General features: G+C 72.1%; 54 protein-coding genes, 1 tRNA gene, 1 pseudogene and 1 riboswitch (2 of these 57 cut by a window edge). Of the genes and pseudogenes, 47 read left to right on the top strand and 9 right to left on the bottom strand.

Annotated elements, in window-relative coordinates; genetic code table 11:
• The 8 genes from SJY07_RS01950 to SJY07_RS01915 form a co-directional block, all read left to right on the top strand.
• Positions 1 to 602 carry the final stretch of an ExeM/NucH family extracellular endonuclease gene (locus SJY07_RS01950; protein WP_380156663.1) on the top strand. It extends 1,192 nt beyond the left edge of the window, so the window shows 602 of its 1,794 coding nt (coding positions 1,193–1,794); its start codon lies beyond the left edge, outside the window; its stop codon occupies positions 600 to 602.
• Between the two features lie 156 nt (positions 603 to 758).
• Complete coding sequence (mihF, locus tag SJY07_RS01945) at positions 759 to 1,109, top strand: integration host factor, actinobacterial type (protein WP_328295919.1); 351 nt, start codon at positions 759 to 761, stop codon at positions 1,107 to 1,109.
• Complete coding sequence (gene gmk / locus SJY07_RS01940; protein ID WP_380162099.1) at positions 1,106 to 1,693, top strand: guanylate kinase; 588 nt, start codon at positions 1,106 to 1,108, stop codon at positions 1,691 to 1,693. Before mihF ends, gmk begins: the two co-directional genes overlap by 4 nt.
• A 34-nt stretch (positions 1,694 to 1,727) precedes the next feature.
• On the top strand, positions 1,728 to 1,994 hold the full coding sequence (rpoZ, locus tag SJY07_RS01935; protein WP_328295920.1) for a DNA-directed RNA polymerase subunit omega: 267 nt from the start codon (positions 1,728 to 1,730) through the stop codon (positions 1,992 to 1,994).
• Positions 1,991 to 3,250, top strand: coding sequence for a bifunctional phosphopantothenoylcysteine decarboxylase/phosphopantothenate--cysteine ligase CoaBC (gene coaBC / locus SJY07_RS01930; RefSeq protein WP_380156660.1), 1,260 nt, complete (start codon positions 1,991 to 1,993; stop codon positions 3,248 to 3,250). Before rpoZ ends, coaBC begins: the two co-directional genes overlap by 4 nt.
• Before the next feature lie 26 nt (positions 3,251 to 3,276).
• On the top strand, positions 3,277 to 4,479 hold the full coding sequence (gene metK / locus SJY07_RS01925) for a methionine adenosyltransferase (protein WP_380156658.1): 1,203 nt from the start codon (positions 3,277 to 3,279) through the stop codon (positions 4,477 to 4,479).
• A 21-nt stretch (positions 4,480 to 4,500) separates the two neighbouring features.
• Complete coding sequence (locus SJY07_RS01920; protein ID WP_380156656.1) at positions 4,501 to 6,561, top strand: primosomal protein N'; 2,061 nt, start codon at positions 4,501 to 4,503, stop codon at positions 6,559 to 6,561.
• A 38-nt stretch (positions 6,562 to 6,599) separates the two neighbouring features.
• Complete coding sequence (locus SJY07_RS01915; protein ID WP_328295924.1) at positions 6,600 to 7,610, top strand: aldo/keto reductase family protein; 1,011 nt, start codon at positions 6,600 to 6,602, stop codon at positions 7,608 to 7,610.
• Positions 7,611 to 7,625: 15 nt separating this feature from the next.
• Here the strand turns inward: SJY07_RS01915 and SJY07_RS01910 are convergent, their stop codons facing one another.
• Positions 7,626 to 7,922, bottom strand: coding sequence for a DUF6458 family protein (locus tag SJY07_RS01910; RefSeq protein WP_328295925.1), 297 nt, complete (start codon positions 7,920 to 7,922; stop codon positions 7,626 to 7,628).
• 198 nt (positions 7,923 to 8,120) lie between these two features.
• Between SJY07_RS01910 and def the strand changes: the two genes are divergently transcribed.
• The 13 genes and pseudogenes from def (at position 8,121) to SJY07_RS01845 (ending at position 18,673) form a co-directional block, all read left to right on the top strand.
• The gene (def, locus tag SJY07_RS01905; protein WP_380156653.1) at positions 8,121 to 8,666 is read left to right on the top strand and encodes a peptide deformylase; all 546 of its coding nucleotides are present in this window, start codon (positions 8,121 to 8,123) and stop codon (positions 8,664 to 8,666) included.
• Positions 8,666 to 9,586, top strand: a complete 921-nt coding sequence (gene fmt / locus SJY07_RS01900; protein WP_380156651.1) for a methionyl-tRNA formyltransferase — start codon at positions 8,666 to 8,668, stop codon at positions 9,584 to 9,586. The genes def and fmt overlap by 1 nt, the downstream gene beginning before the upstream one ends.
• Complete coding sequence (locus SJY07_RS01895) at positions 9,583 to 11,043, top strand: RsmB/NOP family class I SAM-dependent RNA methyltransferase (protein WP_380156649.1); 1,461 nt, start codon at positions 9,583 to 9,585, stop codon at positions 11,041 to 11,043. Before fmt ends, SJY07_RS01895 begins: the two co-directional genes overlap by 4 nt.
• Positions 11,044 to 11,105: 62 nt before the next feature.
• On the top strand, positions 11,106 to 11,882 hold the full coding sequence (locus SJY07_RS01890) for an isocitrate lyase/phosphoenolpyruvate mutase family protein (protein ID WP_380156647.1): 777 nt from the start codon (positions 11,106 to 11,108) through the stop codon (positions 11,880 to 11,882).
• A gap of 80 nt (positions 11,883 to 11,962) precedes the next feature.
• On the top strand, positions 11,963 to 13,003 hold the full coding sequence (locus SJY07_RS01885) for an alpha-hydroxy acid oxidase (RefSeq protein WP_380156645.1): 1,041 nt from the start codon (positions 11,963 to 11,965) through the stop codon (positions 13,001 to 13,003).
• A gap of 83 nt (positions 13,004 to 13,086) precedes the next feature.
• Positions 13,087 to 13,752 carry a ribulose-phosphate 3-epimerase gene (gene rpe, locus SJY07_RS01880; RefSeq protein WP_380156643.1) on the top strand — a complete coding sequence of 222 codons (666 nt, stop codon included), beginning with the start codon at positions 13,087 to 13,089 and terminating at the stop codon, positions 13,750 to 13,752.
• A 54-nt stretch (positions 13,753 to 13,806) separates the two neighbouring features.
• A riboswitch (FMN riboswitch) is annotated at positions 13,807 to 13,935 on the top strand.
• 189 nt (positions 13,936 to 14,124) lie between these two features.
• On the top strand, positions 14,125 to 15,213 hold the full coding sequence (gene ribD, locus SJY07_RS01875) for a bifunctional diaminohydroxyphosphoribosylaminopyrimidine deaminase/5-amino-6-(5-phosphoribosylamino)uracil reductase RibD (RefSeq protein ID WP_380156641.1): 1,089 nt from the start codon (positions 14,125 to 14,127) through the stop codon (positions 15,211 to 15,213).
• A complete protein-coding gene (locus SJY07_RS01870; protein WP_380156639.1) occupies positions 15,194 to 15,823 on the top strand; it encodes a riboflavin synthase in 630 nt (209 codons plus the stop codon). The genes ribD and SJY07_RS01870 overlap by 20 nt, the downstream gene beginning before the upstream one ends.
• Positions 15,824 to 15,852: 29 nt before the next feature.
• Positions 15,853 to 16,440: pseudogene (ribB, locus tag SJY07_RS01865) on the top strand (3,4-dihydroxy-2-butanone-4-phosphate synthase); the annotation flags it as partial.
• Positions 16,441 to 16,463: 23 nt separating this feature from the next.
• Positions 16,464 to 16,949, top strand: a complete 486-nt coding sequence (gene ribH, locus SJY07_RS01860) for a 6,7-dimethyl-8-ribityllumazine synthase (RefSeq protein WP_328295935.1) — start codon at positions 16,464 to 16,466, stop codon at positions 16,947 to 16,949.
• A 140-nt stretch (positions 16,950 to 17,089) separates the two neighbouring features.
• Positions 17,090 to 17,353 (top strand): phosphoribosyl-ATP diphosphatase, encoded by a 264-nt coding sequence (locus SJY07_RS01855; protein ID WP_380156636.1) that lies wholly within the window; start codon positions 17,090 to 17,092, stop codon positions 17,351 to 17,353.
• 10 nt (positions 17,354 to 17,363) lie between these two features.
• Positions 17,364 to 18,209 (top strand): ATP phosphoribosyltransferase, encoded by an 846-nt coding sequence (gene hisG / locus SJY07_RS01850; RefSeq protein ID WP_380156634.1) that lies wholly within the window; start codon positions 17,364 to 17,366, stop codon positions 18,207 to 18,209.
• Positions 18,206 to 18,673: a PH domain-containing protein gene (locus SJY07_RS01845; protein ID WP_380156632.1), complete on the top strand. Its 468-nt coding sequence runs from the start codon at positions 18,206 to 18,208 to the stop codon at positions 18,671 to 18,673. The genes hisG and SJY07_RS01845 overlap by 4 nt, the downstream gene beginning before the upstream one ends.
• Here SJY07_RS01845 and SJY07_RS01840 read toward each other — a convergent pair.
• Both SJY07_RS01840 and SJY07_RS01835 read right to left on the bottom strand, forming a co-directional pair.
• Positions 18,670 to 19,254, bottom strand: coding sequence for a dephospho-CoA kinase (locus SJY07_RS01840; RefSeq protein ID WP_380156630.1), 585 nt, complete (start codon positions 19,252 to 19,254; stop codon positions 18,670 to 18,672). The genes SJY07_RS01845 and SJY07_RS01840 overlap by 4 nt on opposite strands.
• Complete coding sequence (locus SJY07_RS01835) at positions 19,236 to 20,504, bottom strand: GNAT family N-acetyltransferase (protein WP_380156628.1); 1,269 nt, start codon at positions 20,502 to 20,504, stop codon at positions 19,236 to 19,238. Before SJY07_RS01835 ends, SJY07_RS01840 begins: the two co-directional genes overlap by 19 nt.
• 52 nt (positions 20,505 to 20,556) lie before the next feature.
• Here SJY07_RS01835 and hisF point away from each other — a divergent pair, with 52 nt between their 5' ends.
• Positions 20,557 to 21,330, top strand: coding sequence for an imidazole glycerol phosphate synthase subunit HisF (gene hisF / locus SJY07_RS01830; RefSeq protein ID WP_380156626.1), 774 nt, complete (start codon positions 20,557 to 20,559; stop codon positions 21,328 to 21,330).
• Here the strand turns inward: hisF and SJY07_RS01825 are convergent.
• Complete coding sequence (locus tag SJY07_RS01825) at positions 21,327 to 21,980, bottom strand: TIGR03085 family metal-binding protein (RefSeq protein ID WP_380156624.1); 654 nt, start codon at positions 21,978 to 21,980, stop codon at positions 21,327 to 21,329. The two genes, hisF and SJY07_RS01825, sit on opposite strands and share 4 nt — an antisense overlap.
• Here SJY07_RS01825 and hisI point away from each other — a divergent pair.
• From hisI to SJY07_RS01775, 10 genes are all read left to right on the top strand, one after another.
• Complete coding sequence (gene hisI / locus SJY07_RS01820; protein WP_380156622.1) at positions 21,979 to 22,398, top strand: phosphoribosyl-AMP cyclohydrolase; 420 nt, start codon at positions 21,979 to 21,981, stop codon at positions 22,396 to 22,398. The genes SJY07_RS01825 and hisI overlap by 2 nt on opposite strands.
• Positions 22,395 to 22,991, top strand: coding sequence for a Trp biosynthesis-associated membrane protein (locus SJY07_RS01815; RefSeq protein ID WP_380156620.1), 597 nt, complete (start codon positions 22,395 to 22,397; stop codon positions 22,989 to 22,991). The genes hisI and SJY07_RS01815 overlap by 4 nt, the downstream gene beginning before the upstream one ends.
• A gap of 102 nt (positions 22,992 to 23,093) precedes the next feature.
• A complete protein-coding gene (locus SJY07_RS01810) occupies positions 23,094 to 23,399 on the top strand; it encodes an HGxxPAAW family protein (RefSeq protein WP_380156618.1) in 306 nt (101 codons plus the stop codon).
• A 67-nt stretch (positions 23,400 to 23,466) separates the two neighbouring features.
• Positions 23,467 to 24,291 (top strand): indole-3-glycerol phosphate synthase TrpC, encoded by an 825-nt coding sequence (gene trpC / locus SJY07_RS01805; protein ID WP_380156617.1) that lies wholly within the window; start codon positions 23,467 to 23,469, stop codon positions 24,289 to 24,291.
• A gap of 29 nt (positions 24,292 to 24,320) precedes the next feature.
• Positions 24,321 to 25,601, top strand: coding sequence for a tryptophan synthase subunit beta (gene trpB / locus SJY07_RS01800; RefSeq protein ID WP_380162097.1), 1,281 nt, complete (start codon positions 24,321 to 24,323; stop codon positions 25,599 to 25,601).
• Positions 25,598 to 26,422 (top strand): tryptophan synthase subunit alpha, encoded by an 825-nt coding sequence (gene trpA / locus SJY07_RS01795; RefSeq protein WP_380156615.1) that lies wholly within the window; start codon positions 25,598 to 25,600, stop codon positions 26,420 to 26,422. Before trpB ends, trpA begins: the two co-directional genes overlap by 4 nt.
• A 40-nt stretch (positions 26,423 to 26,462) precedes the next feature.
• Positions 26,463 to 27,290 (top strand): DsbA family protein, encoded by an 828-nt coding sequence (locus SJY07_RS01790; protein ID WP_380156613.1) that lies wholly within the window; start codon positions 26,463 to 26,465, stop codon positions 27,288 to 27,290.
• Positions 27,287 to 28,288: a prolipoprotein diacylglyceryl transferase gene (lgt, locus tag SJY07_RS01785; RefSeq protein WP_328295949.1), complete on the top strand. Its 1,002-nt coding sequence runs from the start codon at positions 27,287 to 27,289 to the stop codon at positions 28,286 to 28,288. The genes SJY07_RS01790 and lgt overlap by 4 nt, the downstream gene beginning before the upstream one ends.
• A gap of 241 nt (positions 28,289 to 28,529) precedes the next feature.
• Positions 28,530 to 33,152, top strand: coding sequence for a glutamate synthase large subunit (gene gltB, locus SJY07_RS01780; RefSeq protein ID WP_380156610.1), 4,623 nt, complete (start codon positions 28,530 to 28,532; stop codon positions 33,150 to 33,152).
• The gene (locus SJY07_RS01775) at positions 33,145 to 34,602 is read left to right on the top strand and encodes a glutamate synthase subunit beta (protein WP_380156608.1); all 1,458 of its coding nucleotides are present in this window, start codon (positions 33,145 to 33,147) and stop codon (positions 34,600 to 34,602) included. The genes gltB and SJY07_RS01775 overlap by 8 nt, the downstream gene beginning before the upstream one ends.
• A 78-nt stretch (positions 34,603 to 34,680) precedes the next feature.
• Here the strand turns inward: SJY07_RS01775 and SJY07_RS01770 are convergent, their stop codons facing one another.
• Positions 34,681 to 35,061 (bottom strand): hypothetical protein, encoded by a 381-nt coding sequence (locus tag SJY07_RS01770; protein WP_380156606.1) that lies wholly within the window; start codon positions 35,059 to 35,061, stop codon positions 34,681 to 34,683.
• A gap of 149 nt (positions 35,062 to 35,210) precedes the next feature.
• Here SJY07_RS01770 and pyk point away from each other — a divergent pair, with 149 nt between their 5' ends.
• Positions 35,211 to 36,650: a pyruvate kinase gene (gene pyk, locus SJY07_RS01765; protein ID WP_328295953.1), complete on the top strand. Its 1,440-nt coding sequence runs from the start codon at positions 35,211 to 35,213 to the stop codon at positions 36,648 to 36,650.
• A gap of 162 nt (positions 36,651 to 36,812) precedes the next feature.
• Here the strand turns inward: pyk and SJY07_RS01760 are convergent.
• Positions 36,813 to 36,886, bottom strand: a tRNA-Leu gene (locus SJY07_RS01760).
• Between the two features lie 110 nt (positions 36,887 to 36,996).
• Between SJY07_RS01760 and SJY07_RS01755 the strand changes: the two genes are divergently transcribed.
• From SJY07_RS01755 to polA, 9 genes are all read left to right on the top strand, one after another.
• Positions 36,997 to 37,623 carry a response regulator gene (locus SJY07_RS01755; RefSeq protein WP_328295954.1) on the top strand — a complete coding sequence of 209 codons (627 nt, stop codon included), beginning with the start codon at positions 36,997 to 36,999 and terminating at the stop codon, positions 37,621 to 37,623.
• Positions 37,624 to 37,925: 302 nt separating this feature from the next.
• Complete coding sequence (locus SJY07_RS01750; protein WP_380156604.1) at positions 37,926 to 39,101, top strand: branched-chain amino acid ABC transporter substrate-binding protein; 1,176 nt, start codon at positions 37,926 to 37,928, stop codon at positions 39,099 to 39,101.
• An 84-nt stretch (positions 39,102 to 39,185) separates the two neighbouring features.
• Positions 39,186 to 40,175 carry a branched-chain amino acid ABC transporter permease gene (locus tag SJY07_RS01745; protein ID WP_328295956.1) on the top strand — a complete coding sequence of 330 codons (990 nt, stop codon included), beginning with the start codon at positions 39,186 to 39,188 and terminating at the stop codon, positions 40,173 to 40,175.
• A complete protein-coding gene (locus SJY07_RS01740) occupies positions 40,172 to 41,320 on the top strand; it encodes a branched-chain amino acid ABC transporter permease (RefSeq protein WP_380156601.1) in 1,149 nt (382 codons plus the stop codon). The genes SJY07_RS01745 and SJY07_RS01740 overlap by 4 nt, the downstream gene beginning before the upstream one ends.
• The gene (locus tag SJY07_RS01735; protein ID WP_380156599.1) at positions 41,313 to 42,140 is read left to right on the top strand and encodes an ABC transporter ATP-binding protein; all 828 of its coding nucleotides are present in this window, start codon (positions 41,313 to 41,315) and stop codon (positions 42,138 to 42,140) included. The genes SJY07_RS01740 and SJY07_RS01735 overlap by 8 nt, the downstream gene beginning before the upstream one ends.
• Positions 42,137 to 42,889 carry an ABC transporter ATP-binding protein gene (locus SJY07_RS01730; RefSeq protein ID WP_328295959.1) on the top strand — a complete coding sequence of 251 codons (753 nt, stop codon included), beginning with the start codon at positions 42,137 to 42,139 and terminating at the stop codon, positions 42,887 to 42,889. Before SJY07_RS01735 ends, SJY07_RS01730 begins: the two co-directional genes overlap by 4 nt.
• Positions 42,890 to 43,162: 273 nt before the next feature.
• A complete protein-coding gene (locus SJY07_RS01725) occupies positions 43,163 to 43,762 on the top strand; it encodes a GNAT family N-acetyltransferase (protein ID WP_328295960.1) in 600 nt (199 codons plus the stop codon).
• Positions 43,763 to 43,799: 37 nt separating this feature from the next.
• Positions 43,800 to 45,464 carry a diguanylate cyclase domain-containing protein gene (locus tag SJY07_RS01720; RefSeq protein WP_380156596.1) on the top strand — a complete coding sequence of 555 codons (1,665 nt, stop codon included), beginning with the start codon at positions 43,800 to 43,802 and terminating at the stop codon, positions 45,462 to 45,464.
• A gap of 49 nt (positions 45,465 to 45,513) precedes the next feature.
• Positions 45,514 to 48,315 carry a DNA polymerase I gene (gene polA, locus SJY07_RS01715; protein ID WP_380156594.1) on the top strand — a complete coding sequence of 934 codons (2,802 nt, stop codon included), beginning with the start codon at positions 45,514 to 45,516 and terminating at the stop codon, positions 48,313 to 48,315.
• 200 nt (positions 48,316 to 48,515) lie between these two features.
• Here the strand turns inward: polA and SJY07_RS01710 are convergent, their stop codons facing one another.
• Positions 48,516 to 49,334, bottom strand: coding sequence for a class I SAM-dependent methyltransferase (locus tag SJY07_RS01710; protein ID WP_380156592.1), 819 nt, complete (start codon positions 49,332 to 49,334; stop codon positions 48,516 to 48,518).
• Positions 49,335 to 49,515: 181 nt separating this feature from the next.
• On the opposite strand from SJY07_RS01710, the gene rpsA reads away from it, so the two are divergent.
• The gene (gene rpsA / locus SJY07_RS01705; RefSeq protein WP_328295964.1) at positions 49,516 to 51,039 is read left to right on the top strand and encodes a 30S ribosomal protein S1; all 1,524 of its coding nucleotides are present in this window, start codon (positions 49,516 to 49,518) and stop codon (positions 51,037 to 51,039) included.
• Between the two features lie 81 nt (positions 51,040 to 51,120).
• Here the strand turns inward: rpsA and SJY07_RS01700 are convergent, their stop codons facing one another.
• Positions 51,121 to 52,158, bottom strand: a complete 1,038-nt coding sequence (locus SJY07_RS01700; protein WP_328295965.1) for a LacI family DNA-binding transcriptional regulator — start codon at positions 52,156 to 52,158, stop codon at positions 51,121 to 51,123.
• A 370-nt stretch (positions 52,159 to 52,528) separates the two neighbouring features.
• On the opposite strand from SJY07_RS01700, the gene chvE reads away from it, so the two are divergent.
• The 3 genes from chvE (at position 52,529) to mmsB (ending at position 56,613) form a co-directional block, all read left to right on the top strand.
• A complete protein-coding gene (gene chvE / locus SJY07_RS01695) occupies positions 52,529 to 53,680 on the top strand; it encodes a multiple monosaccharide ABC transporter substrate-binding protein (protein WP_380162095.1) in 1,152 nt (383 codons plus the stop codon).
• 108 nt (positions 53,681 to 53,788) lie between these two features.
• Positions 53,789 to 55,387, top strand: coding sequence for a multiple monosaccharide ABC transporter ATP-binding protein (gene mmsA / locus SJY07_RS01690; RefSeq protein WP_380156589.1), 1,599 nt, complete (start codon positions 53,789 to 53,791; stop codon positions 55,385 to 55,387).
• The gene (gene mmsB, locus SJY07_RS01685) at positions 55,384 to 56,613 is read left to right on the top strand and encodes a multiple monosaccharide ABC transporter permease (protein WP_380156587.1); all 1,230 of its coding nucleotides are present in this window, start codon (positions 55,384 to 55,386) and stop codon (positions 56,611 to 56,613) included. The genes mmsA and mmsB overlap by 4 nt, the downstream gene beginning before the upstream one ends.
• 78 nt (positions 56,614 to 56,691) lie before the next feature.
• Here the strand turns inward: mmsB and SJY07_RS01680 are convergent, their stop codons facing one another.
• On the bottom strand, positions 56,692 to 56,838 hold the full coding sequence (locus SJY07_RS01680) for a hypothetical protein (protein WP_380156585.1): 147 nt from the start codon (positions 56,836 to 56,838) through the stop codon (positions 56,692 to 56,694).
• Positions 56,839 to 56,892: 54 nt separating this feature from the next.
• Here SJY07_RS01680 and coaE point away from each other — a divergent pair, with 54 nt between their 5' ends.
• Positions 56,893 to 57,671, top strand: the 5' portion of a protein-coding gene (gene coaE, locus SJY07_RS01675; protein WP_380156583.1) for a dephospho-CoA kinase. Its footprint extends 373 nt past the window's final position; the window shows 779 of its 1,152 coding nt (coding positions 1–779); its start codon is at positions 56,893 to 56,895; its stop codon lies off the right edge, out of view.

Below are 57,671 nucleotides of genomic sequence, written 5' to 3'. Positions count from 1 at the left end.
TCCGGGCACTGGGCGCCCCCGTCGGTCTCGTCGACGAGAGCGTCTGGTCCAACGCCCGCGAACCGCAGGCGCAGACCTTCGTGCAGGTCGGACGGGGGAGGACCGACCGGTTCACCGTGGTGGCGAACCACTTCAAGTCCAAGGGTTCCGGTGACGACGCCGTCGGCGACGACGCCGACTCCGGCGACGGGCAGGGAGCCTGGAACGGCGCCCGGGTGCGCCAGGCCGCGTCGCTGGCCGGGTTCGCGGACCGGTTGCGCCGCAGCACGGGTGACCCCGACATCGTCCTGCTCGGCGACTTCAACTCCTACACGCGGGAGGACCCGATCGAGGAACTGCGTCGCGACGGGTTCACCGACCTGGGCTCGAGGTTCGACGCCGGTCGCTACAGCTACGTCTTCGACGCCCTCTCCGGTTCCCTCGACCACGCGCTGGCCACCCGGGAGCTGACGCGGAAGATCACCGGCGTCGCGCACTGGAACGTCAACTCGGTGGAGTCCTTCGCCTACGAGTACGACGGGGACCCGGCGCTGTACGCGGCGAACCCCTACCGCTCCAGCGACCACGACCCGCTGGTGATCGGCGTCGACCTGGCGCGCTGACGGGGACCCGGCGACCCGTCCCCGGAGCCCGCGGGGACCCCCTCCCGTTGCAGGGCTGTGACCAGGGTGGATAGGTTCAGCCGAACTCCTCCTGGTGTTCGTCCGCTCGACCGGGCGACACCGCAGAAACTCGAGTGGACGACCCGAGGTGACTACGTGGCTCTGCCTCCCCTGACCGCCGAACAGCGCGCCGCTGCGCTGGAGAAGGCGGCTGCCGCCCGCCGGGAACGCGCCGCGGTGAAGCACCGCCTGAAGTACACCGGCGGTGACCTCGAAGAGGTCATCAAGGACGGCCAGGAGAACGAGGTCCTGGGCAAGATGAAGGTCTCCGCGCTGCTGGAGTCGTTGCCGAACGTGGGCAAGGTCCGCGCGAAGCAGATCATGGAGGAGATCGGGATCTCGGAGTCGCGCCGCGTGCGGGGCCTCGGGGCGCACCAGATCGCCGCCCTGGTCGACCGGTTCGGGAACCACCGCTCCCCGGACCACGCCGCCGGGAGCACCTCCTGAACGCTGCGGCCCCGCGCCTGACCGTCCTGGCCGGCCCCACGGCCGTCGGGAAGGGCACCGTCTCCGCCGACCTCCGCGCGCGCTACCCCGAGGTCTGGATCTCGGTGTCGGCGACGACCAGGGCCCAGCGTCCCGGCGAGGTCGACGGGGTGCACTACCACTTCGTCTCCGAGGACGTCTTCGACGGCTACGTGCGCGACGGCGAGCTGCTGGAGTGGGCCCGCGTCCACGGCCGCCACCGCTACGGCACGCCGCGTCGTCCCGTCGCCGACGTGCTGGCCTCCGGTCGCCCGGCGCTGCTGGAGATCGACCTCGCGGGTGCCCGCCAGGTCCGGGAGGCGATCCCCGTCACCGGCCTGAACGCCCAGTTCGTCTTCCTCGCCCCGCCCAGCTGGGACGAACTCGTGCGCCGCCTGGTCGGTCGCGGGACGGAGTCGGAGGAGGAGCGCGAGCGCCGCCTGGCCACCGCGAAGGTCGAACTGGCGGCCGAACCGGAGTTCGACGTGACCATCTACAACGACGACGTGCGCCGGGCGACCGACGAGCTCGTAGGATGCATGGGTCTACCGGTCCACCCCGCGTGATGGACCGGACGCTTTCGAACCGAGGAGAACCATCGTGGCTGGAACCGTCGCAGCGCCCGAGGGCATCACCAACCCGCCCATCGACGACCTGCTGACGGCCGCCGACTCCAAGTACGCCCTGGTCATCTACGCCGCCAAGCGCGCGCGTCAGATCAACGCGTACTACTCCCAGCTGGGCGAGGGCCTGCTGGAGTACGTCGGTCCGCTCGTCGAGACCCACGTGCAGGAGAAGGCGCTGTCCGTCGCCATGCGTGAGATCAACGAGGGTCTGCTGACGTCGGAGCCGATCGAGCAGCAGTGAGCACCACCCGTGGCCCCGGGAACGGCCCGCGCGTCGTCCTCGGGGTCGCGGGGGGCATCGCCGCGTACAAGGCGGCGCTGCTGCTGCGTGAGCTGACCGAGTCCGGGCACGACGTGACCGTCGTGCCCACCGCGGCTTCCGAGCACTTCGTCGGGCGCGCGACGTGGGAGGCGTTGTCGGGGAAGCCGGTCGCCACCGACGTCTGGAGCCACGCCGACGAGGTCCCGCACGTCCGGCTGGGCCGGCACGCGGACCTGGTGGTCGTCGCCCCGGCGACCGCCGACCTGCTGGGTCGGGCGGCGCACGGCCTCGCCGACGACCTGCTGACCAACGTGCTGCTGACGGCGACCTGCCCGGTGCTGCTGGCCCCGGCGATGCACACCGAGATGTGGCTCAACCCGGCCGTCCAGGCCAACGTCGCGCTGCTGCGCTCGCGCGGGACCACCGTGCTGGAGCCGGCCTCCGGGCGGCTCACCGGTGCCGACACCGGGCCCGGGCGCATGCCCGAACCCGCCGACATCGCCGCCGCCTGCCGCCGTCTGCTGGCCTCCGGTGCGCGGTCCTACGACCTCGCGGGGCGACGGGTCGTCGTCTCCGCGGGCGGGACCCGCGAACCGCTGGACCCGGTGCGCTTCCTCGGCAACCGCTCCTCGGGTCGCCAGGGGGTCGCGCTCGCCGCGGCCGCCGCCGCGCGGGGCGCGGTCGTGACCCTCGTCGCCGCGCACGTCGAGGTCCCCGACCCCTCCGGCGTCGAGGTCGTCCACGTCGCGACGGCCGCCGAGCTGGGGGAGACCGTCCGGGCGCTCGCCGCCTCCGCCGACGTCGTCGTGATGGCCGCGGCCGTCGCCGACTTCCGCCCCGCGACCCGTGCCGGCAACAAGATCAAGAAGTCCGAGGACCCGGCCCGCGACCCGGTCGTGGTGCTCGAACGCACCGACGACGTCCTCGCCGGGCTGGTCCGCGAGCGCGCCGGCGCCGCACCCGTGATCGTCGGGTTCGCCGCCGAGACGGGCGACGAGTCCGGCACCGTCCTCGAGCACGGCCGGGCGAAGCTGGCCCGCAAGGGCTGCGACCTGCTGGTGCTGAACGAGGTGGGGGAGGCGAAGGGCTTCGCGACCCCCACGAACGCCGTCACGATCCTCGGTGCCGACGGTTCCGAGCGCGAGGTGGCCGAGGCGAGCAAGGACGTCGTGGCCGACGCGGTGTGGGACGCCGTGGTGCCTATGCTGACGTCCGCCGTCACACTGACGACGTGAAGGACCCGTTTGGAGACTGGAGCCCCGTGACGACCCCGCTTCGCCTGTTCACGTCCGAGTCGGTCACCGAGGGCCACCCGGACAAGATCTGCGACCAGATCTCCGACGGGATCCTCGACGCGCTGCTGGCCCAGGACCCCAGGAGCCGGGTCGCGGTCGAGACGATGGTCACGACCGGCCTCGTGCACGTGGCCGGTGAGGTCACCACCGAGGCCTACGCCGACATCCCCACGATCGTGCGCCGGACGTTGCTGGACATCGGTTACGACTCCTCGGCGAAGGGTTTCGACGGCCGCACCTGCGGCGTCGAGGTCTCGATCGGTTCGCAGTCCCCGGACATCGCCCAGGGCGTCGACTCGGCGTGGGAGAACCGCCAGGACGGCGGCGGGGGAGACCCCCTCGACCTGCAGGGCGCCGGTGACCAGGGCCTGATGTTCGGCTACGCCTGCGACGAGACCCCCGAGCTCATGCCACTGCCGATCCACCTGGCCCACCAGCTCTCCCAGCGGCTCTCGCAGGTGCGCAAGAAGGGGGAGATCCCCTACCTGCGTCCCGACGGCAAGACCCAGGTGACGGTCGGCTACGACGGCGACAAGGCCGTCCGCCTCGACACCGTCGTGCTCTCCACCCAGCACGAGCCGGACGTGGACCTGATCAAGACGCTGACCCCGGACGTGCGCCGCTTCGTCATCGAACCCGTGCTGGAGGGTCTCGACCTCGACACCTCCGACATCCGCCTGCTGGTGAACCCGACGGGCCGCTTCGAGATCGGCGGCCCGATGGGCGACGCCGGTCTCACCGGCCGCAAGATCATCGTCGACACCTACGGGGGCATGTCCCGCCACGGCGGCGGTGCGTTCTCCGGCAAGGACCCCTCGAAGGTCGACCGCTCCGCCGCGTACGCCATGCGCTGGGTCGCGAAGAACGTCGTCGCGGCTGGTCTCGCGACCCGCTGCGAGGTCCAGGTCGCCTACGCCATCGGCAAGGCGCAGCCCGTCGGGCTCTACGTGGAGACGTTCGGCACCGAGAAGGTCGCCCGCGCCCGCATCGAGTCCGCCATCCGCGACGTGTTCGACCTGCGTCCCGCCGCCATCGTGCGCGACCTGCAGCTCCTGCAGCCGATCTACGCCCAGACGGCCGCCTACGGCCACTTCGGCCGGGAACTGCCCGGGTTCACCTGGGAGCGCACCGACCGGGTCGAGCAGCTGCGCGCCGCGACGGGTGCCTGACCCTCACCTTGCCCGCTGATCGTGTCCGCTGACGACGACGCTCAGCCCGCGCTCGACGGGCTGGGCGTCCCCGCGGTCGCTCCGAGGAAGAAGAAGCCGACCGCGAGGAAGAAGGCCCTCGAGGGGGTCGCGGAGACCGACCCGGTCGCGCGGATCCTGGTGAGTTCGCAACTGCCGCACCTGGACCGGCCCTTCGACTACCTCGTCCCCGCGTCGATGGAGAACACCGCCGAACCGGGACGCCTGGTCCGCGTCCCGTTCGCCGGCACCGACGCCGAGGGCTACGTGCTGGAACGGCTCGCCGAGAGCGAGCACCCGGGCCGCCTCGCCCGGCTGCGGCGCGTGGTCTCGGGCGTGCCGGTCCTCACGCCCTCCACGCTGGAACTGTGCCGACGCGTCGCCGCGGAGTACGCGGGAACGCTGTCCGACGTGGTCCGCCTCGCCGTCCCCGGCCGGCACGCCGCCGCCGAGGAGTCGGTGCTGAGCGCCGACTCCGTCGTGCACGGACCCGTCCTGCTGGGGGAGGACCTGCACGGGTGGGAACGCCACAGCGCCGGACCCGCCTTCCTCGCCCACGTCCGCGGCGGCGGATCGCCGCGGGCCGTCGCCACCTTCGCGCCGGGGACGGACCCGTTCGCGGCGCTCGCGGTCGCCGCGCGCGCGACGCTGGCGTCGGGGCGGACGGCGCTGCTCGTCGTGCCCGACCACCGCGACCTCGACCGGTTGTCGCAGGCGCTGGAGCGCATCGTCCCGGAGGGGCACGTCCGCCTCGAGGCCGACGCGGGACCCTCGCCGCGCTACCGGGCCTTCCTGCAGGCCCTCACCGGCCGCACGCGGATCGTCGCGGGCACCCGGGCCGCGGTGTTCGCCCCGCTGCCCAACCTGGGGCTCATCGCGGTCCTCGACGACGGCGACGACTCCCACGCCGACCAGCGCGCCCCCTACCCCCACGTCCGCGAGGTCACGGTGCTGCGCGCGGAGCAGACCGGCGCCGCCGCGCTGTTCGCGGGCCGGACCCGCACCGCCGAGACGCAGTTGCTGCTGGAGTCCGGCTGGGCGCGTCCCGTCCTCGCCTCCCGCGACACCGTCCGCTCCACCTCGCCGCGCATCTCCGTCGCCGGGACCAGCGGCTTCGACGCCCAGGACCCGCTGGCGGCGGCGGCGCGACTGCCCTCCGACGGGTGGCGGGTGCTGCGCGACGCCGTCCGGCGCGGGCCGGTGCTCGTCCAGGTCCCGCGCACCGGCTACGTCCCCACGCTGGCCTGCCAGACGTGTCGCGACCCGGCCCGGTGCACGTCCTGCCACGGCCCGCTCGCCGTCACCGACGCGGGGGAGCGCGCCTCGTGCCGCTGGTGCGGCCGGCCGGCGACGGACTGGGTGTGCCCGAACTGCGGTGACGGCCGGTTCCGGGCCGTGGTCACCGGGGCCCGTCGCACCGCCGAGGAGCTCGGCCGGGCCTTCCCGGGCGTCGACGTCCGCACCTCGGGCGGCTCGCAGGTCCTGGACACCGTGCCGGACAAGCCGTCGCTGGTGATCTCGACGCCGGGCGCCGAACCGGTCGTGGCGACCGGGTACGCCGCGGCGCTGCTGCTGGACGGGTGGGCCCTGCTGGCCCGTCCGGACCTGCGCGCGCAGGAGGAGGCGTTCCGGCGCTGGACGAGCGCCGCGTCCCTGGTCCGTCCCGCCGCCGAGGGTGGGGCGGTCGTGGTCGTCGCCGACCCCCAGGCCGCGGCGGTGCAGGCCCTCGTGCGCTGGGACCCGGCGGGCTTCGCCGAACGGGAACTGGCCCAGCGCCGCGAGCTCGACCTGCCCCCGGCGGCGCGCTTCGCCGGTCTCATCGGGGTCGCCGCCGACGTCGAGGACTTCGTGCAGGCGCTGCCCGAGCTGCCCGGGGTGCGGGTGCTCGGACCCCTGCCCGTGCCGGACCGGCCCGGTCACGCGCCGATGGTCCGCAGCGTCGTGCGCGTGCCGCGGACGGAGTCGGCCGCGCTGTCGGCCGCGGTGAAGAACGTCACCGCTGGTCGCAGCGTCCGCAAGCTGCCCCTGGTGCGGGTCCGCGTGGACCCCCTCCAGATCGGCTGACCGCGCGCCATCGCCCCAGCGGGTGAAGGATCACGCCCGTGGACTTCCGACACCTCGGCCGCTCCGGCCTGAAGATCAGCGAGATCACCTACGGCAACTGGCTCACCCACGGGTCCCAGGTCGAGAACGAGGCGGCGATCGCGTGCGTGCACGCCGCCCTCGACGCGGGGATCACCACCTTCGACACCGCCGACGTCTACGCCAACACCGTCGCCGAGACCGTCCTCGGGCAGGCGCTGAAGGGGCAGCGACGGGAATCCCTGGAGATCCTCACCAAGGTCTTCGGCCCCATCGGCCCCAAGCAGCACAACGACACCGGGCTCTCCCGCAAGCACGTGATGGAGGCCTGCGAAGGGTCGCTGCGCCGCCTCGGGACCGACCACATCGACCTCTACCAGGCGCACCGCTACGACTACGCGACGCCGCTGGAGGAGACGATGCAGGCCTTCGCCGACCTCGTGCGGCAGGGGAAGGTCCTCTACGTCGGGGTCAGCGAGTGGACCGCCGAGCAGCTGCGCGCCGGCGTCGAACTGGCCGGGAAGCTCGGCTTCCAGCTCATCTCCAACCAGCCGCAGTACTCGATGCTGTGGCGGGTCATCGAGGAGGAGGTCGTCCCGACCTCGAAGGAACTCGGTGTGTCCCAGGTGGTCTGGTCGCCCATCGCGCAGGGCGTCCTGACCGGCAAGTACGTCCCGGGCGGCAAGCTGCCCGAGGGCTCGCGCGCCACCGACACCAAGGGCGGCGCGGACATGATCAAGCGGTTCATGCGCGACGACGTCCTGTCCCGGGTGCAGGAGCTCAAGCCCATCGCGGCGGAACTCGACCTCTCAATGGCGCAGCTCGCCGTCGCGTGGGTCCTGCAGAACGAGAACGTGGCGACCGCGATCATCGGGGCCTCGCGCCCGGAGCAGGTGCACGACAACGCCGGGGCGGCCGGGAAGACGATCCCGCCCGAGGTGCTGAGCCGCATCGACGCCGTCCTCGGCGACGTCGTCGAGCGCGATCCGGCCAAGACCCACGAGTCCTCGCCCAAGCAGCGCGAGGTCTGATCCCCGCGCCCGGGCTCAGGACTCCTGGTGGGGGCGCTGGACCGGGGTGAACGCGCGGGTGTCCCAAGAGGACCACGAGGTCTGCGGGGTCCGGGCGACGGGGCGGGTGGAGGCCAGGCGCAGCTCGGCCTCCACCCGTGCCGCCCGGGCGCGCGGGCGCACCACGGCGAGGTCGACGAAGGCGCCGACCACGGCCACGAGCATGAGGATCCACCCCACCGTCGCCACGTCGACGACGTCGAGGTCGACGTGCACGGCGAAGGCGAGGATCGCGCCGATCGTGAGCAGACAGCAACTGTTTCCGGTTCGCACGACCCCACCCTCCGCGGTCGCGGCCGGGAAAGCCGCCCCGGCTCACCCGCCCGCCGCAGGAGGGTCCCTCCCTGGGCGGCAGTGGCAGCACGCAGAGCCACCGGTCACGACGGAGCGTGGCTGCGCGTCGTCGTCGACGGTCACCACCGGCCCGTAGACTCGACGCCGCACCCAGCCGTTCCACTTCCAGGGAGCCTCGTGGCGATCCAGCCCATCCGACTCTTCGGGGACCCCGTCCTCCGCCAGCGCGCGAAGGAGGTCACCACCTTCGACAAGGAGCTGCGGCAGCTCGTCAAGGACCTCGAGGAGACGATGCTCGCCGCCCCCGGGGCGGGGCTCGCCGCCCCGCAGCTCGGGGTGTCGCTGCGCGTGTTCACCTACAACGCCGACGACGAGATCGGGCACCTCATCAACCCCGTCCTCGACCTCTCCGAGGAGTGCCAGGAGGGTGACGAGGGCTGCCTCTCGTTCCCCGGGATCGTCGCCGACACCCGGCGTTCCCTGCACGTGGTGGCCAAGGGCTTCGACATGCACGGTGAACCGGTCACGATCTCCGGCTCGGAGTTCAAGGCGCGGGCCATCCAGCACGAGACCGACCACCTCGACGGCATCCTCTTCATCGACCGCCTCGACAAACCGCAGCGCAAGCTGGCGTTGAAGGCCGTGCGCGAGGCCGAGTGGCTGGGCCTGGAGACCCCCCAGATCAAGGTCTCCCCGCACGACACCTTCGGTCAGGCGAGGTAGTGCGCCTCGTCGTCGCCGGAACCCCCGACGTCGCCGTCCCCGCCCTCGACGCGCTGCTCGCCAGCCGGCACGAGGTCGTCGCCGTCCTCACTCGTCCCGACGCGGCCGCTGGTCGCGGCCGTCGCCACGCCGCCTCGCCCGTGGCGCTGCGGGCCCGCGAGGCCGGACTCCCGCTCCTGCAACCGGTGAAGCCGCGCGGTGAGGAGTTCCTGGCCCAGCTGCGCGAGCTGGCGCCGGACGCCTGCCCGGTCGTCGCCTACGGGGCCCTGGTGCCGCGCGCGGCGCTGGACGTCCCGCGCTTCGGCTGGCTGAACCTGCACTTCTCGCTGCTGCCCGCCTGGCGCGGAGCGGCGCCCGTGCAGCGTGCGGTGATGAACGGTGACGACGTCAGCGGCGCCTGCGTCTTCCAGCTCGAGGAGGGGCTGGACACCGGTCCGGTCTACGCCTCGTTCGCGGATCCCGTCGGCCCGACCGACACGTCGGGGGACCTGCTGTCCCGGTTCGCGGTGCGCGGGGCCGCGTTGCTGGTCGGCGTGCTCGACGAGATCGAGGACGGCACCGCCCACGCCGTCCCGCAGCCCGCTGAAGGGGTGTCGCTGGCGCCGAAGATCAGCGTCGAGGAGGCCCGGATCGACTGGACGGCGAGCGCCGTCGAGATCGACCGCCGGGTCCGCGGCTGCACCCCCGAACCGGGCGCGTGGACGACGTTCCGCGGCGAACGCGTCAAGGTCGGCCCGCTCGTCCCGGGCCCGGAGGACGTACCCGCGGGGCGCATCGTGGTGGAGAGGAAACGGGTCCTGGTGGGTTCTGCCCAGGGCTGCGTGGCGCTGGGCACCGTCCAGCCCGCGGGCAAGAAGGCGATGAACGCGACCGACTGGGCGCGTGGGATCCGGCCGGAGCCGGAAGAGGAGTTCTCGTGACCGGACCGAAACTGGGAACAGGTCAGCAGCGGACCCCGCGCACCGGGGTCAAGCAGGACCGCTTCACCCGCGTCGACGAGTCGCGCAAGGTCGCCTACGAGGTGCTGCGCGCGGTGTCCGGGGACGACGCCTACGCCAACCTCGTGCTGCCGAAGCTGTTGCGCGCCAGGAAGTTGAACGGCCGCGACGCCGCGTTCGCGACGGAACTCGCCTACGGCGTCCTGCGCGGTCAGGGCACCTACGACGCGCTGCTCGCCACGCTCGTCGACCGCCCCTTCGCCGAGCTCGACGCCGGGGTCCTGGACATCCTGCGGATGGGCCTGCACCAGCTGCTGGCCATGCGGGTCCCCGACCACGCCGCCGTCGCGACCTCCGTCGCCCTCGCGCGCAACGTCGTCGGTGGGGGGCCGTCCGGCCTGATCAACGCGGTGCTGCGCAGCGCCGCCGGCCGTGACCTCGACGCCTGGATCGCGGAGGTCGCGAGCACCGGCCACGAGGACGACGACCTCGCGCTGCGCTACTCCCACCCGCAGTGGATCGTGCGCAGCCTGCGCGAGGCGTTGAAGGCGCACGGGCACGAGGCGGGCGAGCTGGAGGACCTGCTCACCGCCGACAACACCCCCGCCCAGGTCGCCGTGGCCGCCCTGCCGGGGTTGTCCGAACCCGAGGACCTCGTGGGGAAGGCGTCCTTCCTCGAGGTCGTCCCCGGCCGCTGGGCGCCGACGGCGGTCCAGCTCGTGCACGGCGACCCGGGCAAGTTGCCCTCGGTGCGTGGTGGACGGGCCCGGGTGCAGGACGAGGGGTCGCAGATCGTCGCCCTGGTGCTCGCCGCCGCGGACGTCGAGGGTCGCGACGAGCGCTGGCTCGACCTGTGCGCCGGGCCGGGCGGCAAGGCGGCCCTGCTGGCCGCGACGGCCGCCGGGCGGGGAGCCTCGCTGACCACGGTCGAGCTCGCCCCGCACCGGGCCGACCTGGTGCGCCAGGCCCTCACCGCGATCCCCGGCGCGGTCGAGGTCCGGGTCGGTGACGGGCGCACCGTCGGGGCCGAGGAACCCGCGAGCTACGACCGGGTGCTCGTCGACGCGCCCTGCACGGGCCTCGGGGCCCTGCGCCGCCGCCCGGAGGCGCGGTGGCGTCGCACGCCCGCGGACCTCGGCGAGCTCGGTCCGCTGCAGCGGGAACTACTGGCCTCGGCGCTGGACGCGGTCCGTCCCGGCGGGGTCGTCGCCTACGCGACGTGCTCGCCGGTGCTGAGCGAGACCCGCCTCGTCGTCGACGACGCGGTGAAGGCCGCGAAGAAGCGCGGGGTCCTCGTCGAACGGGTGGACACCCCCGCCGTCCTCGAGCGGGTCGTCCCCGGGATGCCTTCCGCTGCAGCGGGTCAGGCCGTGCAGTTGTGGCCGCACACGCACGGGACGGACGCCATGCACGTCGCGCTGCTGCGCCGCGTGGGCTGATCCCACCCGACGGGGGGCGGGGCCGGTGCGCCCGGGCGGCGGGGGCGTGGGAGGTTTCGGGGGTGAACTCCGCCGAGAAAGCCGCACGACTGCGGCAGCTGCACGCCGACCCCGAACTCCTCGTCCTGGTCAACGTCTGGGACGCGGTCTCCGCCACCGTCGTCGCGGGTGAACCGCAGACGAAGGCGCTGGCCACCGCCGGCCACTCCATCGCCGCCACCTTCGGCTACGGCGACGGCGAGCAGATCCCGCTCGACCTCGCGCTCTCGCTCGTCGAGCGCATCGTCGTCGCCGCCGGTGACCTGCCCGTCTCCGCCGACCTCGACGGCGGCTACGGCAACGCGGGGGAGACCGTCCGCAAGGCCATCGGCGTGGGCGTCGTCGGCGCCAACGTCGAGGACCAGCTGCGACCGCTGGCCGACTCCGTCGCCAACGTCGAGGCGATCATCGCCGCCGGTGAGGCCGAGGGTGTCCCGTTCGTCCTCAACGCCCGCACCGACGCGTTCGCCAAGGGCGGCGACCGACCCGCCGACGTCGTCCTGGCCGACGCCATCGAACGCGGCCGGGCCTACCTCGCCGCCGGGGCCACCACCGTCTTCGTGCCCGGCATGCTCGACGAGGACACCGTGACCCGGCTCGTGGGTGCCTTCGGCCCGCAGAAGCTGTCGGTCATCGGCTTCCCGAGCCTGCCGGACCAGGCCCGCCTCGCGGAGCTGGGCGTCGCACGCATCACCTACGGTCCGCTGACCCAGCGGGTCGCGCTGACCGCCCTGCAGGACGCGGCCCGCGGGATCTACGCCGGTGGCGGCATCCCCGAGGGCACCCGACCGCTGAACTAGTGACGCCGAACCGGTGACTTCGCTCCCGGATCGCCGGGAGCGGTCACACCCGTGAGCGCCGGTGGGTGAGGATGAGTTCCGTGACCTGGATCGAAGACCTCGCCCACCGCGCCGACGCCGTGCTGCCGGACTACGTGTCGGAGTACTACCACTCCTACGCCGGCGACGGTTCCTGCGGACGCGAGGGGATCGCCGACTGGAACGCGCTGCGGCTGCGGCCCAGCGTCCTGCGCGACGCGTCGATCCAGAGCACCGCCACCCAGGTCCTCGGGACGCCGGTCGCGGCCCCGATCCTGGTGGCCCCCATGGCCCAGCAGGTCGGTGCCCGCCCCGAGGGCGAGGTGCTGACCGCCCAGGGGGCGGCCAAGGCCGGGACCCTGCTCGGGGTCTCCACCAACACCGGCGCGACGTTCTCCGACATCGCCGCCCAGGGCGCGCCCTGGTGGTACCAGGTCTACGTCGCGCGCAACCGCGAGGCGACGCGCCTGCTCGTCCAGCGCGCCGCCGAGGCCGGGGCCGGGGCCCTCATCCTCACCGTCGACACCACCCCGATCGGCCGGGAGATCCCCGCGATCGACCCGCGCAACTGGCCCGCCGGCCCGCGCAAGAACCGCACCGCGAACCTCACCGCCGACGAGCTCGACCGCTTCGGCGCCGACACCGACATGGCCCTCGACCTGACCCCCGACACCATCGGCTGGCTCGCCGAGACCTCGGGCCTCCCGGTGCTCTGCAAGGGCGTGCTGACCGCCCGCGACGCCCGCCGCTGCGTCGACGCCGGGGCCGACGGGATCATCGTCTCCACCCACGGCGGTCGCCGCCTCGGCAACTCCGTCACCTCCGCGTACGCGCTGCCCGAGATCCTCGCCGAGGTGGGGTCCGAGGCCGAGGTGCACGTCGACTCCGGCATCCGCGGCGGAGCCCAGGCCGCGGCGGCGATCGCCCTGGGTGCCAAGGCCGTCCACATCGGCCGCCCGGTCATGTGGGGTCTGGCCGCCGATGGGGCCGACGGGGTCGCCGCGGTGCTCGCGACCTACCAGGCGGAGTTCGTCACCACCCTGCGTCAGATGGGCATCGGCTCCGTCCACGACCTCGCGCCGCGCGACGTCGTCGTCCGCTGACGCGGGGGGATCGTTGCCTCCCCGGTCCCGCTGGACGACACCGGGGAGGCAACGATCCCGAGCGCGACGGCTACCCTCGGCGGGTGTCGAGCACCGTGCAGATCAACCCCAGCATCCTGTCCGCGGACTTCGCCAACCTCGAGGCGGAACTGCAGCGGATCTCCACCGCCGACGCGGCCCACGTCGACGTCATGGACGGCCACTTCGTGCCCAACCTGACGCTCGGGCTGCCCATCGTCGAAGCGCTGCAACGGGTCTCGCCGGTCCCGCTGGACTGCCACCTGATGATCGAGGCCCCGGACCGCTGGGCACCGGCCTACGCCGAGGCCGGCGCGGCGGGGGTCACCTTCCACGCCGAGGCCGCGATCGCCCCCGTGAAGCTGGCCCGCGAGATCCGCGCGGCGGGCGGTCGCGCGGGGATCGCGCTGCGGCCCTCGACGCCGATCGAGCCCTTCGTCGACCTCCTCGGCGAGTTCGACATGATCCTCGTCATGACCGTCGAACCCGGCTTCGGCGGGCAGAGCTTCCTCGACGTCACCCTGCCGAAGGTCCGCCGCGCGCGGGCCGCGATCGGTGACCTCGACGTCCGGCTGCAGGTCGACGGCGGGGTCTCCGCGGACACGATCGAACGGGCCGCCGACGCCGGCGCCGACGTCTTCGTCGCCGGGTCCGCGGTCTACGGGGCGCAGGACGCGGCCGCCGCGATCGGGACCCTCAGGAACCTCGCCGCCGGGGCCTGCAGGCACTGACCGGGTGCGCGTGGCACACTGCCGCCAGCAGTACCAACAGCTAGACCGCACGACACGCGTGCTCCGGGGTCGGTGGAAGTCCGAGCCGGCGGTGACAGTCCGCGAGCCCCTGCTTCGGCAGGTGGTTGATCCGGTGGAACTCCGGGGCCGACGGTGAGAGTCCGGATGGGAGGCAGCGCGCGGTGTCGTCGGTGCGAGCCGTCGTCGCCGTCCTCTGCTGACGCGCGTGCCGGTCCCTCCGACGACGCCCGAGTCGACGGTCCGCTGCGGTGCACCCCTCCGGGGCTGCGCCGTCGCCGACCCGTCGTCGCCCCCCTGTGTGCACCCCTCCGGGGTCCGTTCGTCGGACCGTCCGAGAGGCAGGAACCGGTGGTGGCACCAGCAGCAGAACTCGCCGCGATGCGACGCGCCCTCGAGCTCGCCGCGCGCGGACCCACGCACGGACCCAACCCCCGCGTCGGGTGCGTCATCCTCGCCCCCGACGGCACGACCCTGGCCGAGGGGTACCACCACGGGGCGGGCTCTCCGCACGCCGAAGTCGCCGCGCTGCAGGCCCTCACCACCTCCGCCGCCGGGGCGACCGCGATCGTCACCCTGGAACCGTGCAACCACACCGGGCGCACCGGGCCGTGCAGCCGGGCCCTGCTCGCCGCCGGGGTCACCCGCGTCGTCGTCGCGACCCCCGACCCCAACCCGCACGCCGCCGGCGGCATCGCCGAACTCACCGGGCACGGCGTCGACGTCGAGGTCGGCCTGCTGGGGGAGGAGTCCCGGGCCCTCAACGAACGCTGGGCCACCGCCGTCGGCCGCGGCGGACCGTGGGTGACGTGGAAGTGGGCCTCGACCCTCGACGGGCGCTCCGCCGCCGCCGACGGGAGCAGCCGCTGGATCACCTCCGCCCCGGCCCGGGCCGACGTGCACCGGCTGCGGGCCGAGCACGACGCCGTCCTCATCGGGACCGGGACGGCGCTCACCGACGACCCCTCGCTCACCGTCCGGCGCGACGGCGTCGTCCGCGGACCGCAGCCGCTGCGGGTCGTCGCGGGACTGCGCGACCTGCCGCCCGGAGCACGACTCCTCGACGGGGACGCGGACCTGCTGCACGTCCGCACCCGCGACCCCCACGTCGTCCTCGCCGAACTCGCCGCCCGCGAGGTCCGGACCGTCCTGCTCGAAGGCGGCCCGGCGCTCGCGGCCGCGTTCCTCGCGGCCGGTCTCGTCGACGAGGTCGTCTGCTACCTCGCCCCCGCCCTGCTCGGCGCCGGTCCCGCTGCCGTCGGCGACCTCGGGATCCGGGGGATGCCCGACATCGCCCGCCTGCGGACCACCTCCGTCGACCTGGTCGGCGACGACGTCCGCATCGTCGCCCGGCCGCTCGGCCGTGACGTCCCACCGCAGTTCCAGCCCAGCCAGACCAGCCACGAGTTGCAGGAGGCCTTCGGTGTTCACCGGGATCGTTGAGGAGATCGGCGAGGTCGTCGCCGTGGAGTTCGGCGCGGAGTCGGCGAGGCTGACCGTGCGCGGTCCGCTGGTCGTGTCCGACGCCGTGCACGGGGCGTCGATCGCGGTGGACGGGGTGTGCCTGACCGTCGTCGACCAGCCCGAGCCGGGGACGTTCACCGTCGACGTGATGCAGGAGTCGTTGCTGCGCAGCTCGTTGCACGACGTCGCCGCGGGACGGCGGGTGAACCTGGAACGGGCGATGGCCGCCCACGGCCGCCTCGGCGGGCACATCGTCCAGGGCCACGTCGACGGCACCGGCACCATCGCCGTGCGGACGCCGGGGGAGGCGTGGGAGGTCGTGCGGGTCGCGATCCCGACCGACCTCGCCCGCTACGTCGTGGAGAAGGGGTCCATCACCCTCGACGGGACCTCCCTGACCGTGTCCGGGGTGAGCCCCGTCGAGGAGCGCGAACCGTGGCTGGAGGTCTCGCTGATCCCCACGACGCTGGACCTCACGACCCTGGGTCGCAAACCGGTCGGCGCCACCGTCAACCTCGAGGTGGACGTGCTGGCGAAGTACGTCGAGCGCCTCAACGCCTTCGACCGCTCCGCGCAGGTGTCCGCGTGAACGCCCCGACGGTGGGTCTCGACCAGACCATCGCCGCGGCCCTCGATGCGCTGCGGGCGGGGAGACCCGTCCTGGTGAGCGACGCCGCCGACCGCGAGAACGAGGGCGACGTGATCCTCGCCGCGGAGCACGCCACCCCCGAGTGGGTCGGCTGGACCGTGCGGCACACCTCCGGGATGCTCTGCGCGCCCATGCCCGCGGAGCGCGCCGACGCCCTCGGGCTGCCGCGGATGGTCGAGCGCAACGAGGACTCCTACCGCACCGACTACACCGTCAGCTGCGACGCGGCGGCCGGCGTCACGACCGGCATCTCCGCCGCCGACCGGGCCCGCACCGCGCGCGTCCTCGCCGACCCGTCCTCGGCCCCCTCGGACCTGATCCGACCCGGGCACGTCTTCCCGCTGCGGGCCCGTCCCGGTGGGGTGCGGGAACGGCCCGGACACACCGAGGCCGCCGTCGACCTCTGCCGGCTCGCGGGGCTCGCGCCGGTCGCGCTCATCTCGGAGCTCGTCGAAGACGACGGATCGATGTCACGCTGGGACCAGATCGTCGCTCTGGGTGAGGAGTACGACCTGCCCGTGCTGACGATCGCCGATCTGCGGGCTCACCTGACCGCAGCTGCACCCGAGGGAGAGCACAGATGAGCGGGGACGGAAGTCCGGAGATCACCGTCGACGGGAGCGGGCTGCGGATCGCGGTCGTCGCCGCCCGGTGGCACACCGAGACCATGGACGGCCTCGTCGCCGGGGCGCGCCGCGCGCTGGAGACGTCGGGCGTCACCGACGTCACCGAGGTGCGGGTGCCCGGCGCGTTCGAGCTGCCCGTCGCCGCCTCCCGCCTCGCCCGGGCGGGCTACGACGCCGTCGTCTGCCTCGGCGTCGTCATCCGCGGTGGCACCCCCCACTTCGAGTACGTCTGCGACGCGGCGACCTCGGGGCTGACCCAGGTCGCGGTGACCACCGGCGTCCCGATCGGCTTCGGGGTGCTGACCGTCGACACCGAGGCGCAGGCGCTGCACCGCGCCGGCCTGCGCGGCTCGCGCGAGGACAAGGGCGCCGAAGCCGTCCTCGCCGCCCTGGAGACCGTCGTCGCCCTGCGCGACGTCGCGCCCCTCCCGAAGGGCTGACCGCACCGGGTGGGATCGCGAGGTGGGATCGTTGCCTCCCCGAGGTCGCTGGGGGTCCTCGGGGAGGCAACGATCCCACCCGGCCGACTCCGCCAGGGGGTGGCGGGAGAGCAGGGCGCCACCACCTAGACTCCGTGCACGTGAAGACCTTCGACGCCCTGTTCGCCGAGCTGAGCGACAAGGCGCTGACCCGACCCGCTGGGTCGGGGACGGTGCTGGAACTGGACGCCGGGGTCCATGCCATCGGCAAGAAGGTCGTCGAGGAGGCGGCCGAGGTGTGGATGGCGGCTGAGCACGAGTCCGGGGAACGGACGGCCGAGGAGATCTCGCAGCTGCTGTACCACCTGCAGGTGCTGATGATCTCCCGCGGACTGACCCTCGACGACGTCTACGCCCACCTCTGAGGAACCCACCATGCTGCGCATCGCCGTCCCCAACAAGGGTTCTCTCGCCGAGGCCGCCAGCGCCATGCTGCGCGAGGCCGGCTACAACCAGCGCCGCGAGGCGAAGGAACTCATCCTCGACGACCCGGACAACTCCGCGCAGTTCGTCTTCCTGCGCCCGCGCGACATCGCGCTCTACGTCGGCTCGGGGACCCTCGACGTCGGCATCACCGGTCGTGACCTCCTCCTGGACTCCCACGCACCGGCGTCGGAGATCCTGCCGCTGGAGTTCGCCCGCAGCACCTTCCGCTTCGCCGGCCGACCCGGGGTCGCCGAGGGTGTGACCGACCTGCAGGGCCGCCGCATCGCGACCAGCTACTCCGGCCTCCTCGGCAAGCACCTCGCCGAGCACGGCGTGACCGCCGACATCGTGCACCTCGACGGGGCTGTGGAGACGGCCGTCGCCCTCGGGATCGCCGACGTGATCGCCGACGTCGTCGAGACCGGGACCACCTTGCGCGCCGCCGGGCTCGAGATCTTCGGTGAGCCGATCATGTCCTCGGAGGCGACCCTCGTCCGCCGGGCCGACGCCCCGCTCGACCCGGCCGTCGAGGTCCTGGTGCGTCGGCTGCGCGGGGTCCTCGTCGCCCGCCAGTACGTGATGGTCGACTACGACTGCCCGAAGTCGATCGTCGAGGAGGCCTGCGCGATCACCCCGGGGCTGGAGTCCCCGACGGTGTCGCCGATGGCGAACCCGGACTGGGTCGCGGTGCGCGCCATGGTGAAGAAGGCGGCGACCAACCAGGTCATGGACGACCTCTACGACCTCGGTGCGCGGGCGATCCTGGTGACCAGCATCCACGCCTGCCGGTTGTGACGCCTCCCGCGCCGGGTGCGGTCCCGGAGTCCGCGTTCCGCCCGCGTCGGGCGCGGGTCGTCGGGCTGGTCTTCGCGGTGGGCATCGTCGTCGTGATGGTCGGGATGTCGATCCTGCTCACGTTCTCGCCGCAGTCCGGGTGGACCGGCCAGGACACCGTCTCGGCCGTCGTCTTCGCCGTGCTGCTGGCCGGCGTCCTCGTCCGCCTCGTCGCGGTCCGCGCCCGGGTGACCGCCGACGGCCTCGAGGTCCGCAACGTCGTCTTCACCCGGCAGGTGGCCTGGGGCGCGGTCGTCGCCGTCCGCTTCGGCGGGGCCGAGCCGTGGCTCACCCTCGACCTCGACGACGGCGAGAACCTCGCGGTCATGGCCGTCCAGCGCGCCGACGGCGAGTTCGCCCAGACCGAGGCGCGGCGCCTGGCCCGCCTCGTCGAGGCGCACGCCCCGCGCCCCGACGCCGACTAGCGCCAGGCCGGTTCCCCGCCCGCCGCGGTGTCGGACGTGAAGACGACGTCGGCACGGAACGGCTCGTGCGAGAACAACTCCGCCTCCTGAGCGGCCCACGCGTCCCAGTGCGCCTCGAACGTCGCCCCGTCCCGGGTCAGGGCCCGGTCGCGTCGGACGTCGGGGTCGGCCTCCAGGCGGACCAGAAGATCCACGGGCCGGGCGCAGCCCGACCCGACCCCCTCGACCACGACGATCCCCGTCCGGGGGAGGACGACCTCACGGGTGTAGGCGGCCGCGGCCCAGTCCCAGACCGGGTGGGTCGTCGACGCGCCGGAACGCAGACCGTCGAGGACCCGGCCCAGCAGCCGCACCGACGCCGCGAGACCGGACCACCCCGGGTAGAGGTCGTCCATGTGCACCACGACCGCCCCGACGCGGGCCGCGAGGACGTCGGCGAGGTCGGTCTTGCCCGACCCGGACCGGCCGTCGACCGCCACCACCACGGGACCGGCGGGTGGGACCGGCGTCGCCGCCAGCAGCACGACCAGGTCGTCGACGACGTCGGTGGTCGAGCGGGCGGTCAGAACCACGTGGGGCACCAGGGGGCCTCGGGCGTCGCGAACAGCGTCTGCAGGGCGAACGCGTTCGCGGCCGAGCAGGCGAGGCGTCCCGCGCGGTGCAACGCCACCGCCGAGGTCCCGCCGAGCACGAGCGAGGACAGCTCCCCGACGCCCAGCACGACGTCGGGTGCCGCGTCGGTGGTGGTGATCTCGGCGCAGACCCACCCGTCGGCGCCGCAGCGCTGCGGGGCGACGTGCAGGGAGACCGTCGCGTCGGCCAGCCCCAACGGGTCCACGACCTTCAGCACCAGCGTCCCGCAACCCAGGTAGCGCCGCGCCGCCAGCGCACCCGGGACGTCGAGGACGCGCAGCCACGCGAAGTCGTCCACCGGACCGGTCTGCACCGCACGGGGATCGAGGAGCAGGTGCGGCAGCAGTTCGTCCACGGGCCGGTCCTTGGCCCGGGTGGTGCGCACCAGGTCGATCGAGGTCACGAACTCCCACAGCGAGCGGTACGCGGCGGGCGTCGCCGCGGTCAGGTCCAGGATCGTCGTCGTGCCGGTGACGACGCGCCCCACCGACTCGTCGCGCAGCTCGTAGACGACGTAGCCGTCGGCGGTCCCACCCTCGTCGCGGTGCAGCACCGCGTGACCGTGGGTCCCGATCCAACGCCCCTCGCCCCGGCGGTTCGCGGCCTCCCAGAAGGCGGCGTCGCGGTGCAGTCCGCCCGGGCGGGACCGCCGCGCCGCGTCGTGGACCAGGGCCGGCTCCTCGAGCGCTCCGGTGACGAACTCCAGCGACCCGCTCGCCGCCGGCGCGTCGTCGCGGAACCGCACCCGGGTGTTGTCGATCGCCAGGCTGGTCGCCCGGGTCGCGGCCCCGAACCCGAACCGGCCGTAGATCGGGGCCTCCGCCGCGATGAGCGTCGCGAAGGCGTGGCCGGCGAGCCGGGCGCGCTCGAGGTCCGCCGTCAGCATCCGCGTCAGCAGCCCCCGCCGGCGGTGGGTCGCGAGGACGGTCGCCGTGGAGACCGCGTCGACGCTCACCGGACCGGCGCCCGGCATCGTCAGCTCGGAGTCGAAGGTCCGCAGCGTCGCGACGACCCGCTCGCCGTCGCGGACCGCGGTGAGGCGGTGCTCGGCGATGGCCTTCGACCGCTCGTCGAGGTCGGCCTCGGTGGGGGCGGCCTCGAGGAAGGCCGCGCGACTCGAGGTGTACCAGGCGCGCAGGGCGTCCCGGTCGCCCGGGTCGACCGAGCTCAGCGGAAGGGTCTCCTCGAGCACGCTCATGCCCGCCACCGTAGCGGTCGGGCCCCGACGCGGCCCCGTCTAGTCTGGCCCCGTGAGCGTCGCCGTCCGTGTCATCCCCTGCCTCGACGTCGACGCCGGCCGCGTCGTCAAGGGCGTCAACTTCGCCGACCTGCGGGACGCCGGTGACCCCGTCGAACTCGCGCGGCGCTACGACGCCGAGGGCGCCGACGAGCTGACCTTCCTCGACGTCACCGCCTCCTCCGGCTCGCGGGAGACCACCTACGACGTCGTGCGCCGCACCGCGGAGCAGGTCTTCATCCCCCTCACCGTCGGTGGCGGTGTCCGCAGCGTCGCCGACGTCGAGAAGCTGCTGCGCGCCGGCGCGGACAAGGTCGGCGTGAACACCGCGGCCATCGCCCGTCCCGAACTCATCGCCGAGATCGCCGACCGCTTCGGCGCGCAGGTCCTCGTGCTCTCCGTCGACGCCCGCCGGACCCTGCCCGGCGAACCCACCACCGCGTCCGGCTTCGAGGTCACCACCCACGGTGGCCGACGGGGAACCGGCCTCGACGCCGTCGAGTGGGCCGCCCGCGCCGCCGAGCTCGGCGCCGGGGAGATCCTGCTGAACTCCATGGACGCCGACGGCACCAAGGCCGGCTTCGACCTCGAGATGCTCGGCCAGGTCCGAGCCCGGGTCAGCGTCCCCCTCGTGGCCAGCGGCGGCGCCGGGGCCGTCGAGCACTTCCCGCCGGCCGTCGCCGCGGGCGCCGACGCCGTCCTCGCCGCCAGCGTCTTCCACTTCGGCCAGCTCACCATCGGCGAGGTCAAGGACGCGCTGCGGGCCAGCGGGTCCGCCGTCCGCTAGCCCGGGAAGGCCTTCCGGAAGCGCTGCACCGCAGCGGGAGTGCCGTCGATCTCGACCTTCGCCCGGCTGCGCCGACCGAACGCGTGCAGCACCAGCTCCGCCGGCTCACCCGTGAGCGAGACGGCCTCGTCACCGGAGCGGACGACGGCGCGCGGACCGCCCGGGGTGACCAGCACGACCCCGACCCCGGCACGGCGGTAGGCGACACGACCCATCACCCTCACCGTGCGCCACAGCGTCGCCGTCTGCCCCCGGGGGAGCTCGCGCGGGGCCCAGTCGTCCTGGGCCCGCAGGATGTCCTCGTGGTGGACGAAGAACTCCGAGGTGTTCGCCAGGCTGTCCAGCGCCTGCAGCTTCAGCGGCCCGTGCGGGCCGTTGCGCACCCGTTCCACCAGCTCCTCGAAGGGCTGGGCGCCCAGTTCCGCCAGCACCCGCTCGCGCCGCGGGCGCAACGGGCCCACGGCCTCGCCCAGCACCACGTCCGGCCGGTTGTCGCGCACCGCCAGGTGGACCAGCAGGTCACGCACGTCCCAGCCCGCGCAGAGCGTCGGCGCGTCGGGACCGACGCGCGAGGCGCTGTCGCACAGCGCGTCACGCTCCCGCCGGGCGTCGGTGCGGTGGCTGCTGCGGGGGGCCTGCGCCGTCGTCATGGCCAGATCGTGCCACCCGGGGCGGAGCGCGCCACGCGCGGGCGGTGAGACCATCGTCCCCGTGTCGTCCCTCGATCTCGATCCCCACGTCGCCGAGCGGCTCAAGCGCAACGAGGCCGGACTGGTCTGCGCCGTCGTGCAGCAGCACGACACCCGGGAGGTGCTGATGGTCGCCTGGATGGACGACGAAGCGCTCGCGAGCACGCTGGCCACCGGCCGGGCCACCTACTTCTCCCGCAGCCGCCAGCAGTTGTGGCGCAAGGGCGACACGTCCGGGCACGTCCAGTGGGTCAAGAAGGTCTCGCTGGACTGCGACGGCGACGCCCTCCTCGTCGAGGTCGACCAGGTCGGGGCCGCCTGCCACACCGGCGACCGCACGTGCTTCGACGCCGTGACGCTGCCCCTCCTGCCGGCGTGAACGCCGGACGCGAACGCGGTCTGCTGCTGCTCGCCGGGATCGCGGGGGCCGTCGTCGGCCTCGGGGCCGGTGCGCCGACGTGGGTGAGCGGGGCCGTGGAGACCGCGACCGGTGCGAGCGCCGTGCTCGTCAACGGTCGCGACGCCGCCCCCGTCGCCACCGCGCTGAGCCTGGTCAGCCTCGCCGCCGTGGTGGCCTCGACGCTGGGGCGCCGGGTGGCGCGGCTCGTGGCCGCGGTGGTCCTCGTCCTCGGCGGGGCCGGGACGGTCGTGGCCAGCCTGGCCGTCACCTCGGACCCGTCCGCGGCGCTGACCGCACCCGCCCGGGCCGCCAGCGGGACGACCGGGGTCCGCCTCCAGGGCGACCCCTCGGTGCGGCCCTGGCCCGTGGTCTCCGCCGTGGGTGGGGTGCTGGTGCTCGTCGGCGGGGCGGGTGTGCTGGTGCGGACGCGGCGCTGGAACGCGGCTGCGCCCTCCGTCGGTTCCACCCGCCACGAACGCGACGCCACCCGCGCCGCGGTCACCCTGGCTCCCCACGAGGACCCCGCCGCGGCCTGGGACTCCCTGAGCCAGGGCGACGACCCCACCCGCTGAACCGCTGGACCCGCCCACCCGCTCGACCCACCGCGCCGGGCGGTCGGGCCGGGGGAGTAGGTACGGTGTGCGTAGTACGCCCCCCACCTCCAGGAGCCCACCGTGAGCAGCCAGCAGACCCCCTCGAACAGCCACGGGGCGAACGAGACGACCACCCGCGGGGCGACCGACGTCGTCGACGAGCACGGTCACGGCCACAGCGTCGCGGCCTGGGCCGGCGTCGCGGTCTGCCTCGCCGGGTTCCTCATCCTCTGCCTCGCGATCGTCTTCCCCAGTCTGACCTGGGGGATCATCGGCGGCGTCGTCATCGTGGCCTCCCTGGCCGTCGCGGGCGGGCTGGCCAAGGCCGGCTACGGCGTCAAGAAGGCCGACGGGACCCCCGTCGGCGTCGGCCGCGCCCAGCACTGAGCGAGCCCTGACCGGACGGGGTCAGGACGGTGTCGGGCGTGTCGGTGAGCGGGGATACCCTCGTCCTGTGACTGTCCTCGACGACATCCTGGCCGGCGTCCGCGAGGACCTGGCCGCCCGCAAGGCGCTGACCACCCTCGACGAGCTGAAGGACCGCGCCCACCGTCAGGTCGCGGCGAAGGACGCCCGTGCGCTGCTCAAGCCGCGTGACGTGGAGCAGCGCGGGGTGAAGGTCATCGCCGAGGTGAAGCGCAAGAGCCCCTCCAAGGGTGCCCTCGCCACCATCCCGGACCCGGCCGCCCTCGCCGCGCAGTACGAGCTCGGCGGTGCCACCGTCATCTCCGTCCTCACCGAGCAGCGCCGCTTCGGCGGCAGCCTCGACGACCTCCGTGCGGTGCGCCTCGCCGTGGACGTCCCGGTGCTGCGCAAGGACTTCGTCGTGGATTCGTACCAACTGTGGGAGGCCCGCGCCTGGGGAGCCGACGTCGTGCTCCTCATCGTGGCCGCCCTCGAACAGGAAGCTCTCGTGTCCCTCATCGAACGCACCCAGTCCCTGGGCATGACCGCGCTGGTGGAGGTGCACACGGCCGAGGAGGTCGCGCGCGCCCTCGACGCCGACGCGAAGGTCGTCGGGGTCAACAACCGCAACCTCAAGACCCTCCAGGTCGACAACGGCACCTTCGCCGACCTCGCCCCGCTCATCCCCGACCACGTCGTCAAGATCGCCGAGTCGGGCGTGTCCGGTCCCCGCGACGTCGTCGAGTTCGCCCGCGCGGGCGCGGACGCCGTCCTGGTCGGCGAGACCCTGGTCAAGGGCGCGGACCCCCGTCGCGCGGTCGCCGACCTCGTCGCCGCCGGCGCGCACCCCTCCATCCAGGCGGTGCGCCCGTGAGCGCCTCCGCCGGGGTCAACGAGACGCCCCTGTCCACCTCCGCCCGCAGCTTCGCCCAGGAACGCGGCCCGTACTTCGGTGACTTCGGCGGCCGCTTCGTCCCGGAGGCGCTGGTCGCGGCGCTCGACGAGATCGAGGCCGCCCACAACGCGGCCATGGCCGACGAGGGCTTCCTCGCCGAGCTCGCCGAACTGCACCGCAGCTACTCCGGTCGTCCCAGCATCATCACCGAGGTCCCGCGCTTCGCGGCCCACGCCGGTGGGGCGCGGCTCATCCTCAAGCGCGAGGACCTGAACCACACCGGTTCGCACAAGATCAACAACGTGCTGGGCCAGGCGCTGCTCACCAAGCGGATGGGCAAGAAGCGGATCATCGCGGAGACCGGGGCCGGCCAGCACGGTGTCGCCACCGCCACCGCCGCGGCCCTGATGGGTCTCGAGTGCGTCGTCTACATGGGCGAGGAGGACACCAAGCGGCAGGCCTTGAACGTCGCCCGCATGCGTCTCCTCGGCGCGACCGTCGTGCCCGTCACGGCCGGCAGCCGCACGCTGAAGGACGCCGTCAACGAGGCCTTCCGCGACTGGGTCGCCTCCGTCGACACCACCCACTACGCCTTCGGCACGGTCGCGGGCCCGCACCCGTTCCCGGTGCTGGTCCGCGACCTGCAGAGCGTCGTCGGCATCGAGGCGCGCCAGCAGGTGCTCGACCTCGTCGGCCGGCTGCCCGACGCCGTCGCGGCGTGCGTCGGCGGCGGGTCGAACGCCATCGGCATCTTCCACGGCTTCCTCGACGACCCGGGCGTCGCGTTGTACGGCTACGAGGCCGGCGGCGACGGGATCGAGACCGGCCGGCACGCCGCGCCGATCTCGGCCGGCGTCTCGGGCGTCTTCCAGGGTGCCCGCCAGTACGTCATGCAGGACGAGGACGGCCAGACCATCGAGTCGCACTCCATCTCCGCCGGCCTGGACTACCCGGGCGTCGGGCCGGAGCACGCGTGGCTGGCGGCCAGCGGTCGCGCCTCGTACCGCCCGGTCACGGACGCCCAGGCCATGGAGGCGTTCCGCCTGCTCTGCCGCACCGAGGGGATCATCCCCGCGATCGAGAGCTCGCACGCCCTCGCCGGCGCGCTGGAGCTGGGCAAGGAGCTCGGCCCGGACGCCGTCATCCTCGTCAACCTCTCCGGGCGCGGGGACAAGGACGTCGACACCGCGGCGCGCTGGTTCGGCCTCGTCAGCGACGCCGACCTCGTCGCCTCCGAAGCCGAGCGGGTCTCCGAAGCCCCCGAGAAGACCGAAGGATCCGGCTGGTGAGCACTCTGGAGAGCCCCGCACGCGTGGGCAAGGCCGCTGCGGCGGTGGACCGGGCGAAGTCCGAGGGGCGCGCCGCGCTCGTCGCGTACCTCCCGGTCGGCTACCCCGACGTCGACGCCTCGATCGAGGCGGCCAAGGCCGCCGTCGCGGGGGGTGCGGACATCATCGAGCTCGGGTTGCCCTACTCCGACCCGACGATGGACGGGCACACCATCCAGCAGGCCGTCGACGTCGCGCTGGCCCACCGGACCCGGCCCGTCGACGTCCTGCGGGCCGTCGAGGGGGTCGCCGCCACCGGCGCCGCCACCCTCGTCATGACCTACTTCCCGCCGATCGACCGCTACGGCATGGACCGCTGGGCGACCGACCTGGCCAACGCCGGGGGGGCCGGGCTCATCACTCCCGACCTCATCCCCGACGAGGCCGCCGCCTGGATCGCCGCCAGCGACGACCACGACCTCGAACGCGTGTTCCTCGTCGCTCCGAGCTCCACCGACGCCCGGCTGAGCACGACCGCGGCCGCGTGCCGCGGGTTCGTCTACGCGGCGTCGTTGATGGGAGTCACAGGAACGCGTGCCACGGTGGGCGCGGGAGCGTCGGAACTCGTCCGGCGCACCCGCGCGGCCGGTGCCGAACGCGTCTGCGTCGGTCTCGGGGTCTCCACCCCGGCGCAGGCGACCGAGGTCGCGGGCTACGCCGACGGCGTCATCGTCGGCTCGGCCTTCGTCCAGCGCCTGCTCGACGCGGACTCGCCCCTCGCCGGGGCGCGTGCCGTGGAGGAGCTCGCCCGTGCCCTCTCCGAGGGTGTCCGCGCCGGCTGAACGCCTTCACCGACGAGAACCCCGACGAGGAGAACCTGCGTTGAGCACGAAGAAGCCCGGTGGCAACCCCGCACGAGCCGGGGAGGCCGAGGACGCACGCGAAGCCCGGCGCAAGAAGGCCGCGGCCCTGCGCCAGCGCGAGCTGGCCCGCGAACGCAGCCGCCGGGTGGTGCTCATCAGCATCGCCGTCGTCGTGGTGCTGGCCCTGGTCGCCGTCGTCGTGGTGGTCATCCAGAGGTCCCGCCCGGAGGACGTCCCCACCGCGGCGCAGGTGAACCCGCCGAGCGCCGGGGCCACCGCCGCGGGTTACGTGCTGGCGGGCACGCCTGCCGCCGGGGCGCCCACCGTCGACGTCTGGCTCGACTACCAGTGCCCGTTCTGCAAGCAGTACGAGACGGCCGCAGGCGACGCCTACGTCGCCCTGGCGACCGGTGGGCAGGCCAAGGTGGTCGTGCACACGCTCACCTTCCTGGACGACAAGCTCGGCAACACCGCCTCCCAGCTCGCGGCCGAGGGGGCGGCGGCGGCCGACGCGCAGGGCCGGTTCGCCGAGTACACCAAGGTCGTCTTCGCCAACCAGCCCGAGGAGGGGACCGGGTACACCCTGGCCGACCTGCGAGGGTTCGCGAAGGACGCCGGGGTGGCAGACCTCGACGCGTGGCAGAAGGCGGTCGAGGGCCACGCCTACCGCGACTACGTGAAGTCCGTGCAGGCCTCGATGGACGCCAACAAGGTCAGCGGAACCCCCACCGTGACCGTCACCTCGGCCTCCGGGCAGAAGACGTCGTTGACGAACGAGCAGCTCCTCGGCGCCGACCCGGTGGGCGCCCTCCAGTCGGCCGTGACCGCCGCGACGGCCGCGCCGTGATCCCCGCCGCCCTGGCCTCCGCCCTCCCCAGCCCGACGGTCGCCGTCTGGCACCTGGGCCCGATCCCGGTGCGCGCGTACGCGTTGTGCATCGTGCTCGGGATCGTCGCCGGCGTGGTCATCGCCGAGCGGCGCTGGCAGGCCAAGGGCGGTCGCAAGGACTTCGTCCTCGACGCCGCGGTGTGGGCCGTCCCGCTCGGTGTCGTCGGCGCGAGGCTGTACCACGTCATCACCTCCCCCCAGGCGTACTTCGGTGCGGACGGCAGTCCGGTCCGCGCCCTCTACGTCTGGGAGGGCGGGCTCGGGATCTGGGGCGCGATCGCCGGCGGGGCCCTCGGGGTCTGGATCGCCTGCCGCCGGGCCGGGTACCGGCTCGCGCCGATGGCGGACGCGATGGCCCCGGGGCTGCTGGTCGCGCAGGCCCTCGGCCGCTGGGGCAACTGGTTCAACAACGAGCTCTACGGTCGCTCCACCGACGTGCCCTGGGCTCTGACCGTCCACCGCTGGGACGAGTCGGCCGGCCGCGCCGTCGTGGGTGCCGACGGCAACCCCGTGGTGCTCGGCACCTTCCACCCGACGTTCCTCTACGAGTCGTTGTGGTGCGCGGCGGTGGCGGTCGTGATCGTGCTGCTCGACCGGCGCTTCCGGCTGCGCCACGGACAGGCGTTCTTGCTCTACGTGGCGCTGTACTGCCTGGGCCGCAGCTACTTCGAGGACCTGCGCATCGACGAGGCCAACCAGATCCTGGGCCTGCGGGTCAACCAGTGGGTGGCGGGCATCGTCTTCGCGGTCGCACTCGTCGCGTTCATCCGTTCACGCAGGGTGCACAGGGACGATCGTGGTCAGCCCGAGGTCCTGGAACGGGTAGCCTCCTCCGAGTCGCCGGCGGTCACCCCGTCCGGTGACGAAGCGATGCAGACCGGCGGACCGACCGTCACCGCGACTGCCGATCACCCTCCGCTGGACCGTGAAGAACGCCCGGACGCGCGCAATTCGTGATGATCCGGTGACGCGTTGGTGCGCCTGAGCACCGCGTCTCGCGCGTTACAGTGAGGTGAACGCGGGCCAGCGCCGCCCCCCGTTCGTGGTGCGCGCCCTCCAGGCGTGAGCCTCATCTCGAAGAGACCCACCCGGCTCGCCGAGATCGCCACCCGTGTGGCGAACGCTCGAGGAGATCCGTCGAGAGACCCCCTGTCCACTCGAGGTCGATCGCGACCTCTCTCCGAGGACGGTGCACTGCATGTCGCATTTCCCCGCGTCGCACCCGATCACCACGTCCGTGACCCAGCCGCTGACCCCGCCGGTCCGCCCGCTGCCGTTCACGTCGTTCCCGCCCTCGGCCGGTCTCTACGACCGAGCCAACGAGCACGACGCCTGTGGTGTCGCCTTCGTCGCCACCATGCGCGGCGAACCCGGTCACGACATCGTCGACCACGCCCTCACCGCCCTGCGCAACCTGGACCACCGGGGTGCGGTCGGCGCCGAGACCAACACGGGTGACGGGGCCGGCATCCTCACCCAGGTCCCCGACGAGTTCCTGCGCGCCGTCATGGCCGAGCAGGGCGTCGAGCTGCCGGCCAAGGGGGCCTACGCCGTCGGCAACGCCTTCCTGCCGGTGGACGAGACCGAACGCGCCGCCGCGGTCGCCCGCATCGAGGAGATCGCCGTCGCCGAGGGCCTCGACGTCCTCGGCTGGCGCGACGTGCCCGTGACGGCCGACCTCGTGGGCCAGCAGGCGCGCGCCGCGATGCCCTTCTTCGCCCAGCTCTTCGTGGCGACCCGCCGCGAGGGCCTGCAGGCGCAGGAGACCGGCATCGTCCTGGACCGCCGGGTCTACGCGCTGCGCAAGCTCGCCGAGCGCGAACTCGCCGTCTACTTCCCCTCCCTGTCGTCGCGGACGATGGTCTACAAGGGCATGCTCACCACCGGGCAGCTCGAGCCGTTCTTCCCCGACCTCTCCGACCGCCGGTTCACCTCCGAGCTCGGCCTGGTCCACTCCCGCTTCTCGACGAACACGTTCCCGAGCTGGCCGCTGGCGCACCCGTTCCGGGCCATCGCCCACAACGGCGAGATCAACACCGTCAAGGGCAACCGGAACTGGACCGCCGCCCGCGAGTCGACGATGTCCACCCCGCTCATCCCGGGTGACGTCCAGCGCCTCGGCCCGGTCTGCGCGACCGAGGGCTCCGACTCCGCCTCCTTCGACGAGGTCCTGGAGCTGCTGCACCTCAGCGGACGGTCCCTGCCGCACGCGGTGCTGATGATGATCCCGGAGCCCTGGGAGAACAACACCGAGATGGACCCGGCCCGCCGGGCCTTCTACGAGTTCCACTCGATGTTCTCCGAGCCGTGGGACGGCCCGGCCAACCTCACCTTCACCGACGGCACCGTCATCGGCGGCGTCCTGGACCGCAACGGCCTGCGCCCCTCGCGGTACTGGGTCACCGACGACGGTCTCGTCGTGCTGGCCTCCGAGACCGGTGTGCTCGAGCTGGACCCGTCCTCGATCGTGGCCCGCGGCCGCGTCGCCCCCGGCAAGATGTTCCTCGTCGACACGGCCAAGGGCCGGATCGTCGACGACGAGGAGATCAAGTCCGAGCTCGCCGCCGCCCAGCCCTACGCCGAGTGGCTCAAGAACGTCGTCCACCTCGGGGACCTGCCCCCGCGCGAGCACATCGTGCACAGCCACGCGTCGGTCACGCGTCGTCAGCAGACCTTCGGCTACACCGAGGAGGAGCTGCGGCTCATCCTGGCGCCGATGGCCCGTGCGGCGGCCGAGCCGATCGGCTCGATGGGTTCCGACACCCCGCTCGCGGTGCTCTCGCCGCGCCCGCGGTTGCTCTTCGACTACTTCGCCCAGCTCTTCGCGCAGGTCACGAACCCGCCGCTGGACGCGATCCGCGAGGAGCTCGTCACCTCGCTCATCACCACCGCCGGGCCGCAGCAGAACCCGCTCTCGGAGTCGGCGGCGCACTGCCACCAGCTGGTGCTGCCGTTCCCCGTGATCGACAACGACGAGCTCGCGAAGATGGTCCACATCGACAAGGACCGTCGCAACCCCGGTCGCACCACCCACACCGTCAAGGGCCTGTACCGGGTCGCCGGCGGCGGGGCGGAACTCGCCCGTCGCATCGAGGAGATCCGCGCGGAGGTCTCGCGCGCCATCGCCGACGGCGCCGTCTTCGTCGTGCTCTCCGACCGCGACTCCAACGCCGAGTACGCACCGATCCCGTCGCTGCTGCTCACCTCGGCCGTCCACCACCACCTCGTGCGCCAGAAGCTGCGCACCCAGGTCGGGCTGCTCGTCGAGGCCGGTGACGTCCGCGAGGTGCACCACGTCGCGCTGCTCATCGGGTACGGCGCGGCCGCGGTCAACCCCTACCTGGCGATGGAGACCGTCGAGGACCTCGTCCGCCACGGGGTCATCACCAACGTCGACGGCCCCACGGCCGTGAAGAACCTCATCAAGGCGCTCGGCAAGGGCGTTCTGAAGGTCATGTCCAAGATGGGCATCTCGACCGTCGCCTCCTACCGCGGGGCGCAGGTCTTCGAGGCCCTGGGTCTCTCCCAGACCCTCGTCGACGAGTACTTCACCGCCACGACTTCCCGCCTCGGCGGCGTCGGCCTCGACGTCCTCGCCGAGGAGGTCTCCCAGCGGCACCGCCTCGCCTACCCCCTCGAGGGCCAGGAGCGCGCGCACCGCCGGCTGGAGACCGGGGGCGAGTACCAGTGGCGTCGTGAGGGTGAGCCGCACCTGTTCGACCCCGAGACCGTCTTCCAGCTGCAGCACTCCACGCGTCAGCGCAACGAGGGCCTCTTCCGCAAGTACACCTCCCGGGTGGACGAGCAGTCGGAGCGGCTGATGACGCTGCGCGGTCTGCTGCAGCTGAAGAAGGGGGCCCGCGAGCCCGTCCCGCTCGACGAGGTCGAACCCGTCAGCGAGATCGTCAAGCGGTTCAACACCGGCGCGATGAGCTACGGCTCGATCAGCCAGGAGGCCCACGAGGTCCTCGCGGTCGCCATGAACCAGCTCGGCGGACGGTCCAACTCCGGCGAGGGCGGCGAGGACGTCGACCGCCTCTACGACCCGCAGCGGACCTCGCGCGTCAAGCAGATCGCCTCCGGCCGCTTCGGCGTCACGAGCAACTACCTGACCTCGGCGACCGACCTGCAGATCAAGGTCGCGCAGGGCGCCAAGCCCGGCGAGGGCGGTCAGCTGCCCGGGCACAAGGTGTACCCGAACATCGCGAAGACCCGGCACTCCACGCCGGGCGTCGGGCTCATCTCGCCGCCGCCGCACCACGACATCTACTCCATCGAGGACATCGCCCAGCTCATCCACGACCTGAAGAACGCGAACCCGGCGGCCCGGGTCCACGTGAAGCTGGTCTCCGAGGTCGGCGTCGGCACCGTCGCGACGGGTGTCTCCAAGGCCAAGGCCGACGTCGTGCTCATCTCGGGCGCCGACGGTGGCACGGGCGCCGCGCCGCTGACGAGCCTCAAGCACGCCGGCGGGCCCTGGGAGCTCGGCCTCGCCGAGACCCAGCAGACCCTCGTCGTCAACGGGCTGCGCGACCGGATCACCGTCCAGGTCGACGGGCAGTTCAAGACGGGCCGTGACGTCGTCATCGCCGCGCTGCTGGGCGCCGAGGAGTTCGGCTTCGCGACCGCCCCGCTGGTCGTGTCGGGCTGCATCATGATGCGCGTCTGCCAGTTGGACACGTGCCCGGTCGGCGTCGCGACGCAGAACCCGGAACTGCGGGCCCGCTTCACCGGCAAGGCCGAGTACATCGTGAACTTCTTCGAGTTCATCGCCCTCGAGGTGCGCGAGATGCTCGCCTCGCTCGGTTTCCGCTCGGTCGAGGAGGCCGTCGGCCACGTCGAGGTCCTCGACAGCCGTCGCGCCGTCTCGCACTGGAAGGCGTCCGGTCTGGACCTGTCGCCGATCCTGCACGCGCCGGTCCCGCCGGCGGGCACGACCCTGTACCGGTCCCAGACCCAGGACCACGGTCTGGAGAAGGCGCTGGACCACGTGCTCATCGAGCGCGCCTCCGGTGCCCTCGCCGACGGCACCCCGGTCCAGGTCGAGCTGCCCGTGCGCAACGTCAACCGGACCGTCGGCACCCTGCTGGGTCACGAGCTGACCCGGAAGTGGGGCGAGGACGGTCTGCCCGAGGGCACGATCGACGTGACCCTCACCGGGTCGGCCGGTCAGTCCCTCGGGGCGTTCCTGCCCCGGGGCATCACGTTGCGCCTCTTCGGCGACGCCAACGACTACGTCGGCAAGGGCCTCTCCGGCGGGACCGTCGTCGTGCGCCCCGACCGCGCGTCGGGCTCGCGGGGACGCGACATCGTCGCCGGCAACGTCATCGCCTACGGCGCCACGAGCGGTTCGCTCTTCCTGCGCGGTGAGGTCGGCGAACGCTTCTGCGTCCGCAACTCCGGGGCGACCGCCGTCGTCGAGGGGGTGGGCGACCACGCGCTGGAGTACATGACCGGCGGGACGGTCGTCATCCTCGGCCGCGTCGGGCGCAACGTGGCCGCGGGCATGTCGGGCGGGTTCGCCCACGTGCTCGACCTCAAGGAGTCCCGCGTCAACCGCGACATGGTCGACGTCGTCCCGCTGGACGACGAGGCCGCCGCGACGGTGCACGAGCTGCTCGTGCGCCACCGCGACCACACCGACTCCACCACCGCCGCGAAGCTGCTCGCCGACTGGGGCACCGCGCGGCACCGTTTCTCGACGATCGTCCCGCGGGACTACCAGCGCGTCCTCGAGGTGCGGGCCAAGGCCGTCAGCGACGGCCTCGAACCCGACTCCGACGCCGTGCTCACCCGCATCATGGAGGCTTCGCATGGTTGATCCCCGGGGATTCCTCACCGTCCGGGAGCGGGAACTGCCCCCGCGCCGTCCCGTCCCGCTGCGCCTCATGGACTGGCGCGAGGTCTACGAGAAGCAGGACATGCAGCAGTTGCAGCGCCAGGCCGGGCGCTGCATGGACTGCGGCATCCCGTTCTGCCACAGCGCGTGCCCGCTGGGGAACCTCATCCCCGAGTGGAACGACCTGGTGAGTCGCGGTGACATGCACGAGGCCATCGAGCGCCTGCACGCGACGAACAACTTCCCGGAGTTCACCGGGAAGCTCTGTCCCGCGCCGTGCGAGTCGGCCTGCGTGCTGGGCATCAACCAGCCGCCGGTGACGATCAAGCAGGTCGAGGTGATGATCGCGGAGAACGCCGCCGAGAACGGCTGGCTGGAACCGCGCGTCCCCGAACGCCTCACGGGCAAGACCGTCGCCGTCATCGGGTCCGGTCCCGCCGGGCTCGCGGCGGCGCAGCAGCTCACCCGGGCCGGTCACACCGTCGCCGTCTACGAGCGCGACGACAAGATCGGCGGGCTGATGCGCTACGGCATCCCCGAGTTCAAGATGGAACGCGCCGTCCTGGACCGTCGTCTCGCCCAGATGGAGGCCGAGGGCACCCGGTTCCGCGCCGGCGTCTCCATCGGTGAGGACATCACCGGCGAGCAGCTGCGCGACCGCTACGACGCCATCGTCGTCGCGACGGGTGCGACGGCGTGGCGCGACGTGGACCTGCCCGGCCGCGACCTGGCCGGCATCCACCAGGCCATGGAGTACCTGCCGCCCACCAACCGCGTCGCGGTCGGGGAGGAACCTCCCGCGGACCACATCGACGCGGCGGGTCTCGACGTCGTCGTCATCGGCGGCGGCGACACCGGCTCCGACTGCTACGGCACCGCCCTGCGCCAGGGCGCGAGGTCGGTCACGCAGCTGGACATCTACCCCCAGGCTCCGGGGGAGCGCCACGAGGCCGAACCGTGGCCGACGATGCCCAAGGTCTTCTCGGTGTCCTCCTCCCACGAGGAGGGCGGGGAGCGGAAGTTCTCCGCCTCGACCCAGGCGCTGATCGGCGAGGACGGTCACGTCACCGCGCTGCGCGTCGTCGAGGTCGAGAAGGTCGACGGCGTCTGGACCCCGGTCGAGGGGACCCAGGAGGACCTCCCGGCCCAGCTCGTGCTGCTCGCGATCGGCTTCACCGGTCCCGAGCACGGTGGTCTGGTCGAGCAGCTCGGTCTGCAGGCCGACGCCCGCACCCGCTTCACCCGCACCCCCGGCTACGCGACCTCGACCCCGGGCGTCTACGTGGCCGGCGACGCCGGGCGTGGGCAGTCGCTCATCGTGTGGGCCATCGCCGAGGGTCGCGCCTGCGCGTCCGCCGTCGACGAGTTCCTCATGGGTGACACCGCGCTCCCGTCGCCCATCCGGGCCGACGCGGTACCCCTGACCGCCTGATCGACCCGACTTCTGGGGGACTTCCCACCCTTCTCGTGCGCGGGAAGGGTGGAAAGTCCCCCAGAAGTGGTTACCGGACTACCAGCCGGCGACCTCGTCCTTGTCGTAGGTCCAGACGGCGTTGTCGCTGAGCACCGTCACGTCGGCGGCGTGTCCGGACAACCCGCGGGCCTGTGCGGCGGCGGTGACGCGCGCGACCGCGTGCCGGGCCGCGCCCTGGGCGTCCAGACCGTCCCCGTCGACGCTGATGACGACGTCGTGGCGGGGTGCGTCGACCTGCTCGAGGCGCGGGTGGGTCGCGTGCAGGTCGGCCAGCAGCGTCTGCAACGCCCCCGGCGGCCAGCGGCGGTCCTCGTGCAGGCGCAGGTAGACGGCGTACTCGTGCTCGCTCCCCTCCTCCGCGAGTTCGTCGATCTCGCGGTCGAAGTCCTTCTGCTGCTGCGGTTCGTGCGCGTTCACGGGCCCAGTGTGACGGGGCCGGGGGAGTGCGGCCCGTCGAGGCCCCCCCACACGGCGCAGGCGTCGGGCAGGTGACGATCCGGTGAGTTCGAGGGTGCGCGGCGCGCCCCACGCACCGATCACCGCTGCGGGCGCAATAGGGTCTGGGTATGCGCAGAGCGAAGATCGTCTGCACCCTCGGACCCGCCGTGGCGGGTCCCGAAGGGTTGCAGTCACTGGTGGACGCCGGGATGGACGTCGCCCGGCTGAACTTGAGCCACGGTTCCCACGACGACCACCGGGCGAACTTCGAGGGGGTGCGATCGGCTGCGGCCGCCAGCGGACGCTCGGTCGCGATCCTCGCCGACCTGCAGGGTCCGAAGATCCGCCTCGGGAAGTTCGCCGCCGGTCCCCACGACCTCGCGGTCGGTGACGTGTTCACGATCACCACCGAGGAGATCGTCGGCACCAAGGACGTCTCGTCGACGACCTACAAGGGTCTGCCGGGCGACGTGTCGGTCGGCGACGCGATCCTCATCGACGACGGCAAGGTCGGCCTCGAGGTCACGGGGGTCGAGGGTCCCCGCGTCACCACCAAGGTGACCGTCCCCGGCCCCGTCAGCAACAACAAGGGCATCAACCTGCCCGGCGTGGCCGTGAGCGTCCCCGCCCTGTCCGAGAAGGACATCGAGGACCTCCGCTTCGCCCTCCAGCTCGGTGTCGACATGGTCGCGCTGTCGTTCGTCCGCTCCGCCGCGGACGCCGACGACGTGCACGCGATCATGGACGAGGAGGGGATCACCGTCCCCATCATCGCCAAGGTCGAGAAGCCGCAGGCCGTGCAGAACATCCGCGAGGTCGTCGCGGCCTTCGACGGCATCATGGTCGCCCGTGGTGACCTCGGGGTGGAGCTGCCCCTCGAAGAGGTGCCGCTGGTCCAGAAGCTCGCCATCGAGCTCGCCCGCCGTCAGGCCAAGCCCGTCATCGTCGCGACCCAGATGCTCGAGTCGATGATCACCGCGCCGCGTCCGACGCGCGCCGAGGCCTCCGACTGCGCCAACGCCGTCCTCGACGGCGCGGACGCGCTCATGCTCTCCGGCGAGACCAGCGTCGGCGCGTTCCCCTTCGAGGCGGTCCGCACGATGGCCCGCATCATCGAGAACACCGAGACCCACGGCGCCGAGCGGATCGCCGCCCTGGGAACCGTTCCCCACACCAAGGGCGGTGCGGTCACCCTCGCGGCCGCCGAGATCGGCAAGCAGCTCGACGCCAAGCTCCTGGTGACCTTCACGCAGTCCGGCGACTCCGCCCGCCGCCTGTCGCGGCTGCGCTCCGGCATCCCGTTGCTGGCCTTCACCCCCGACGAGAAGACCCGCCGCCGCCTCGCGCTGTCCTGGGGCATCGAGCCCGAGTTCGCCGCGTTCATCTCCACCACCGACGAGATGGTGAAGGAGGTGGACCGTCGCCTCCAGGAGATGGGCCGCTGCGCCATCGGTGACCTCGTCGTCATCGTCGCCGGTGCCCCCCCGGGCATCGCCGGTTCCACCAACGCCGTCCGCGTCCACCGGATCGGCGACGCCACGTCCGGATCGACCGCCGCCTACCGCTGACGGACGACGACGCAGCGCCCCCCGGCCAGGGACCACCTGAGCCGGGGGGCGCTGCGTCGTCCTCGGGCCGTGCCGTCGGGGCCGGAGACGACGAAGGCCCCGCAACGGCCCCTCCGGACGGGAGTCCGGGGAGCAGCTGCGGGGCCGACGACCGTTCACGCGTGCCCTGGGTGGGATTCGAACCCACACTGGTGCGAGTTTGAGTCGCATGCCTCTGCCGGTTGGGCTACCAGGGCGTCCCGGAGGATGCCGGTTCACCTTACCGAAGCCGGAGCGGTGCCTTCGACACCCCTCGGGGACACCCGACGCGACGACGGGTCGTAGTAGGTGCGGGGTACGGACTAGGATGCCCTCCGTGACGAACACTCCCGACACCCCCGCCCCCTCCGCGACCACTCGTCGGGTGGTCGTCGCGGAGGACGAGGCCATCATCCGGCTCGACATCGTGGAGATGCTCACCGAGGCCGGGTACGACGTCGTCGGTCAGGCGGGTGACGGCGAGCAGGCCGTCGCGCTGGCCGAGGAGCACAAGCCCGACCTCGTGGTCATGGACATCAAGATGCCCATCCTCGACGGCATCTCCGCCGCGGAACGCATCGCCAAGGCCCGCATCGCGCCCGTCGTGCTGCTGACGGCGTTCTCGCAGGCCGAGCTCGTCGAACGCGCCCGCGACGCCGGGGCGATGGCCTACGTCGTGAAGCCGTTCACGTCCGCCGACCTGCTGCCGGCCGTCGAGATCGCGGTCAGCCGCTACCAGCAGATCATGGCGCTGGAGGACGAGGTCGCCGACCTCGCCGACCGCTTCGAGACGCGCAAGCTCGTCGACCGGGCCAAGTCGAAGCTGCAGACCCAGTTCGGCATGTCCGAGCCCGAGGCCTTCCGCTGGATCCAGAAGACCTCGATGGACAAGCGCCTCACGATGCGCGAGGTCGCGACGACGGTCATCAGCGCCGGCGGCGAGGACCGCGCCTGACGTTGCGCCCAGCGGCTCCCGTTGCGGTGACCGCACCACGACGACAGCCCCGACCCGCGCTCCGCGCGGGTCGGGGCTGTCGTCGTTTCGGCGTCGATCCGGTCACGGAACGGAACATCTGCGCAGTTCCGGGGCCCGGTGTTGACCGATGTGTGTAACGACCCGGTGAACTCGTACACGCAATACCCCCGAAAACGCTGTGCGCCCCCTAGTGTTCACCCCGGCTCCACCGCTCACGGGTGGTGCCCGCGGGTGCGTGCGTCGGTGCGCCTCCCGCGCCCACGGCCCAGGAGGACAAGCCAGTGCGCTCCATCGTCAAACTCGCGGCTCCGGCCGCGGCCGCCGCCCTCTTGCTCGCTGCGTGCGGCACCACCGGTGGCGACGACACCGCGACCGGCGGCGAGTCCAGCGGCGGCAGCAGCAGCTGCCCCTCCGGCCTCAGCATCGGCTTCTTCGGCGCCCTCACCGGCCCCAACGCCAACCTGGGTGTCAACATCCAGAACGGCGTGAAGCTCGCCGTCGACCAGCACAACAAGGAGAGCGGCGCCTGCCAGGTGAAGCTCACCCCTTACGACTCCCAGGGTGACCAGAACCAGGCCCAGGGCCTCGCCCAGCAGGCCATCGGCGACAAGAACGTCATCGGTCTCGTGGGACCGGCGTTCTCCGGCGAGTCCAAGGTCGCCGACCCGATCTTCGCCGAGGCGGGCCTCGTCGGCGTGACGCCGTCGGCCACCAACCCCGCGCTGGCCGAGAACGGCTGGAAGACCTTCTTCCGCGTGCTGGGCAACGACGCGTCGCAGGGGCCGGCCGCGGCCTCCTACATCACCGGCACGCTCGGCAAGCAGAAGGTGTACGTCATCGACGACTCCTCCGAGTACGGCAAGGGCCTCGCCGACATCGTCCGTGGCGACCTCAAGACCGCCGACGTGAAGGACAACACCATCCAGACCGGCCAGACCGACTTCTCCGCGGTCGTCGCTGACATCCGCGCCTCCGGTGCGGACTCGGTCTTCTTTGGCGGGTACTACGCCGAAGGCGGTCTGCTGCTCAAGCAGATGCGTGAAGCCGGTCTCAGCAGCGACCAGGTCGCCTTCATCTCCGACGACGGCGCCAAGGACGAGGGCCTCATCACCGCCGCGGGCGACACCGCCGCCGAAGGTGCCTACCTCACCTGCCCGTGCCTGCCGCCGGACAAGGCCGGTGGCACGTTCGTGGCCGACTACACCGCGGCCTACGGCTCGGCCCCGGCGACCTACTCGGCCGAGGGGTACGACGCGGCGTCGATCCTGATGGCCGGGGTCAAGGCCGGCAAGGTCACCCGTGAGGACCTGCTGTCCTTCGTCGCCAGCTACGACGCCCCCGGCGTCACCAAGCAGCTGAAGTTCGACGACAAGGGTGAGCCCAGCGAGATCAGCGTCTGGGCCTACAAGGTCGAGGGCGGCCAGATCGTGGCCGACCAGGAGATCAAGGCTTCCTGACGTCGTCGACGGCCCCACCCGCCGCTGTGCGGGTGGGGCCGTCGCACGTCCTCACCGTCCCCCCGCTCGTTCCCCTCACCCCGGGTGGTTCCCCTGTCCACGTTTCTCGACCTGACATTCACGGGTCTGGTGATCGGCGCGATCTACGCCCTCTTCGCCCTCGGCTACACCCTCGTCTACGGCGTCCTGCGCCTCATCAACTTCGCGCACTCCGAAGTCTTCATGTGGGGCAGCTTCGGTGCCGTCTGGGCCATGACGCTGCTCGGTGCGCACTCCGGCATGAACTGGGTGGCCGCGATCGGGCTGCTGATCGTCGCGCTGGTCGTGGCCATGCTCGTCAGCGGTGGGGTCGCCCTCGTCGTCGAACGGATCGCCTACCGCCGCCTGCGTGAGAAGCACGCGCCGCCCCTGGTCGCGCTCATCTCCGCCATCGGGGCCTCGTTCATGCTGTCCGAGATCATGGGGCTGCGGGACCGCATCGCCGGCTGGGTCGGTCTCGACGGCGTCCTCGGCGACTACGTCCGCCAGGCCCGGGAGAACACCTCCTTCCCCAACCCGCTGCCCAACGTGCAGGTGCTGGCGGTCGGCGGTTTCGAGATCCGCAGCAACCAGCTCATCGTCCTCGTCGCGGCGATCCTCATGATGGTCGCGCTCGACCAGTTCGTCAGCCGCTCCCGCCTCGGCCGGGGCGTCCGCGCCGTGTCGCAGAACCCCGAGGCCGCGGCGCTGATGGGTGTGAACCAGAAGCGCGTCGTCCAGCTGACGTTCTTCATCGGTGGTCTGATGGCCGGTGCGGCGGCGCTGCTGTACCTGCTGCACATCGGGGTCACCCGCTACAACGTCGGGTTCATCCTCGGCATCAAGGCCTTCACCGCCGCCGTCCTCGGCGGCATCGGCAACATCCGCGGCGCCCTCGTCGGTGGCCTCGTCCTCGGCCTGGCCGAGAACTACGCCACGTTGTTCGGGCTGGCGTCGTCGTGGAAGGACGTCGTGTCGTTCCTGCTGCTGATCGTCGTCCTGCTGTTCCGGCCCACCGGCATCCTCGGCGAGTCCCTCGGGAAGGCCCGCGCATGAGCACCTCCGCCACGGCGAAACCCGTGAAGCCGACCCTGGTCGACCGCTGGTCGGCCCTGCCCAAACCCGCCCAGATCCTGGTCTGGGTGCTCATCGCGCTCTTCTTCTTCGTCCTGCCGCTGCTGAACCTCCCGATCGTGTCCACCCCGGACGCGGAGTTCGGGTCCGTGCTGGCCACCGTCGCGAACTACGCCCTCGTCGCCCTCGGCCTGAACATCGTGCTCGGCTACGCGGGACTGCTCGACCTCGGGTACGTGGGTTTCTACGCCATCGGCGCCTACACGGTCGGGGTCGGCGGGTCGTTGCACGGTTCCATCCCGTGGCCCGTCCTGATCGTCATGGCCGTCACCATCTCCACCGCGAGCGGTCTGCTCCTCGGGGCCCCGACCCTGCGGGTGCGCGGTGACTACCTGGCGATCGTGACCCTCGGGTTCGGTGAGATCATCCGCCTCACGGCGCTGAACACCGAATGGTTGAACCAGGCCCGCGGCATCACCGGGATCCCGCGTCCGCCGTCCACCGAACTGTTCGGCCTGCCCAGCCTGGTCTGGGACGGGGCCACGGCCAAGGTGGACCTCGGCGACGGCGCGAAGTCCATCTTCCTGAAGTTCGGTCTGATCGACGCGGTGCCGTACTACTGGCTGGCCCTGATCGTCATCATCGTCGTCCTCATCGCCGACAAGCTGCTGCAGGCCAGCCGCGTCGGCCGCGCGTGGGAGGCCACCCGCGAGGACGAGGAGGCCGCCGAGCTCAACGGGGTCCCGACGTTCCGCTTCAAGCTGCTCGCGTTCGCCATGGGGGCGTTCGTCGGGGGGTTGTCGGGCGCGCTGTACGCCTCGCGCATCGGGTCGATCAACCCCGACTCGTTCATGATCCAGCTGTCGATGATGTTCCTCGCCGCCGTCGTCATCGGGGGTCAGGGCAACCGCTGGGGCGCCATCGTCGGCGGTGTCGTCGTGGCCTACCTGCCGGAACGCTTCCGCGAGTTCGCCGACTTCCGCATCGTCGTCTTCGGCCTGCTCCTGCTGCTGCTGGCGAACTTCCGCCCGCAGGGTCTGCTGCCACCGCGGCGGGCGAAGCGTGCCCAGCGCGCCGACGCCGCCACCAAGGAACTCGAAGGGACCGAGGAGGGCGCTCGTGCCTGAACTCACGAAGGACACCGGGAACACCGCACCGGCCCAGGCCGGCCGTGCGCTGCTGACCATGGAGAACGTCACCCTCAAGTTCGGCGGGGTCGTCGCCCTCAACGAGGTCTCCTTCGAGATCCGCGAGGGGGAGATCCTCGGCCTGATCGGCCCCAACGGCGCCGGCAAGACGACGTGCTTCAACGCCCTCACCGGCGTCTACCAGCCGACGTCGGGCCGGGTCGTCTTCGACGGGCAGCCGCTGGGCAAGCGCAAGCGGTTCCAGATCAACCGTCTCGGGATCGCCCGCACGTTCCAGAACATCCGCCTGTTCGGGAACATGACCGCGCGGGAGAACGTCCTCGTCGGGGCCGACTCCCACCACCGCTCGGGGGTGATCAACTCGCTGTTCCGGTTGCCCCGGCACCGGCGCGAGACCCGCGAGGGACACCGGCTGGCCGACGAGCTGCTCGACATGATGGACCTGTCCCACCGGGCGGACGACCTGGCGCGCAACCTCTCCTACGGCGAGCAGCGCCGCCTGGAGATCGCCCGCGCCCTGGCCACCCGGCCGAAGCTGCTCTGCCTGGACGAACCCGCCGCGGGTTTCAACCCGGTCGAGAAGCAGCGCTTGATGGACCTGATCCGCCGGGTCCGCGACATGGGCAACACGGTCCTGCTCATCGAGCACGACATGCGCCTGGTCATGGGCGTCACCGACCGGATCGTCGTCCTGGAGTTCGGGAAGAAGATCGCCGACGGCCTCCCCGCGGACATCCGCAACGACCCCGCCGTCATCGCCGCCTACCTCGGCGTCGAGTCCGAGGAGGACGACCAGTGAGCACGCCGACGCAGAAGACCCTCGGTGAGACCCAGCTCGTCGTCGACGACCTCAGCGTCAACTACGGGCGCATCGAGGCCATCCGCAACGTCTCCTTCAGCGTCCCCCAGGGCGGGATCGCGACGCTCATCGGCGCCAACGGGGCCGGCAAGACGACCACGCTCAAGACGGTGTCGGGTCTGCGGACCGTGCGGACCGGCCGGATCGTGTTCGAGGGCGAGGACATCACCAAGGTGCCCTCGCACAAGCTCGTCACGAAGGGGCTCTGCCAGGCCCCGGAGGGTCGGGGGACGTTCGTCGGGATGACGGTCGAGGAGAACCTCGACATGGGCGCCTACACCCGCAAGGACCGGCGTTCCGCGGCCTACCGGAGCGACCTCGACCGCGTCTACACGTTGTTCCCGCGGTTGAAGGAACGCCGCACCCAGTTCGCCGGGACGATGTCGGGCGGGGAGCAGCAGATGCTCGCCATCGGGCGCGCCCTCATGAGTCGACCCCGCGTGCTGCTCCTGGACGAGCCGTCCATGGGCCTCGCGCCCAAGCTCATCCAGCAGATCTTCTCGATCATCGTGGAGATCAACCAGCAGGGCACCACCGTCCTGCTCGTCGAGCAGAACGCCGCCCAGGCGCTGCGGATCTCCGACGTGGCCTACGTCCTGGAGACCGGAACCGTCGTGCGAACGGGCACGGGGGCCGAACTGGCCGCGGACGACTCCATCCGCGCCGCCTACCTCGGGGGCGACGTCTAGGCCCTCCCGTCCGTCACGACGCCGCAGACCCCGGGAGCCCGGCTCCCGGGGTCAGAGTGCGCCTGATCGCGGGCGTGGCGGATCGTCACGTTGACAGCACAATCGAGCACGCAGCGTCGAAGGTGACGCCCAGATCGTGGGGGTACCTTCCGCCCCGGCGCTCCCGTGCCCTAGTGTCCGGCGCAGTCGCCACGAGCAAGCGGGGCGGCCACCGGAGCGGGGGCCCGGTCTGCTTCGTCGGGTGCGTCGACGCACCTCGTGGAAGGGGATCACGTGGCACGACCTGCCCTGGAGGTCAGAGACGCCGGCACGGGCGATCTCGACGCCCTCATGGAGCTCTACTCGAGCGCCCGCTTCGACCAGGGCCAGCTGCGCGCCTCGGTGGGCAGCGTCCGGGCCCGGCTCGAGCGGGCGATGGAGGCCGGCGAGGTCCAGGTGCTCATCGCGTTCCTGGGCGCCGAGCCCGCCGGCTACGCCCTCCTGACGACCTCGCCGCTGCTGCCGCTGGGCAGCACCGCGGGCCCCAGCATCGAACACCTCCACGTCGTCCCGGCGCTGCGGCGTCGCGGGGTCGGCCGGGCGCTGCTGCGTCGTGCGCTGCACCTGGCCCAGGCCGAGGGCGCCGAGCAGATCGCCTGCACCGTCCTGCCGGGTGACCGCGACTACACCCGCTACATGGCCCGCCTCGGGTTCGCGCCCGCCGTGGTGCGCCGCGCGGTCCCCGTCCACGTCCTGCGCCGGCGTCTCTCCGAGGGACCCGCCGCCCTCGTGCACACGACCGACGTCGTGGCCCGGCGCCGCTCGTTGCGGGCCCGGCTGGCCCGCTCGGCGGCCCCGACGACTCCCGGCACGGGCGTCCCGACCGCCTCCTGAGGCTCAAGACCACCTCCGGGGTGCCGACACCCCGAAGGTGAGCACGTCGGAAGCAGCTGCCGCCATCGTGGCCGCCATGCGGGCCGACGAGCGGTCCCGCGTCTGCGCCATCGACCACGAGGGTGTGCTCGTCACCGTCCCCGCGAGCCTGGAACTGCCCGCGGGGAGCGCGCTCACCCCGCCCGGCCACCGCACGACGCTGGCCCACCTCGTGGACTCCCTGGACCTGATGCGCGTGGTCGAGATGTGGGAGCTCGTGCAGGTCGACGGCGTCGCCTCCGGCGTGGTCCGGCTGCCGGGCAACCCCGAGCAGTACGCCCTCGCCTTCGCCGACGCCCGCGCGGAGCACGGGTGCTACCTGGCCTCGCTGACCCCGCTCGGGGTCACCGTGGTGGGGACCGGCAGCGGCGCCCAGGAGATCACCCGCGTCATCGAGGAGGTGCGTCCGCGCACCGCCACCCTGCGCAAGGACTCCCACGCCCTCATCACCGAGGTCGGCGACCGGGCCGAACGCCTCCTGGGATACCCCGCCGCGGCGATGGTCGGACACCGCTCCACGGAGTTCCTGCACCCCGACGACGTCGCCGTCGCCCTCGACGGGTGGATGCAGATGCTGAGCACCGGAGTCGGCTACCGGTCGCGGCTGCGCCACCGTCGCGGCGACGGCAGCTGGCTCTGGCTCGAGGTCGTGCAGCAGCTCGCGCCCACCGACGACGGCACCCTGTCCGTGGTCGCCGAACTCACCGACATCAGCACCGAGATGGCCGCCGTGGAGGAGCTGCGTCGCCGGGAGCGGCTCTTCCGCCGCACCGTCGAGGCGCTGCCCGTCGGCCTGCTCCGGATGGACCTGCAGGGCCGCGTCGTCCAGGTCAACGCCCGCTTCGGCGCGCTGCTGGGCTCGCCCGCGGGCCTGCCCGAGGACGCCTCGCTGGCCGCCCGCCTCGCCGACTGCGGCGAGGACTGCGCCACCCGCACCCTGGCCGCCGTGCAGGCCTGCCTCACCGGGGGTGACGACGCCCGCGTCCAGGTCACCGTCGGCGGCGACGACTGGTCCGGCGCCCAGCACTGCTCGATCGACGTCGTCCCCCTGGGCGACGACGACGGTGAACCCGGTGTCGTGCTCGTCGTCCAGGACGTCACCGAGGCCGTGCGCGCTCAGCGGCGCCTCGCCCACCGCGCGACCACCGACGGCCTCACCGGCTGCCTCAACCGCTCCGCCGTGCTGAGCGCCCTCGACGACGCGCTCGCCACCGCCCCGACCGGGGGCGAGCACGCCCCCGCGGTGATCTTCTTCGACCTCGACGGCTTCAAGTCCGTCAACGACCGCCTCGGGCACGCCGTCGGCGACGCGCTGCTGATCCGGGTCAGCGAGGTCCTGCGCGAGGTCGTCGCCGTCCACCCCGGAGGCGCCGAGGTCTCCCGCCTCGGCGGCGACGAGTTCCTCGTCGTGCTGCACCGCAGCGAGGACCAGCAGGAGGTCGAGGACCTCGCCCGGCGCGCCTGCGAGACGCTGCGCGAGAACCTGCCCCGCACCCCGCAGCTGGCCGGGGACCTGCACCGGTTGCCCATCGGGTCCAGCGCCGGCTCCGCGCGGGCCGTCCCCGGCGACACCGCCGGCACGCTGGTCGCCCGCGCCGACGCCGCCATGTACGTGGCGAAGCGCGCCGGGCGCCGGGCGGACTGGAGCGACCCCGGCCGTTGACCCCTCGCTGGTGAGGCCGGTGTCGGAGGGGCTGGCTACCCTGACCGACGTGACACCCGCTGCCTCCACGCCCACTCGCGCCGCCGCGAAGAAGACCGCCGCGAAGCCCGCGAAGAAGGCGGCGCCCACCCGCCCCCGGCTGCTGCTCATCGACGGCCACTCGATGGCCTACCGCGCCTTCTACGCCCTGCCGGTGCAGAACTTCGCGACGACGACGGGCCAGCCGACGAACGCCGTCTACGGCTTCACCTCGATGCTCATCAACCTGCTGCGCGACGAGGACCCGACCCACTTCTGCGTCACCTTCGACGTCTCGCGCGCCTCCTTCCGCACCGAGGTCTACGCCGAGTACAAGGGCACCCGGACCAAGAGCCCGGACGAGTTCCGCGGGCAGGTGGACCTGGTCAAGGAGGTCCTCACCGCCCTGCGGGTGCCGATCGTCGAGATCGAGGGCTACGAGGCCGACGACGTCATCGCGACCCTCACCGAACGGGCCGTCGAGCAGGGTTTCGAGGTCCTCATCTCCAGCGGGGACCGCGACGCCTTCCAGCTCGTCCGCGACGAGGTCACCGTCCTCTACCCGGTCAAGGGGGTCTCCGAACTGATCCGGATGACCCCCGAGGCCGTGGAGGCGAAGTACGGCGTCCCGCCGCAGCGCTACCCCGACCTCGCGGCCCTGGTGGGGGAGACCTCGGACAACCTGCCCGGGGTGCCGGGCGTCGGCGCGAAGACCGCCGCGAAGTGGATCAACCTCTACGACGGCCTCGACGGCGTCATCGCCAACGCCGACCTCGTCAAGGGCAAGGCGGGGGAGAGCCTGCGCGAGCACCTCGACTCCGTCATCCGCAACCGACGACTCAACGCCCTGGTCAACGACCTCCAGCTCTCCGCGACCATCCCCGAGCTGATCCGCCGCGCCTGGGACCGCGAGGAGGTCCACACCGTCTTCGACGGTCTGGAGTTCCGCGTCCTGCGCGACCGGCTGTTCGCGACGCTGGAATCGGCCGAACCGGAGGCCGAGGAGGGATTCGGCGTCGACGGCGCGATCCTGCTCGGCGGCGAGGTGGCCCCCTGGCTGCTGGAGCACGCCCAGGGCCGGACCGGACTGCAGGTCACGGGGGAGTGGGGACGCGGCACGGGCGAGGTCACCGGCCTCTCCTTCGCCGGCGCCGACGGCGTCGCCGCCTGGATCGACCCGGTCACCCTCGAACCGGGCGACGAGCAGGCCCTCGCCGCCTGGCTCGCCGATCCCGCACGACCCAAGGTCGCCCACGACGTGAAGGGCCCCAGCCACGCCCTGCTCGCCCGCGGCTGGGAGCTGGCCGGGGTCGTCTTCGACACCGCCCTCGCCGCCTACCTGTGCCGGCCCGACCAGCGCAGCTACGACCTCGCCGACCTGTCCGTGCGCCACCTCAAGCGCGAGCTGCGCGCCGAGGGCTCCGCGCCCGGTTCGCCCGCCGAACCCGTCGACGAGCAGCTCACCCTCGACGGTGACGACGGTCCCGTCGGCGGTGACGAGCAGGCCCGCGCCGAGGAGGGCATGGTCCGGGCGCTCGCGATCTCCGAGCTGGCCGGGGTGCTCGCGACCGAGCTCGAGGAGCGCGGCGGCACCCGGCTGCTGCACGAGGTCGAACTGCCGCTCGTCGGGGTGCTCGCCCGCCAGGAACGCGTCGGCGTCGCCGTCGACGGACAGCTGCTGACCGACCTGGAGGCGCACTTCGCCGAGCGCGTCGCGCAGGCGCAGACCCTCGCCTACGAGGTCATCGGCACCGAGATCAACCTCGGCTCGCCCAAGCAGCTGCAGACCGTGCTCTTCGAACAGCTGGAGATGCCGAAGACGAAGCGCACCAAGACCGGGTACACGACGGACGCCGACGCGCTGGCCGCGCTCTTCGTCAAGACCGAGCACCCGTTCCTGGCCCACCTGCTCGAGCACCGCGACGCGTCCCGGCTGCGCCAGACCGTCGAGGGGCTGCAGAAGTCCGTGGCCGACGACGGCCGCATCCACACGACGTACCAGCAGATGATCGCCGCGACCGGTCGGCTGTCCTCCACGGACCCGAACCTGCAGAACATCCCGATCCGCACCGAGGAGGGACGCCGGATCCGGGAGGCGTTCGTCGTCGGCTCCTACGCAGCTGGTGGGGGGGAGTTCGAGTGCTTGCTCACGGCCGACTACTCCCAGATCGAGATGCGGATCATGGCCCACCTCTCCGGGGACGAGGGGCTGATCGCCGCCTTCACCTCCGGCGAGGACCTGCACCGCTTCGTCGGCAGTCGCGTCTTCCACGTCGAACCCGCCGACGTGACGGCGGAGATGCGCGCGAAGATCAAGGCGATGTCCTACGGACTCGCCTACGGCCTCAGCGCCTTCGGGCTCTCCAACCAGCTGAAGATCTCCACCGAGGAGGCCAAGGGCCTCATGGACGAGTACTTCGAACGCTTCGGCGGGGTGCGCGACTACCTGTTCGGTGTCGTCGAGGAGGCCCGCCGGACCGGGTGGACCGAGACGATCATGGGTCGTCGCCGCTACCTCCCCGACCTCGCCAGCGACAACCGCCAGCGACGCGAGATGGCCGAGCGGATGGCCCTCAACGCGCCCATCCAGGGTTCGGCGGCCGACATCATCAAGGTCGCGATGCTCGACCTGGACCGGGGTCTGCGGGAGTCCGGGCTGCGCTCGCGGCTGCTGCTGCAGGTCCACGACGAACTCGTCCTCGAGGTCGCCGAGGGCGAGCGCGAGGCCCTGGAGGCCCTGGTGCGCTCGACGATGGCGGGGGCGGCGGACCTGGCCGTGCCGTTGGACGTGTCGGTCGGCGTCGGGCGCAGCTGGCACGAAGCGGGGCACTGACCCCGGTCGTGCGGGTCGCCGCGGTGGTCACCCCCGCAGCGACCGGCCGACCTGCCACCGGTCCGTCCCGGCGCTGCCGCACCGTGGAGTGAGGTGTGGGTGTGCCGGACAGGTCGCCCTGACGCCCACTCCGTCCCACCCACACCTCACTCCACGTGGTGACACCGATGGGTGCGACGGTCCGGGGCGTGGGTGCGCGGTCACGGCAGGTCAGCGACCAGGACCAGGGTCCCCGGGAGGAGCTCTCCGCGCAGCCGGCTCCACCCGCCCCACACGGCGTCGCCGGCGGCCCACTCGGGTTCGACCAGGTCGCGCACCATGAACCCGGCGCCGACGAGGAGCCGCACCCAGTCGCCGACGGTGCGGTGGTGCTCGGCGTAGGTCACGACGCCGTGCTCGTCGGCCTCGACGTAGGCCCGGCGGTCGAAGTAGGAGTGGATGGCGGTGAGGCCCTCGGGGCCGGGGACGTCGGGCAGGGCCCACCGCAGCGGGTGCGGGACGCTCGCCGCGAACCGGCCGCCCGGGCGCAGCACGCGGGCGGACTCCGCGAGCACGGCGTCCGCGTCGGAGACGAAGGGCAGTGCCCCGTAGGAGGTGAAGACGACGTCGAAGCTGTCGTCGGCGAAGGGCAGCACCCGGGCGTCGCACTGCACCAGCGGCACCCCGGCGGCGTGCGCCGCGTCGGAGCCCTCGCGCAGCATCCCGAGGGAGAGGTCGCTGGCCACGACCCGTCCACCGCGCGCGGCGACCCAGCGGGCGCACTGGGCGGCGCCGGCGCCGAACTCCAGGACGGTCCTCCCGGTGAGGTCGCCGAGCAACCCCGCGTCGGCCTCGCGCAGCCCCTCCGGTCCCCAGACCAGGTCCGAGCCCTCCCGGTCGTCGCCGAGGAAGGCGCCGTGCTCGCGGCGGTACCCGTCGGCCTCGGCGTCCCACCAGCGGCGCTGAGCGGCCACGGTCTCGCTCGCGCCGACGCTGCGGCGTCCCACGGAGGGCTGGTCGGGGAGTTCCTCGGTGCTCACCGGGAGATCGTCCCAGTCACCCCGGTGCCGGGGCGGCTTTGCCCCCTCCGCCGCACACAGGTAGGCTCGTACGGCTTGCGTCCCCAGGTTCCACCTACGGTTCCCCCGGGTGGCGCAGGTGGCGGCCGGGACGACCCGGGCCCGCGACCCTACGACTGTCCATGACGGAGCCCCTACCTCCATGACGACCACCACGACCGCGCCGGCGGGCACCACTCCTCAGATCGCGATCAACGACATCGGATCGGCTGAGGACTTCCTTGCCGCGGTCGACGCGACCATCAAGTACTTCAACGACGGTGACATCGTCTCCGGCACCATCGTGAAGGTCGACCGTGACGAGGTCCTCCTCGACATCGGTTACAAGACCGAGGGCGTCATCCCCTCGCGCGAGCTCTCGATCAAGCACGACGTCGACCCCAACGAGGTCGTCGGTGTCGGCGACGAGGTCGAGGCCCTGGTCCTCCAGAAGGAGGACAAGGAAGGCCGTCTGATCCTGTCCAAGAAGCGCGCTCAGTACGAGCGTGCCTGGGGCACCATCGAGGCCAAGAAGGAAGCCGACGAGGTCGTCGAGGGCGTCGTCATCGAGGTCGTCAAGGGCGGCCTCATCCTCGACATCGGTCTGCGCGGCTTCCTGCCCGCGTCGCTGGTCGAGATGCGTCGTGTCCGCGACCTGCAGCCCTACGTCGGCAAGACGATCGAAGCCAAGATCATCGAGCTGGACAAGAACCGCAACAACGTGGTCCTGTCCCGCCGTGCCTGGCTCGAGCAGACCCAGTCGGAGGTTCGCCAGAACTTCCTCACGACCCTGCAGAAGGGTCAGGTCCGCTCCGGCGTCGTCTCCTCGATCGTCAACTTCGGTGCGTTCGTGGACCTGGGCGGCGTCGACGGTCTCGTCCACGTCTCCGAGCTGTCCTGGAAGCACATCGACCACCCCTCCGAGGTCGTCGAGGTCGGTCAGGAAGTCACCGTCGAGGTCCTCGACGTGGACATGGACCGCGAGCGCGTGTCCCTGTCGCTCAAGGCGACGCAGGAAGACCCGTGGCAGCAGTTCGCCCGGACCCACGCGATCGGTCAGGTCGTGCCGGGCAAGGTCACCAAGCTCGTCCCGTTCGGTGCGTTCGTGCGCGTCGACGACGGCATCGAGGGCCTGGTCCACATCTCCGAGCTGGCCGAGCGCCACGTCGAGGTGCCGGAGCAGGTCGTCCAGGTCAACAGCGACATCTTCGTCAAGGTCATCGACATCGACCTCGAGCGTCGCCGGATCTCGCTGTCGCTGAAGCAGGCCACCGAGGCCCTCGCGGCCGCGGGCGAGGAGTTCGACCCCTCGCTCTACGGCATGGCGGCGGACTACGACGAGCAGGGGAACTACAAGTACCCCGAGGGCTTCGACCCCGAGACCAACGACTGGCTCGAGGGCTTCGAGACCCAGCGCGAGGAGTGGGAAGGGCAGTACGCCCTCGCCCACGAGCGCTGGGAGGCCCACAAGAAGTCCGTGGCCGAGCAGGCCGAGGCCGAGGCGAAGGCCGAAGCCGAGGGCGTCACCGCGGCGTCGACGACCAGCAGCTCCAGCTCCTCGAGCAGCAGCAGCTCCTCGTCCTCCGCTCCGTCGTCCTACACCTCCGAGGCTCCGGAGGCCGCCGGCACGCTGGCGTCCGACGAGGCCCTGGCGGCCCTGCGCGAGAAGCTCACCGGCGGGAACTGATCGTCCGCTGACACGCTGATCGACTGACGAAGGCCCCGACCGGATCCCGGTCGGGGCCTTTGTCGTGCCGGGGGTGTCCGGTCAGCGGGGGGCGGCGGTGCTGGAACGGACGATCAGAGCGGGGGAGACCGGACCGGTCTCGACGACGCGCTCGCCCAGGCGGCCGAGCAGCACCCGCACGCAGCGGCGGCCGATCTCGGCGAAGTCCTGGCTGACCGTCGTCAGCGGGGGGAAGAGGAACCGCGCTTCGGGGATGTCGTCGAAGCCGACGACGCTCACGTCCTCGGGGACGGAGCGGCCCACGTCGGCCAGCGCCCGCAGGACCCCCACGGCCATGTGGTCGTTGGCGACGAAGAGGGCGCTGACCTCATCCACCGGCAGTCCGCCCAGCGCCAGGTACCCCGACTGCGCGGACCAGTCGCCGCGGACGGGACGGGGCACGACCCGCACGCGCTCGACCAGCGCGGTCCGCCAGCCCGTGGAGCGTGCCCGCGACTCCGCCCAGTCCCGGGGCCCGGCGACGTGGTGGACCGTGGTGTGCCCGAGGTCGAGCAGGTGGTGGGTCGCCTCCCGGGCCGCGGTGACCTCGGCCCAGTAGGCGTCGGCGATCCCGGCCCCGTCGAGGCCGGGGGCCAGCACGCAGGGGAACGCGGCGTCCACCGCGCGGACGGCCTCCTGCGAGGCGTCCTCGGGGACGACGGCGATGGCGCCGTCGACGTACTGCGAGCGGAGTTCCTCCAGCGCCGTCCGCACACCGTCCGGCGTGAGGTCGGGCAGCATCACGAGCGAGACGGAGTACCCGGCCGCACGGGCCGCCTCCTGGATCCCGGACAGCGTGGTGACGCTGCCGTAGAGCGAGGTGTCGGCCGCGACCACGCCGATGCGGTGTGAGCGTCGGGTGACGAGGGTCCGGGCGGCGATGTTGGGCCGGTAGCCGAGCTCGGCGATGGCGAGCTCGACGCGTTCGCGGGTGCGGCGCGCGACGGAGGGACTGCCGCGCACCACGCGGGAGACGGTCTGCTGGGAGACGCCGGCCAGCGCGGCGACGTCGGCGAGGACCGGAACGCGCGACTCGGCCTCGGGGGCAGCGGCGCCCCGGGCCTCGGAATCGGCGGACATGCCACTTCCTGACTGGTGAGCAGGTCTCGTCCCTCATCGCTGAGGGACGGGAGAAGGGCTGAGGAACGACGGGGGTGCGGGGGAGTGCTCCTGTCGGCGTCGACCTCGCGGCGTCAGGGTAACCCACGCCCGCACCACCACGTGCACCTTCTCGGCGTCTGGGTGAACAGCTTGACGAGCGCGTTTGGCAACGTTAACAATGAAGTCACCAGTCACACCAGATCGTCAGATCGACCTGCTGTCGGGCGCTGGGACGAGGAAGCTCGAGCCCCGCAGCGAACGTCCATCCCCCAGCGCCGTCCGGCGCACACTCAGTGCCGCGCGAGTTCGTTCGCGCGGCATTCACGAGGTACAGAGGAGTTCCGCCGTGATGAAACGCCGCAGTGCCCTTGCCGTCTTCGGCGCAGGAATCGCCTTCACCCTCGCCGCCTGTGGTGGTGGCGGTGCGGGCACCGACACCGCCAGCGGTGACGGCAGTTCCTCCGCCAAGCCCTCCGACGTCACCGTCGGTGTCTCGATGCCGACCCAGACCTCCGAGCGCTGGATCGCCGACGGCAACAACGTCGAGGCGGGCCTGAAGAAGGCCGGCTACAAGGTCGACAAGCAGTTCGCCAACGACGACATCCCGACGCAGGCGCAGCAGATCGACCAGATGATCACCAAGGGCGACAAGGTCCTCATCATCGCCGCCATCGACGGCACGGCGCTGACCAGCCAGCTCACCGCCGCCAAGGCCGCGGGCATCAAGGTCATCTCCTACGACCGCCTCATCCGTGGTTCGGCCGACGTCGACTTCTACGTGTCGTTCGACAACTACAAGGTCGGTGTGCAGCAGGGCACCTCGCTGTTGACCGGCCTCGGCCTGCTGAACGCCGACGGGACCCCCGGTACCGCCACCGGCCCGTTCAACGTGGAACTCTTCGCCGGTTCCCTGGACGACAACAACGCGCAGTTCTTCTGGGACGGTGCGATCGACACCCTGCAGCCCTTCATCGACAAGGGTCAGATCGTCGTCAAGTCCAAGCAGTCGAAGATCGACCAGGCCGCCATCCTCCGTTGGCAGCAGGAGGTCGCGCAGCAGCGCATGGAGAACCTCCTGACCTCCGCCTACAACGACGGCAGCAAGGTCGACGGCGTCCTCTCGCCCTACGACGGCATCTCCCGCGGCATCATCACCGCGCTGCAGAACGCCGGCTACGGCACCGGCGACAAGAAGATGCCGACCATCACCGGTCAGGACGCCGAGATCGCCTCCGTCAAGCTCATCAACGACGGTGTGCAGTACTCGACCATCTTCAAGGACACCCGCAAGCTCGCCGACGAGGCCGTCACCGCCGCCGGCGACATCCTCGCCGGCAAGGAGCCCACGGCGAACGACACCAAGACGTACGACAACGGCGTCAAGGTCGTCCCGGCGTTCCTGCTCGAGTCCCAGGTCGTCACCAAGGACAACGTGAAGACCGCCCTGGTCGACACGAAGTACTACACCCAGGCCGAGGTCGACGCCGGCAAGGCCAGCTGACCCACCACGTGAACCTCCCGTCCCGGCCCGGTCTCCGCGGCCGGGGCGGGATCCGTGGTGTCTCAGCACGAAAACCCCCCATCCAGAACGAGGGACGACGGTTCACCGATGACCGACACAACCCAGGCGTCGACTTCAGCGACGCAGCCCACCATCCTGGAGATGCGTTCCATCACCAAGACCTTCCCCGGGGTCAAGGCGCTGTCCGACGTCTCGCTGTCGGTCCGTCGCGGTGAGGTGCACGCCATCTGCGGCGAGAACGGCGCCGGGAAGTCGACGCTGATGAAGGTCCTCTCCGGGGTCTACCCCTACGGGACCTACGAGGGCGAGATCCACTTCGACGGCAACCTCTCGCAGTTCTCGGGGATCGCCGACAGCGAGAAGACCGGCATCGCGATCATCCACCAGGAACTCGCGCTGGTGCCCTACCTCTCGGTCGCCGAGAACCTGTTCCTCGGCAACGAGATCAAGGGTCGCGGCGGTCTCATCGACTGGAACCGCACGAACGGTGAGGCGTCGAAGCTGCTGGCCCGCGTCGGGCTCGACGAGAACCCGACGACGCCGATCGGGCAGCTCGGGGTCGGCAAGCAGCAGCTGGTCGAGATCGCCAAGGCCATCAGCAAGGACGTCCGCCTGCTGATCCTGGACGAGCCGACCGCAGCGCTGAACGACAACGACTCCGCCCACCTCCTCGACCTGCTGCGCCAGCTGCGGGAAGAGGGGATGACCTGCATCATGATCTCGCACAAGCTGAACGAGATCGAGGCCATCTCGGACTCGGTGACGATCATCCGCGACGGTCGCACCATCGAGACCCTCGACATGCGCGCCGACGCCGTCACCGAGGACCGCATCATCCGCGGGATGGTCGGCCGTGACCTCGACAGCCGTTACCCCGAGCGAGAGTCGAACCCGGGCGAGGAGGTCCTCCGCATCGAGGACTGGACCGTCGGGCACCCCGTGCAGGACCGGTTGGTCGTCGACCACGCGAGCCTGAACGTGCGGGCCGGCGAGGTCGTGGGGATCGCCGGGCTGATGGGCGCCGGGCGCACCGAACTCGCGATGAGCGTCTTCGGTCGCAGCTACGGCCGCTACCTCGGTGGGCAGTTGTTCCACCGCGGCAAGCCCTTCCAGACCCGCAACGTCGGCGAGGCGATCAAGCACGGGCTCGCCTACGCCACCGAGGACCGCAAGAAGTACGGCCTCAACCTCATCGACGACATCAAGCGCAACGTCTCTGCGGCGGCCCTCGACAAACTCGCCACCGGCGGTTTCGTCAACGCCAACGAGGAGATCAAGGTCGCCGAGGACAGCAAGCGGAGCATGAACATCAAGGCTCCGACGGTGACGGCCCTGACCGGGAAGCTCTCCGGCGGGAACCAGCAGAAGGTCGTCCTGTCGAAGTGGATCTACTCCGACCCCGACGTGCTGATCCTCGACGAACCCACGCGCGGCATCGACGTCGGCGCGAAGTACGAGATCTACACGATCATCAACCGGTTGGTGGCCGCTGGCAAGGCCGTCATCGTCATCTCGTCCGAACTGCCCGAACTGCTGGGCATCTGCGACCGCATCTACACCCTCTCGGCCGGCCGGATCACCGGTGAGGTGCCGATCGCCGAGGCATCGCAGGAGAGCCTGATGGTCCTCATGACGAAGGACCGCTCGCTCACCACCACCCCCACCCCTCAGGAGCACACCGCATGAGCGGCACCAGCACGGTCAAGAAGGCGACGCCGCCGCCGGCGCCGAAGACCGGTTCGGCCAACCCCCTCGTCGCCATCACGGCGAACCTGCGCGAGAGCGGCATCTACATCGCGTTCGTCGTGGTCGTGGCGCTGTTCTGGCTGATCACCGACAACCACCTGTCGCTCAGCCCGGGCAACATCACCAACATCATCCTGCAGTACTCCTACGTCCTGGTGCTGGCCATCGGGATGGTCATCGTCATCGTCGCCGGCCACATCGACCTCTCGGTCGGGTCCGTCGTCGCCCTCACGGGGGCGGTCTCGGCGAAACTGGTGATCGGCGACGGTCACGCGTGGTGGGTCGGCATCCTCGCCGCCCTCGGGGTGGGCATCGTCATCGGTGCCTGGCAGGGTTTCTGGGTCGCCTTCGTCGGCATCCCCGCCTTCATCGTCACGCTGGCCGGGATGCTGCTGTTCCGCGGTTTCACGCTGTTCGTGCTGGACAACGTCTCGCTCTCGCCGTTCCCCGAGCAGTACGGCAAGGTCGCGACCGGGTTCATCAACGGCCTGTTCGGCGGGTACGGCTACGACGCGTTCACCCTCTTCATCGGGGTCGTCGCGGTCGTCGCGTTCGCCGTGGGTCAGTTCCGCACCCGGTTGGCCAAGGTCCGCTACCAGCAGGTCGTCGAGGCGCTCCCGCTGTTCGTGCTGCGCATCGTCCTGGTCGCGCTGGTCGTCATGGCCATCGCGTGGAAGCTCGCCCACAGCCGTGGTCTGCCGATCGTCCTCATCATCCTGGCCGTCCTGATCCTGGCCTACTCCGTGATCATGAAGAGCACGGTGTTCGGTCGTCAGGTGTACGCCATCGGCGGGAACCTCGCCGCGGCGCAGCTGTCCGGCGTGAACGTCCGTCGGGTGAACTTCTGGATCTTCGTCAACATGGGCTTCCTGGCCGCGGTCGCCGGGATCATCTTCTCCTCGCGGTCCAACGGCGCCCAGCCGGGCGCCGGCAACGGCTTCGAGCTCGACGCGATCGCCGCGGCCTTCATCGGTGGCGCGGCCGTCACCGGCGGCATCGGGAAGATCCAGGGCGCCATGATCGGTGGTCTGCTCGTCGGCGTGATCTCCAACGGCATGCAGCTGCTGGGCATCGACCAGTCGCTGCAGTCGGTCATCAAGGGCCTCGTGCTGCTGCTGGCCGTCGCGTTCGACGTCTACAACAAGCGTCGCGGTGGGGTGCGCTGACCCGGCACCACCCACGACGACGAAGGGCCCGACCGGAGCGATCCGGTCGGGCCCTTCGTCGTTCCCGGCGGGGCCGGGTCAGCGGCGCGACAGTCGGCGCCACAGGCTGTCCCGGCGCCGGTAGCCCGGGCAGTCGCACTCGCTGCAGTCGCTCCCGCGCCGGTAGTGCTGGTGGTGGACCGCGGGGTGCCCGCAGACGCAGAGGCGTTCGGGCTGTCCGCTCATCGCTTCCTCCGGCACTCGGGGGTTCCAGACTAGGTGATCCGTTAGGGTCCGACCGTGCTGAGAGTGGGCCTCACGGGGGGCATCGGGGCGGGGAAGTCGACCGTGTCGCGGTCGCTGGCGGCCCTGGGGGCCGTCATCGTCGACGCCGACCTGCTGGCCCGGGAGGTCGTCGCCCCCGGAACACCGGGTCTGGCCTCGATCGTCGAGCACTTCGGGACCGGGGTCCTGGGTGCCCGGGGTGACCTCGACCGTCCGTCGTTGGGGCGCATCGTGTTCCAGGACGCGCAGGCCCGGACGGCGTTGAACGCCATCGTGCACCCGTTGGTCGCGGCCCGACGGGCCGAGCTGGCCGCCGCCGCGCCGACCGACGCGATCGTCGTCGAGGACGTCCCGCTGCTCGTGGAGACCGGGGCGGCGCCCGGTTTCCCGCTGGTCGTCGTCGTCGAGGCGGACGTGCCGGAGCGGCTGCGCCGGCTCGTCGAGGACCGCGGGATGAGTCCGGAGGACGCCCGCGCCCGGCTGGCGGCCCAGGCGAGCGACGAGGAACGCCGGGCCGTCGCCGACGTCCTGCTGGCGAACCCGCGCCGCCCGGCGGGAGCGCCGGACCCCCTCGCGGGAATCGTCGGGACCCTCTGGCGGGAGCGGCTGCTCCCCTTCGAGGCGTACCTCCGCGCCCGCCGGTCCGCCGCCCGCGGGCCGGTGGCGCTCGTGGACCCCGACCCAGGTTGGGCGGCCGCCGGCGCGCGCACCTGCGCGCGGGTGTCCCGGGTGGCCGGGGCGCGGGCCCTCGACGTGCAGCACACCGGCTCCACCGCCGTCCCCGGGCTGGTGGG

The sequence above is a fragment of the Kineococcus sp. R86509 genome (assembly GCF_042466365.1).
Classification (GTDB): domain Bacteria; phylum Actinomycetota; class Actinomycetes; order Actinomycetales; family Kineococcaceae; genus Kineococcus.
The sequence above is the reverse complement of the archived record's forward strand: the minus strand, read 5'-3'. Positions and strand labels throughout refer to the sequence as shown.

Coding starts and splice junctions, on each gene's coding strand:
- hisI (WP_380156622.1), top strand. CDS start 21,979: ATGGCCAGATCGTGCCACCCGGGGCGGAGCGCGCCACGCGCGGGCGGT.
- gltB (WP_380156610.1), top strand. CDS start 28,530: ATGTCGCATTTCCCCGCGTCGCACCCGATCACCACGTCCGTGACCCAG.
- SJY07_RS01825 (WP_380156624.1), bottom strand. CDS start 21,980: ATGACGACGGCGCAGGCCCCCCGCAGCAGCCACCGCACCGACGCCCGG.
- rpsA (WP_328295964.1), top strand. CDS start 49,516: ATGACGACCACCACGACCGCGCCGGCGGGCACCACTCCTCAGATCGCG.
- SJY07_RS01680 (WP_380156585.1), bottom strand. CDS start 56,838: ATGAGCGGACAGCCCGAACGCCTCTGCGTCTGCGGGCACCCCGCGGTC.
- mmsA (WP_380156589.1), top strand. CDS start 53,789: ATGACCGACACAACCCAGGCGTCGACTTCAGCGACGCAGCCCACCATC.
- hisG (WP_380156634.1), top strand. CDS start 17,364: ATGCTGCGCATCGCCGTCCCCAACAAGGGTTCTCTCGCCGAGGCCGCC.
- SJY07_RS01835 (WP_380156628.1), bottom strand. CDS start 20,504: ATGAGCGTGCTCGAGGAGACCCTTCCGCTGAGCTCGGTCGACCCGGGC.
- SJY07_RS01740 (WP_380156601.1), top strand. CDS start 40,172: ATGAGCACCTCCGCCACGGCGAAACCCGTGAAGCCGACCCTGGTCGAC.
- pyk (WP_328295953.1), top strand. CDS start 35,211: ATGCGCAGAGCGAAGATCGTCTGCACCCTCGGACCCGCCGTGGCGGGT.
- ribH (WP_328295935.1), top strand. CDS start 16,464: ATGAGCGGGGACGGAAGTCCGGAGATCACCGTCGACGGGAGCGGGCTG.
- chvE (WP_380162095.1), top strand. CDS start 52,529: ATGAAACGCCGCAGTGCCCTTGCCGTCTTCGGCGCAGGAATCGCCTTC.
- SJY07_RS01755 (WP_328295954.1), top strand. CDS start 36,997: ATGCCCTCCGTGACGAACACTCCCGACACCCCCGCCCCCTCCGCGACC.
- mmsB (WP_380156587.1), top strand. CDS start 55,384: ATGAGCGGCACCAGCACGGTCAAGAAGGCGACGCCGCCGCCGGCGCCG.
- SJY07_RS01775 (WP_380156608.1), top strand. CDS start 33,145: ATGGTTGATCCCCGGGGATTCCTCACCGTCCGGGAGCGGGAACTGCCC.
- SJY07_RS01700 (WP_328295965.1), bottom strand. CDS start 52,158: ATGTCCGCCGATTCCGAGGCCCGGGGCGCCGCTGCCCCCGAGGCCGAG.